This is a genomic window from Bacillus sp. SJZ110, assembly GCF_006715455.1.
Taxonomy (GTDB): Bacteria; Bacillota; Bacilli; order Bacillales; family Bacillaceae; genus Bacillus; species Bacillus subtilis.
The window spans coordinates 57,672-105,076 of the sequence record NZ_VFNF01000008.1; the positions used below are offsets into that span (position 1 = coordinate 57,672).

A 47,405-nucleotide genomic window follows, 5' to 3' on the forward strand; every position below is an offset into this window, starting at 1 on the left:
CTGCTCCGGAATACTTGACCGCTCCATTCGCCGCAACCACATTTTGCAGTAAAAAGCTGCTGCCAGAATGCAGTTTTCCAATTAGTTTCGCGAGTGTCATAGGGGGAAGAATTCTGGAAACTTTATGTTCATTTTCACCTAATCCAATCAGCCGAAATGCCGGAATTTCTCCGTTCTCTTTCAGCTGGAGAGCGTCTCTTGCTTCCCCTTTAGCAGATAAAACAAGACAGCTCAGCCTGATTTCATTATCACGAAAAAATTGATCCAGCATTTCGTCGATAGGAAATGTGTGCAGCACATCTTCACTCATGACAACAACTTTTAAATGCGGGCTAAACACTTCTCGGTCCCGTCTTAATGCAACCTCACTTCCGATCTGCTGTAATGAATCCCCTGTTTCACTTATATTAATATACGCTTTTTGCGCTCCTTGTCCGCTACCGCCTCCCCCGCTTGTGCCCGCGCCTGCCGCTTTTTCATTAACAAATTGATAGGTCAGCGTAATGTTGTCTTTTTTCGGATAGCTCCCGCCCTCTTCTTTTAACTCTTTTTCAGTGTTCGTTTCTTTTCCTTTATCAATTGCGATAGCGAATGTGAGACCCAGATCTTCTATTTCCCGACTGCTCCAGCATCCTGTTACGCAAATCATCAGCAGACATACCATGACCATAGCAGGCAATTGACGTTTTAGTTTACTTTTCACCTCTTTTCCTCCATTTCGAAATGACTAACAGCAAAATCGGCAAAGCGCCAAATATATACAAAGCGATATGACTGACCGTATCGCCCAATATAAAGACGTCATTTTCATTTTTCGGCATGCAAGAGAGGATATAAATAACAGGAAGCAGCACAAACATACATGAAAGGGGTTTCTTTTTAAAAACTTGTGAGACTCCCAGGGAAGCTGCATAAAAAGTGATAATAAACGTAGCAAAAAGCTGCATAATCCAAATCACAAGCAGGAATGATTCAAACCGTTCAAATATTAAACCAGGTATTTCAAAACTTCTCATCAGGTCAAGCCCCGGCCATGTTCTCGTCACAACTCCCTCAACTGATAGTGCACCGATTACCATAATTAGCGTAATCATATAAAAACTGGTCACAACGCCTGTCCCGATCACAACCGCTTTCACCGCATTTTTCGGCTTTTTCATAAATGCTACTAAAATGAGCATAATTTCTGAACATGTAAATGAAAGGTTCGTTGTCTTTACTCCTCTGAGAACCGGCATGATTCCATCACCTAATACAGGACGCAAATTGTTGATCTCAAATATGCCTAAACTCATGAGGGCTATCGTTAAAAAGATGATGACCGTAATCGGAAAAATCATTTCAAAAAGCCGTGCAATCGGATCTAGGCCTTGTGTAATTGAATAAAGCCCAATCCAAAGAACTGTCATAATGATGGCCCAAGACGGTGTCCCTTCGAGGAGAAAAAAATCCACGATTTCGGACATGACTCTGACTTCAAATGCACCGAGTGCCAGAAAATAAGTAATAAAAACAATACTGATCAGATGCCCGAGCCATTTTCCTACAATATGTCGGGAGTATTCATAAAAGGTCTCCTGAGGATACTGCTGGCTTAATTTAACTATAATCATCCCGGCTATTACCGCTAGAACCCCGCCTAATAAAACTGAAATCCATCCATCAGGAGATTGTGTTTGTTCTGTTACTGTCCGAGGGAGCGTAAGAACTCCGGCAGCAAGCATATAATTAATGATGATAATCGTTGCCTGAGCGGTTGTGATTTTACTGGTTGGGCTGAACATGAGACTTTATCACCATCCTGTCGAGTTCATCACTTCACCCGTTTTGTATTATCTGTATTCATCATTTTAGGCCGGCGCTTCATGACTAAAAGAGGCATTCTGATAACAAAGTCTTTCCAATCTTTTAAGTGATAGGGCACTGCCGGACTTGCGTATGGCACACCAAAGCTCTTTAGTTTTACGACATGGCTGCTTAGCAGCAGATAATACATAATGACTCCAAACAATCCAAACACCGCCGCACAAAACATCGCGCCAAACCGAAGCATCCGAAGTGCTATACCTGTGCTATAATGCGGGATGGCAAATGAAGAAATTGCTGTGAGCGCAACAACAATGACCATGATTGGACTGACAATCCCCGCCTGCACAGCTGCTTCCCCGATGATTAATCCGCCAACTATGCCAATTGCGGGTCCAATCGGTTTTGGCAGACGAAGCCCCGCCTCTCTTAAAATTTCGATTGCGACTTCCATAAATAAGGCTTCAATAAGGGATGGGAACGGAACACCTTGGCGCGTCCCGGAAATTGAAATCGCCAGCTTGGTCGGAATTAACCCCGGATGAAAAGAAATAAATGATATATATAAAGCGGGTGCGAATAACGTTATCATTGCTGCGATGAACCTCAGCAATCTGATGAGCGAGCTCGGGAACCACCGTTCATAATAATCTTCAGGCGATTGAAGCATCATGCTGAAAGTGACTGGAACAATCAAAGCAAACGGAGTGCCGTCAAGCAGAATGGCTACTCTTCCTTCCATTAATCCGCTTATGACGCGATCAGGACGTTCTGTACTCTGTACTTGCGGGAACGGGCTCAAATAATTATCCTCAATTAACTGTTCAACGTAGCCTGACTCCGGCAAATGATCGATCTCAATCCCTCTCACTCTTTTTCTTACTTCCTCGACTACTTTTGGATCTGCAATGTCATTCATATAAGCGATGATTAAATCCTTTTTTAATCGTGTTCCTACTTCAAATCTCTGCAATGTTAATTGATCATTTTTTCCTTGCTGTCTCAAAAGAGCTGTATTCGTACTCAACTCTTCTGTAAAGCCTGTGCGCGGCCCTCTGACAAGCGCTTCTGAAAGCGGCTCCTCGATACTTCGATTTTGTTTTTTTACAGTTCCCAGAAGAAAGGCCTGCGGTATTCCATCAATGAGAAGCGCTGTCGAACCCATGAAAACATTCAACACGATATCACTGATTTTCTCTGATTCTATGACATCACCGATTGATACGATTTGATTTTTTATCTGTTTCGAAGTTAAAATACCTTTGCCGGATTGAGAAATTTCATCGCTTACCTGATTAGGTTGATTCATGACTAACACTGATAGTCCTTTATTAATCAAGTCCTGATCAGACAGTCCTTCAACAAAGATCAATGCCGCTTTCACATGTAATTGAGTGATTTCAAGCTCACGGAAATGAACGTCCCCGTTATGTCCTATTTTTCTTTTTACATGTTCTAAGTCGTATCCGATGTTACCGGTTAACACATCCTGATCCTGCTTTTCAGCTGTCGAATAATCTGATTTATGCTGCTTCTGTGTTTTGTACTGATTGTTCCGCCACCTCATCATTGCACCTTCTTATACATGAATCCAAGTAAACACTTTATAGATTACATATGGAACGAGAAATACTACTAACGCTTGAAACCACACATTCCAATCAGTAAGTGTTGATATCATGTTATCCATCTGTCATTTCCCCTCTCTCTAATAGGATTATTTTTCCCGTATACCTATTTTTTATGTTCGTCTTTTTTCTCAATAAAAAAAGCATGATGAACATTTCATCATGCTTTTAAAGAAATCAACCTGACCATTTTGCATAATTAACACAAAATGAGCCTTTTAGCAGTCTGGGAAAACTAAAATTCCAGCTTGAAGCTTTCTGCCTGATCTGAAACTTCCACAGGAATCCCCATTATCGTTTTCGGTTTGGAAACGTAAACAAAGCGCATTTCTTCCTCTAATTGCTGAAACGCTTTTTCACTAACTAAAATTCTGGCCGGCTTCCCTGGACTGTTATCAATGGCTGCTTTGATTTTTCCAAGCATAAAAAACCTCCTGTTTTAGAAAATGGCTCATTTACTATTAAAACAAAAATCGCAAAATAAATTGGCTGAACAGGAATTCCAGTTCAAACATAACAGTTGCGGCTGAGCAAACAAGCATGAACGAAATGACAACATACACGTCTCTCTCTTTCTCGAACATGCAGAATTCTCCCATTCACAGATCAGACTGGCGACTGACACGCTGTTGAACAGCAGCTCTAGCATAAATAATGCACGCTATGGACATGATCTTATTAGTTATTATATGATTGAATTGAAAAAACATCATATGTCAAGAGGTAAACGAAATGGCTCAAAACAACGAAAATACATTACCAGATATTACAAAAAGTATTACCCTAGAGGCTCCCATTCAGAAAGTCTGGGAGACAGTCTCTACTTCAGAAGGCATTGCCAAGTGGTTTATGCCCAATGACTTTCAGCTCAAAGAAGGACAAGAATTTCACTTACAATCACCGTTTGGGCCGTCCCCTTGTAAAGTTTTGGCTGTTCAAGCTCCAACTGAACTTTCTTTTGAATGGGATACAGAAGGATGGGTCGTTACCTTTCAATTAGAAGACTTGGGGGAAAAGACAGGGTTTACCCTTATTCACAGCGGCTGGAAAGAGCCGAATGAAGTGATCGGCAAAGCAAACGAGAAAAGCTCCGTCGTTCGCGGTAAGATGGATGGCGGCTGGACTGGCATTGTAAATGAACGGCTTCGTAAGGCTATCGAAGAATAAAAAAGAGAGAGTATCTCTCTTTTTTGTTCTTTCCCAAGGGTTATAACTTCACAATTTGAGTCCATCAATCATAGAACGTAACAGTTTTAGATTTACCAGAGTAATCGGTAACAAAGAACTCGGCCTTGTTATTGCTCCCATCTACAAATTTTCCAATACTGCCAAAGGTGCGGCATTCTCCGGGTGAAAAATAGTTTGCCCCTACATAATCATCAGGATTGTCACCGGGATCATCCTCATACAAGTGCAGTGAAACAGAAAAAGGAGTGCTTCCTGAAAGGCACACTCTAAAATCTCCTCCGGTCGAGTATACCGTCGGACTTGAGTAAGTATATGTGTAAGTCCCCAACTTATCCCACTCTCCAGCCCCCGCAGTTCCGGCTTTTTCTGCTTGTGCCGTTAATGGAAAAACCGTAGCCAATCCTAAAACAGACAAAAATCCAACTACCTTAGTGAATCTCATCAGCTACACCACTCCTCTATTTCAATAATAGCCGCAGATACGTTTGTATCATTTCCGGCAGAGCTACATAATTGATCCAGCCTGCCTCACTGCTTCTTAGGCAGATGACATTGGACATTATATTCAGCAGCAGCCGTTTTATGAATCTGCCTTTGTGCTGGTTTTAAAATGTTCAAAATAAATGCATTCCCATTTGTACTGCTATCTCTTATAATTTGTTTAAAAGGTTGTACTTCAATCAGGGGGAAAAGGATATGGAATTAAGCTTCACAAAAATACTCGTTATTTTGTTTGTGGGTTTTTTAGTATTTGGGCCTGATAAACTGCCGGCGCTTGGCCGTGCAGCAGGAAAAGCCTTATCAGAATTTAAACAAGCAACAAGCGGACTGACTCAGGATATCAGAAAAAATGACTCAGAAAACAAAGAAGACAAACAAATGTAGGATAAATCGTTTGGGCCGATGAAAAATCGGCTCTTTATTTTGATTTGTATTTGTGTCATCTGTCTTTTTTTTATCATTTGGACAGCCCTTTTTTCCTTCTATGATTTTAACTGTCCAAGCCGCAAAATCTACTCGCCGTATAATAAAGCGTAGTAAAAATAAAGGAGGAGTATATATGGGTTATTACAAAAAATACAAAGAAGAGTATTATACGGTCAAAAAAACGTATTATAAGAAGTATTACGAATATGATAAAAAATACTATGACCACCATGATAAAAAATATGATGACTGTGATTACGACAAAAAATATGATGACTATGATAAAAAATATTATGATCACGATAAAAAAGACTATGATTATGTTGTAGAGTATAAAAAGCATAAAAAACACTACTAAACGCCATTAACATCTCCTCGTTTTTACTTTCCCCCGGCTATTGCCGGGTCTTTTTTGTTTATGCACTTTATGTATATTTCTGAAGCTTCCCTTTCTATGAAAACCTTGGTGACTGAGTCTAAAAAAGAATAGTGAATATTTAGTACATAGTTTGGTTAGTTCATAAGTGAGCGCATTCAGTTTATTGCAGTTACAAAGAAACTTTTATAAACTCTTTGAGGATCATACATAAAAGGAGAGGTTTTTTGTATAGAAACATCGTATTTTATCTCATTTTACTTTGTCTATTTATATCAGTTGTCATGAAAAGCTTTGAGGTGATAAGCACAATAGCCAATGTTATCTGCTTTGTTTTCGTATTGCTATACCTTAAAGACGACATGAAAACATACTCACGTAAAGCGTTAGCAATCCTAAGTATTTGTTTTCTTTTCTTAGTCGGTATCTGTGCTTTTATCATTTTACAAGGACAGACATTGATGAAACGTCACCTCTTTTTTACAGGCTGGGAAACGATAGCGGGCATTCTATTAATAATCGTTTCTTTAAGCATTTGTACTTTTATTTTGAGGAAAATTTCAAATCGGTTAAAACGATTGTGATCTTATTATTTCCTTTGTTAAAGGTATACAGCTTTCAGATTGGAGAAGCGTTTCGTCCCTTACATCACTCAAAATGAAATATTTTGTTTATTTATATACATCAATCCAGTTCCAAAATAAGGTATAATAAATGGCGAAACCACTATCAAAAGGGGGAATTTTGGTGAAAAAAGTATTGATTGCAGGTGCAGTAGGAACAGCAGTTCTTTTCGGAACCCTTTCATCAGGTATACCAGGCTTACCCGCGGCAGACGCTCAAGTCGCAAAAGCAGCATCCCAGCTGCCTAACGGAATCGGCGGCCGTGTCTACCTGAACAGTACGGGCGCCGTTTTTACAGCTAAAATCACGCTTCCTGACACTGTAAAATATGATACGGTCTCTACTCCTTATATTTATTCAGGATTTAGGGCAACAAGCGGAACTGAAGCCGATATCGGGCTTCAGTACAGCAAACAATACAACGTCTGGAAGCCCCTCATGAAGGTTGGGTCCAAAAATGAAGAAACGTACATCGAAGGAAAAGACAAATTCACATACAATAAAGGCTTCCGCCCTGGAAGCACAGTCCAAATGACAATCTATAAAAATTTAAGCGGAAATACGCGCATGACCCTTTGGGGAACGAACAATGACGGCTACACCGGACGGATTATCACAGAAATTCAAGGAACCAACATCGGCACGATTTCAAAATGGAAAACCCTTGCTACCGCGGCTGTTTCGTATGAAAGCCAGCGTGATGCGATCAAAGCAACCTTTTCGACATCTTTTAACAACATCACAATCGACAATAAAGCCGTCACTCCTGTGGTAGATACACAGGATTTCGCAAAGGTTTCAGTTGCAGGAAATAACGTTACGATCTCTGTTAATAAATAAACGAAGCAGCAAAAAGCCGCCAGCATTGTCTGGCGGTTTTATAATCAATTTTCCATCTCCATAAAAAACCGTGTCGGAATCCACTCCCTATATAGATTTACGAACAGTAGTACTTCCCTTTTTATGTGTAACTTTATTTAAACAGCGTTAGAATTAAGACATTTTTGTTTCGATGAAAAATTAATCATAAGCAAAAGTTGAAATTTTGAAATAACTTTGGTATGATTAATTCAATTACTATAGAACTACATAAATTAAAAGCCCCTTATTTATGGGGCTTTCAATTATTTTTTTAATTACAAAAATAACTACCTTGAAGCTTAAGTTGACAATTACACCAACAGAGGTTCGATGTTGGTCATTGTTTGATGATTGTAAAGTGAATTATCGAAATCTTCAGCTCCTTTGGTTATTTATCATATTTTAATATAGGGTGGAATTTGTATGAAATACAGAAAAATAGGTCTTTTTGGAATTATTTTAGTTATTATTGCTCTTCTGGTATCAATGTATTTTATGTTTAATACAAAAGCTTTGATACCTGCTGGATATGATTTGGCTATTCATGGAATTGTTATATCGAGAACATTAATGATTGCTTTCACTTTGTATCTCGTTTCAAAATTAGGATATTTTCTTCTTAATAAAAAAGATTAGCTTTTATAGCTAATCTTTTTTATATAAAATTAATAGTTTTTCAGTGCATATTCTCCATACATAGGTTTTTTAACTATGTATTTTTTCTTTGATACACATTTACCAGTAACTATATCCTTACGACAATTGTACCCTTCTTCTACATTATACCTAACTCTATATGCCATATAGACTCTTTTATTCGCTCCAACATTTAGAGTGTATCCTTTAGAGCTAGCTACAGAGCCTGCAGTGGATATTCCTAAACCACTTATAGATCCGCTGACAGTTGTTGTAAAAGTAACTGTTTTGTTTGCAGTAATAGATCCTCCTTTACTCCCCGTTGCTATATTATCAGAAACTCTTTTAAAGCTAGACCAGCTTTTATATGTTTTTACATTCATCTTAACATTACGAAAATCATTCACAAATTGCGCAGTAAACTCCCCTCCTCCTAAGTTGCTTGTTACCCCAGTTGTCTCGTTTGCAAATACAGTATGCACTTGTGACTCAACGCCTTTAATTGAGACAGGTTTTTCTTCCCCTTTTTCAGCAGCTAATACATTGCCATTAGGAAGAGATAGGGTAAATAGAGCTATAGAACTAATGGCTAACTTACAAAAAACTTTTTTCATCGACAACAGTCCTTTCTATGTATTCATTTAGTACCATATAAGTATACAATTTCTAGAAATATATTTAAATGGTTATTTTAAAATATTATGAATTTTTCTAATAGAAATTCATTGGTATAGTATTATTTAATATAGTGCTTGTTCATCCCTACCAAATTTTAAGGCAATCCATCGCAGAAACACAATCATGGATAATTTCAATCTTTTCATTTTTAAGTTGAATTTTAGCCAGGGACCAAAAAGTTTCATAACAAAAACAAATAACCTAGAACTGCACAAAGTAATGTATTCATTGCACGATGCTGGTCTTTCAAGGTGAAATATGTATATGTTAATATTAGGTTTAAAATTAAGCTATTAAAGTGTTTAAAAAACCTAGAAAGGTTGATGAAAATGAACCTTTATTTAGTTATAGCTCTTGTTATTTCAGTTTTTTTAAATGTGATCTTATGTATCCAGTTAATAAAATACAAAACCAATCGATCCACTAATATAAATTGGAAAGAAAGGATGGGACTCAACAATCCTTTTACAGCTATAGTATGGGCTTTTCTTTTCATTACAATTTTCTTGAGCCTTATGATATTAATAGGAGGAATTAACACCTTATAAAACCAATGGCCTTTTCATATCGTTCGTTTAATTTTTCAGACCTCGAATCCGTTGTTCACTTGTCCTAAGAGAACCCAACGCTTCTAACAATCCTTTTGTTTCGCGTTGGGCTCCAATTTTGTTTACTATTTGTTTATAGAAATGTGAAGAAGAAATTTCTTCATATTTAGCCTAATGCCAGCTTATATTCTGAAAAATAACATATTATCCCCTTCCGCCCCTACCATTAATTCACTGCACAATAAAAAGGCAGCATTAAACCGCTACCTCAAATAAAAGCTTGTCCCCATGTTTATAGTTGATTAACTTGAAATCATCAATGGTAAAGTTATAAAAATCTTTCACTTCAGGATTGATCCATAGTTCAGGTGCTTCAAACTGTTCTCTTTCCATTTGAATTTTCAAATTGTCTATATGACGTGTGTACACATGGCAATCCCCAATGTTAAAGATATATTCACCAAGCTCATAACCAGTCACTTGAGCAATCATGCGCTGCAACACATTGTACTGGAATACATTGAATGGATTCCCCAACGCCATATCATTGCTCCGTGCTCTTACCTCGAGGTGGAGCTTACCTTGCTTCACATACCATTGAGTTTCGTATACACATGGCGTTAAGGACATTGCGTCTAAATCATCAGGATTCCACAGCATTGTAATATGTCTGCGTGAAGACGGGTTGTTCTTCAATTGATGAAGAAGATAGTCTACCTGATCCACTTTTTCTCCATTTAGACTTCTGTTTTTCTTCCCCAGCTGAAATCCATATGCATGTCCGATGGTGCTGTCTTCTTGTTTCCACTGATCCCAAATATGTACGCCCATCTTGTTTAAATCATTAACATCATTAGATTTCAGCTGCCAAATCCAGAGCAACTCTTTAATGGCTGTTTTCCAGGCAACCTTTTTTGTCGTTAAAATCGGAACCTCTGAGTTGTCGAATCTCATTTGCTTACTCATTACACTTAGAGTATGTGCCGGTGTTCCATCTGAGTCCCACTTGGTTCTTACATCAAACTCTTCGTCTGAGATTCCATTATTTATAATATCCTTTATAATTGAATTGTATTGTTTATCGAATTGCGTCATGACTATTCATATCCTTCTTTCATTTTCAGTTGCTAAGCATAATTTATTACGAATGCAATATTATCGCAAATACTAAGCACTCGCAGATAAAGTGAGGATCTTATTCCACTCACTGTGTGTTTAAAGAGGAGTTAATAACCCCCTCTTTTACACCTGTATTTCTCCATAACATAGTCTGTCACATAGCTCATAGTTACCGCCAGTTTGGTACATACACCGTTGATAACATTGTTGAGGATTATAAGAAATGGTTTGATATTGCGGCACATAAAAATTCAAATAGTCAGGTGTTTGTGTATACCAAATTGGAAATTGTCTAAACACATTAAATCCTCCAATAGCTTTTTCTGATTTAATGCATTGTATTTTACCTCAATATCAATTGTCATTTGTCCATGTGCAATTGGGCTTTCTTTAAAATAAATTCTCTCTAATTTCATTCATTTTTTTTATGATATTTGGCAGCGGTTCATTCCTTATATGATCTGTTTCTAACCGGTTTTGATGTTTGTTTTTGATGTCTAACTCTAAACCCTTCAAAAGCAGTGTTAAAAATCACATCATAGAGCTCTTGAATCTTAACCATAACGTTCAAATATTCTTCAATGAGAAAGTCCCTTTTTACGTATACTAATCTTCTCTATACACTTTACTATTATTTTACAGTGATTGAGTGCTCTCTCTCGCTCTTAAACAGCTATCCGTTTTGTTTTTCAGAAAGTGTTTTAAACAGCCTCTTTTTACTATTCTTATTTCATTTGACCATACCATATCATTTAAACTTCATAAATTAAATTCGAATAACATAAAGGAGGAATTTAATTGGGTTATTATAAAAAATATAAAGAAGAGTATTACACTTGGAAAAAAACATATTACAAAAAGTATTACGACAATGATAAGAAGCATTATGATTGCGACAAGTATTATGATCATGATAAAAAACATTATGATTATGATAAAAAGTATTATGACCATGATAAAAAGTATTACGATGATCACGATTATCATTACGAAAAAAAGTATTATGATGACGATGATCATTATTATGATTTTGTCGAATCATATAAAAAACATCACTAAATCTCTTAAACGTCTATTTATTCCCCGGCGACATACCGGGGGCTTTTTTATGATATTTATCGACGATACTCAGATTTTTTTGTGAAGTCTTATGTCTCATTTCATCTTATATTTTGAACTTGTTCTCATGGCTGCTGTAAATTCAATTATTAATGAACACATGTCATTTAACTTGGCTTATTATTAGTGGCATTACTAGTTTGTAGTTGCCTTCCCCTACTTATAAAAATTTAGATAAAAGTATTTCTTTGTACCTTGGCTGAAACCTCCATTGATCAATCACACAGCATGAAGACAGCCAAGGATTTATTTTGTTTACTTAGTACCTGTTGAACCGAGTCCTCCTCTATCCTCGTTTCCCAAATGCTCGACTTCAACCAATTCAACCGCCGGCATTTTCTTCATGATTCTAAACTGGCAGATACGATCACTCTTCTTAATTTCAGTATCACGCAATGCATAAGCAGGAAAGAACAAGAAATCGTTGTCTCCCTTATATGACTCATCGATAACACCCATTGAATTTGTTTGAATAACGCCAAAGTTCTTATATGTACTTGAACGAGGGACGACATGTGCTTCGTAACCTTCAGGCAGCTCCATTGCAACACCTAATGGGACAAGCTTAAATTCATCTTTTTTGATTGTTACATCTTCAGCTGCCCGAAGATCAATCCAGTCTCCCTGCTCAATTTTGCTGATTCTTGTTTGTGTTTCATCTAGATACTTGATTTTAATTTGCATTGTCATGTACTAGCTCCTTTAATTTTTATTGACTATCATACAGTAAGGCTTGTTCTTGTGTCATTTTCATCAGTTATAAATTGAACGTCTTCAAAATCATTCTGTAAAGCATTGAAGTAAAGTTTTTCAATGATATTTTTGTTTTTACAGTAAATCGAAACGTAGCTATTATCTGCTATCAAAAGGACAAGTTCGCAATCACTGTCAGCAAACTCTTCATATGTATTGACTTGATTAACCATTTTTCCATATGGAAATGCTTTCAGTTCAACGAAAATGGTATAGTACTGATTCGTTTTTAATTGTTGCTCAAAAACTGCCCCTTCAACAATTGCGTAGTCATGAAAAAGCTCCTCATCATCGAGCTCTCCTTCTACAACAAAATAAGATTCCCCACTCGTTTGCCACCTCTAATTAGCTATTTCTACCGGCTGCAGTATTCTCCATAGAAAATTTCCATATTCATTCGGTATTTGAAAACTAACTCCCCTACTCACGTATACCCCTTACTTAAACGATTTTTGTGAGTACGAGTTTAATTATATACTCTGATGTTAGGTTTATGGAACAAGGAATCGACTGCCTTTTCAACCGATTATCTTTTACAGAATTTCCTCAGCCCTCCTCATTTAAAAGGTTCTTCAATGTTCATAACAATAGACGCCCTCTTGTTCTCTTGTCTTTGTTGAGAAAAGTTAGCCAGTCAGTGCCTTCATATGTAGTGTCCTGCTTGTCTCAGACCGTACTTGATTACGCTTTAATCATCCTGATGTTATGACATGTTTACTCCGTCATAAATATTCACCAGAAATAAACATACCCTTTTTGTATTTCTTGTGAATTATAGGATTTCCCAAAGGTCTTTCCAACACTTTACCGAATGTATAATTTTGTAATTTATTTCTTATATAGGAGATGAAGAAAAGTGTTTAAGAAAATTGTGGTAGGTTCGATTTTAGTTAGTTCAATTACAGGATTAAGCTCTACTTATGCTTCAGCTGCATCAATTGACCACACACCTAAAAAAGTCACTGCGTTTGCCGCACAATCCGATATTATACTAGAAGAGGAAGAAACGTTTAGAGGTGACGGAAAATTTTATTTTGATTATTATGGAAGTGAAGATGGCGAAATCAGAGTTTTTGTTGAGAATACAGGAAGCAATCCATTTGAATTCAAAATTGTAAAACCAGGTGGTGGAACAATCGCTTCCGGCTATACAGTTAAACCTGGCAAAAGTGTAACTCTAACTCTTGACGTATCACACTATAAAACCGGAACATATTATATTCGCTGTCAAAATGATGATGGAGCTAAGATAAAAGCTTTTGCAAAAGTGCGTGCTCTCTAATAGGAATCCAATGGAGCAAGGAAGATTGCTGTTACTTCCTTGCTTTTTCTGTGCTTCTATACTGCAAACATCAAACATCAAACATCACTAATTCTAACCTGTATCCTTTGTATTGATGAACGGTAAGTATTTCCTGATTAGATTTCTCGTTATCATCTACCCTTAGAAAAAAATGTCCCAAAACAAATAATCATTTTTGTAATCCTCGGTCGCCGTACCCATTAACACCCCACTTACAAGCCTCATGTATCCCGTACTTGCTATTATTCGAACATTGATAGGCACCTTCTCGTATCACATGGATTTGCTGTTGAATGATTTCAAATAAAGTTGAATAAAATAAGATCGAATCATCCAACAATTAACATTTATTCTTGCGGCAATAGGTGGTATTTATAATCCATAAGAAGGAAGGAAGCGTTGATGATAAAGCTTTGCCGAGAAGTTTGGATCGAAGTCAATCTTGATGCCGTTAAAAAGAATTTGCGAGCGATTCGCCGTCATATTCCACATAAGAGCAAAATTATGGCTGTCGTAAAAGCGAACGGTTATGGTCACGGGTCTATAGAAGTGGCACGCCATGCACTGGAACACGGGGCGAGTGAGCTCGCTGTTGCCAGTGTGGAGGAAGGAATCGTTTTACGAAAAGCTGGGATTACAGCGCCTATCCTTGTGCTTGGTTTTACATCCCTTAGTTGTGTAAAGAAGTCAGCAGTTTGGAATATAACATTATCAGCATTTCAGGTTGATTGGATGAAAGAAGCAAACGAGATATTGGAAAAAGAAGCGAGTGCTAACCGGCTGGCCATTCATATTAACGTGGATACCGGCATGGGACGATTAGGTGTACGCACAAAGGAAGAACTTTTAGAAGTAGTGAAAGCCTTAAAGGCAAGTAAATTCCTCAGATGGACAGGAATTTTCACACATTTTTCGACAGCTGATGAACCGGACACAACACTCACAAAGCTGCAGCACGAAAAATTCATCAGTTTTCTCAGCTTTTTAAAAAAACAGGGGATTGAGCTGCCCACCGTGCATATGTGCAACACGGCTGCAGCTATCGCATTTCCGGAATTTAGCGCTGATATGATCCGTTTAGGTATCGGCTTATATGGTTTATATCCTTCAGCCTATATTAAACAACTAAATCTCGTTAAGCTTGAACCTGCGTTAAGTTTAAAGGCGCGCATCGCTTATGTGAAAACCATGCGTACAGAACCCCGAACCGTTAGCTATGGTGCTACATACGTCGCAGAACCTAATGAAGTAATTGCTACACTCCCGATTGGCTATGCGGACGGCTATTCTCGTGCCCTTTCCAATCGCGGGTTTGTTCTTCATCGCGGAAAACGAGTGCCAGTGGCGGGAAGAGTAACAATGGATATGATCATGGTCAGTTTAGGAGAAAACGGTGAAGGTAACCAAGGAGAAGAAGTCGTGATTTACGGTAAGCAAAAAGGAGCCGAGATTTCCGTTGATGAAGTGGCTGAAATGCTCAATACGATTAACTATGAAGTCGTGTCTACATTAAGCCGCCGCATCCCTCGTTTTTATATAAGAGATGGCGAGATTTTTAAAGTATCAACTCCAGTATTATACGTGTAGAACATCTTAAAATGCTGAATCAAAATCCCTCTACCAGAGGGATTTTGTTTTTTCTGAAACTAAAAAAATCCCTCCTATAAGAAGAGAGATTTTCAACATATTTATACCACAATAATTGATTGTTCAGGAGTATTATGATCGTGTCGAGAACGAAAATGCGCTTCTAATTCTTCAAGTGTACGCCCCTTTGTTTCCGGCATGAATTTGTATACAAAACCGATTGCCAATACACCTAAAGCCACAAATATAAAGAATGTAAAAGACAAACCTACAGAGCTAAGCAAGATCGGGAAAGCAAAACCGATCACAAAGTTTAATATCCAAAGGAAAAAAACACTTATCCCAGAACCAAGTCCTCTTAACCTTTGAGGGAATATTTCCGCTATGACAAGCCAAGTCACAGGTCCTACACACCCTTGCATAAAGGCAAGAAATAAAACGGTCAAAGAAAGCACTACATAAGGAAGTGCCATAGATCCATCAAGCACAATTGAGAAAATCGCAATCAATAGGAGCGCTGTAGTCGTCCCCGCCAAACCAATCAATAATATTGGACGCCGTCTCACTTTTCCGACCAGCCAAATCCCAAATATAACTGCAATAACTGATATCAGCCCATTTCCAATATTAGCGATTAAAGCCGCTTTTGTACCAAAACCAGATTCTTTAAGGATTTGTGTGCCATAATACATAATCGAGTTCACACCTGTAATTTGATTCACTATGGCAACACCGATTCCAATCCATAAAAGACGGCGCAGCCATGGTGTAGAAAAGTCCTTGAGTGATGCCTTTTCTAGTCTGTATCTTTTTCTACCGCTTCTTGAATTTCTCTACATTCAGCTTCTGCACGTTTATCTTCTCGAATTTGTTTAAGAACTCGCAGCGCCTCACTGTTTTTGCCTTTGGAGATTAGCCATCGGGGGCTTTCTGGTACCTTAAGCATACTGGCAAATAACATGATAGCCGGTACAGCACAAATGACAAGCATGTATCTCCAAACATGTCCCGTATTTGCCATTGTTACACCGAGGATCGCATTAAAAACATATGCTAAAAATTGCCCGCCAACAATCATTAGTTCATTTTGGGTTACCATACGCCCTCTCTTTTCATGCGGTGCCATTTCTGCTAAAAAGGCCGGCACCATCGCCGAGGCTCCTCCAACAGCCAGCCCCAGTAAAAAACGAAAGACCGCCATGATGAAAACGTTAGGTGCTAACGCTGTTCCCAGTGATGCTAGGAAAAATAAAAAGGAAAGATTAAGGATCATTTTACGGCGGCCATATCGATCAGCCAATCTTCCGCATAACAACGCTCCAAACGCGGCACCTAATAAAAGAATACTCGTAACAAGCCCTTCTGTAACCGGTGTTAAATCAAGCTGATCTGGCCTTGCCATAAAAGGTAAAGCTCCATTTATAACTCCGGTGTCATATCCAAAGAGAAGCCCTCCAAAAGTTGCTGAAATCATTATTAATTTCAACCTTCGATTTCGATGTTCATTCATATCCATTTCCCCTGCCTTTATTAAGAATACTTAATAAACTCTTTCAGTGTGGATATTGAGTCAAAACTAAAGTCATCTCTATCTTAGATTTTCACCTCTGGATTTGTAACCGTTTACATTTTTAGCCAATAGAATAAACCTAAGCTATTAGTTGTTATGTTGTAGTAATGTTTTTGTCACATTATTGTCATTTCTCATATTATCATAATTCCAAAAGCATTTTCAGTCAATATTATTTTCAGAATTATTTATTTCCGCTATGTGGTGGTGATGTTTTGATCATCTCGTTGTGAAGTTAACTATTGGCAATTTGAGTGTTATAAGTTCCCTTGAAGTTTTCCATTCACAAAAAATGTCCATATCGTTATAATGATGATGTTTAATCGCGAAAAGAGAAAATGATAAAGAGGGAATCAATATGAAGAAGATTTTGATCAGTATGATCGCAATCGTTTTAAGTATTACTTTGGCAGCTTGCGGATCACATCACGCAGCCAAAAACCATTCAGATTCTAATGGGACGGAGCAAGTCTCTCAAGATACTCAATCTAATGAATATAATCAGACAGAACAAAAGACTGGCACGCCTCATTCAAAAAAGCAGAAGAAATTGGTCAATGTTACATTAGATAGAGCAATAGATGGAGATACGATTAAAGTTATTTACAACGGAAAGAAAGACACAGTTCGCTACTTGCTCGTTGATACACCTGAGACGAAGAAACCAAATTCTTGTGTTCAACCATACGGTGAGGATGCGTCGAAACGAAATAAAGAATTGGTCAACAGCGGTAAGCTACAGCTGGAATTTGATAAAGGCGATCGCAGAGATAAGTATGGAAGACTGTTAGCATACGTTTATGTTGACGGCAAATCTGTTCAAGAGACATTATTGAAAGAGGGATTGGCCAGAGTAGCATATGTATATGAGCCTAACACAAAATACATAGACCAATTCAGACTAGATGAGCAAGAAGCAAAATCAGATAAACTGTCAATTTGGAGTAAGAGCGGTTATGTGACAAACAGAGGATTTAATGGCTGTGTGAAATAGAAAAACACTGTTCGTTAAAAAAAGCAGCAAACCTAGCAGAATGCAGTTTCCAAAGAATGAGAAAGAGATGATGGCGTGTCTAGTTTCCATTCTGCTTATCAAGCTAAAATCATCAACTAGCCTGTAAAATTTCCGCTGTATAGTAACAATAAAAACACCCCTTCACGTCAATGTGAGGGGGTTATTTGTGTGTAAACATCCTTCCTATTTCATCATAAATCAAGAGATCCCTCTACCGTCGTTAGCGCGGTTTCATACATCTTACCCATTGGCATTCCTAAGCTTTCCCACTTCTTGAAGTGTTCGCTGACAGAATACGGTTCCGCTCGTTCGTTTTGTCTGCTGGACACTCCAATACTGTTTAAAGGTTGCCATACCTTATTCTCACCATCTTTTCAAAAGAAGGCAGCCATGTCATCAAAGGCCTTTAATGATGATTGATCATTAATTGTTCTTCGGTTGATCTCCAGACAATAACATCATTAGTTTTTTCGAAAGCTCTTCAAAGCTGTATTGAGATCCTTTGTGTGAGTGTAAATGTTCTTATATAAATCAAATAGTGTTTTATATTTTTGTACATTTTGTGCCTTTGGATAAAATGCAGCAGCCTCACGAATGAACTGCTCTGCACATTCTTCAAGGGATTTAAACCATCCGCTTCCAAAGGCAGCCAGCATTGCAGCCCCCATAGCTGGCCCTTGTTCAATTTCTAACTTAATTACCCTCGTATTGAAAATATCAGCTTGCATTTGCAGCCACGTATCATTTTTAGCTCCCCCACCAATAGAAACAACAGTATGAACTGATTTTCCCGCTTTGCGGAATAGCTCAATTGATTCATGTAAAGAGAATGTGATACCTTCCATTATTGCCCTCAAAAAATGCTTTCTATTATGGGCTCCATCCATTCCGATCAAGCTTCCCCGAATAGAAGAATCAGCATGCGGCGTTCTTTCACCAACCAAATAAGGAGTGTATAGCAGTCCATTGGCTCCTATCGGAATAGCTTCCACCCCCTGCAATAATTGCTCAAACGATTCGTTTGGTGCAAACGTTCTTTTAAACCAGTCCAAGCTGTATCCTGCAGCGAGCGTGACGCCCATCGTATAAAAAGAATCCTTTTTTCCATGATTAAAAAAGTGAACTTTCCCTTTAAAGTCTCTTTCTTTTTCTTCTTCGTAGGAAAGTATGACCCCTGACGTCCCAATACTGCATAATGTTTTTCCGGAAGAAAGGATACCTGCTCCAATAGCGCCGCAAGCATTATCTGCTCCCCCAGCGTACACTTTTGTTTTTTCTAATAGCCCGGTCTTGGCGGCAACGTGCGGAAGCAGCGACCCTACACAATCATGAGATTCAACAAGCGGAGGACAAATATCTGCAGAAATACCAATTTGATTGCAAATATCATTGCTCCACTCCTTGCGAGTAATATGTAAAAGTAAAGTTCCTGCTGCATCGGAGTATTCGGTGTGAATGGCACCGGTCATACGGAATCGCACATAGTCTTTCGGAAGCAAAAACACAGCAGCTTTTTTAAAAAGTTCAGGTTCATGTTCCTTTACCCATAACATTTTAGGTAATGTAAACCCTTCTAAAACACGGTTTTTTGTGATGTCAAGAAGATGATCGCCAAATTTCTCGGTCATCCTTATACATTGAGGCGTTGTTCTGGTATCATTCCAAAGAATTGCATTACGTAACACCTGACGATCTTTATCAAGCAGTACTAATCCATGCATTTGTCCCGAATAGCTTATCCCGTCAATATCCTTGGCTTGAACATTGGATATAGAAACCAATTCAGTCAATGCTTCAATTGTTTGCTGCACCCAGTCTTCAGGATTTTGCTCACTATATCCCGCCTTCTCTTGGATGAGCGGATACCTTTTGGACGTTTCTGCACAAACCTTGCCGTTTTGGTTAACTAAAATGGTTTTAACAGCACTCGTTCCAAGATCTATTCCAATGACATACTTCATTTTTTCACTCCTTGCCCTTTTAAAAAACCATTCACTCTAAATAAATCCTAATTATAGAAGTTACCCGTCATAACAACAAGCAATAGGAAAGGAATCATGACGGGTAATTCAGTGATTTGGTATTGATAGCAGGATCTGGAGCTTATCCTGTTATACTTCTAAAATGTATTGGTTCAATATCGCTTTTAATTTCTCCTGTCTTCCCGATTCGTTTTTAATTGATTTATGATTTAGCGCATATTGCTCAAGTGTGTGGAAATTAGCTCTTCCTTCTATAATTTCAAGACCAATCCCTTCAGTAAAGCTGCGGTAACGATGTTGAATCACATCTTCAAACACACGATCTTCGATTAATTTGTGGGCAACTTTCAATCCTCTTGCAAATGCATCCATCCCTGCAATATGGGCATATATTAGATCATCAGGCTCGAAAGAAGATCTTCTGACCTTCGCGTCAAAGTTTAATCCGCCGCTTCCAAGGCCGCCATTTTGCAGGATTTCGTACATTGCTAATGTCGTAGAATATAAATCCGTCGGAAATTCATCCGTGTCCCAGCCTAAAAGAGGATGACCCTGGTTTGCGTCAACAGAGCCAAGCAGACCATGTACTCTTGCCATGCGTAATTCATGTTCGAATGTATGCCCGGCTAATGTGGCATGATTGGCTTCAAGATTTAATTTAAAATGATTGTCTAAGCCATATTGCTTCAAAAAGGCAATGGTTGTTGCTGCATCTGTATCGTATTGATGGGTGGTCGGCTCTTTTGGTTTTGGCTCAATCAAAAACTGCCCTGTGTACCCGATTTCCTTCGCATAATCCACTGCCATATGCATAAATCTAGCCAAATTATCAAGCTCAAATTTTAAATCGGTATTTAACAATGTTTCATATCCTTCACGGCCGCCCCAAAATACATAGTTCTCAGCGCCAAGCTCTTTTGCTGTTTCTAACCCTTTTTTCACTTGTGCTGCAGCATACGCAAACACATCTGCATTGCAAGAAGTCGCGGCACCATGGACGAAACGGGGATTCGTAAACATGTTTGCGGTATTCCATAATAGCTTAACGCCGCTATTTCTCATGTAATCTTTAATCATGCCCACGATCATATCTAAATTTTGGTTTGTCTCTTTTAGCGTACTGCCTTCTGGTGCAATATCCCGGTCATGAAAAGCAAAGAATGGTGCATCTAGTTTTTCAAACATCTCAAATGCTGCTTCTACTCTCATCTTCGCTAGATCCATGCCTTTATAGTGATCCCATGGTCTTTGCATCGTACCTGCTCCAAAAACGTCTGTTCCATCAGCGGTAAATGTATGCCAATAGGCAATAGAAAATCGCAAATGCTCTTTCATCGTTTTTCCGCCGATTACTTCTTGAGGATTATAATATTTAAATGCTAAAGGATTAGTCGAATCTTTCCCTTCGTAAACCACTTTGTTTGCGCTTCCAAAATAGTTGATTGAACTGGAATGAGATTGAGCCATGTGATTTCCCCCTTAAAAATAAATTCATTCAAATACAGATGCATTTTATTTCATATAGTAAGTACATTACCTATTAGTTTGTTGTTTAAACAAACTAACTTATTTTCATCTTATATAACCTCGTCAGTATTTTCAATATTTTTTTTAGTTTTTTATGAACACATTAGATATAATAAAGATAAGATTCGCTATGTACTATGTTCATACTTAATTTAAAGGTTATACAAATGGAGTGGATGAAGTGGATATCGCAGATCAAGCCTTTGTTAAAAAAGTAAATCAAAAGTTATTATTAAAAGAAATACTTAAAAATTCACCTATTTCAAGAGCAAAATTATCTGAAATGACTGGATTAAATAAATCAACTGTTTCATCACAGGTAAGCACGTTAATGAAAGAAAATCTGGTATTTGAAATAGGTCAAGGACAATCAAGTGGCGGAAGAAGACCTGTCATGCTTGTTTTTAATAAAAAGGCAGGATACTCCGTAGGAATAGATGTTGGTGTGGATTATATCAATGGCATTTTAACAGACCTTGAAGGAACAATCGTTCTTGATCAATACCGCCATTTGGAATCCAATTCTCCAGAAATAACGAAAGACATTTTGATTGATATGATTCATCACTTTATTACGCAAATGCCCCAATCTCCGTACGGGCTTATTGGTATAGGTATTTGCGTGCCTGGACTCATTGATAAAGATCAAAAAATTGTTTTCACTCCGAACTCCAACTGGAGAGATATTGACTTAAAATCTTCGATACAAGAGAAGTACAATGTGCCTGTTTTTATTGAAAATGAGGCAAATGCTGGCGCATATGGAGAAAAAGTATTTGGAGCTGCAAAAAATCACGATAACATTATTTACGTAAGTATCAGCACAGGAATAGGGATCGGTGTTATTATCAACAACCATTTATATAGAGGAGTAAGCGGCTTCTCTGGAGAAATGGGACATATGACAATAGACTTTAATGGTCCTAAATGCAGTTGCGGAAACCGAGGCTGCTGGGAATTGTATGCTTCAGAGAAGGCTTTATTAAAATCTCTTCAGACCAAAGAGAAAAAACTGTCCTATCAAGATATCATAGACCTCGCCCATCTAAATGATATCGGAACCTTAAATGCATTACAGAATTTTGGATTCTATTTAGGAATAGGCCTTACCAATATTCTAAATACTTTCAACCCACAAGCCGTAATTTTAAGAAATAGCATAATTGAATCGCATCCTATGGTTTTAAATTCAATGAGAAGTGAAGTATCATCAAGGGTTTATTCCCAATTAGGCAATAGCTATGAATTATTGCCATCTTCCTTAGGACAGAATGCGCCGGCATTAGGAATGTCCTCCATTGTGATTGATCATTTTCTGGACATGATTACAATGTAATTTTTTAAGGAATGGACAGCTCATCTTTAAAGATGAGTTTTTTTATTCTAGGAGTATTTCTGAAGCAATAGTGACATAGGCACCTTCTCATATGAAAAAGGAGTTCTAAAATAGAAATCTCCTTTTTCATGTGCAAATTATTTTTCTTTATAACGAAAATATCTAAAATCGGCCGGAATATGATTACCACTGGTATCTTGGCATTGCATCCCTACAAAGGCCCCTGTGAAGAATCCTCCCCCACGGATGTAATCATCTGATAATTTTTTCGATTCCAGTGCAATGTCAATTTTGTGCCAATCTTCTTTGTTAAAAGAATAGAAATAATAATATTTGTCCTTTTCAATATTTACTCTTAAATATACATACTTTACTTCACGAGGAATAACAATTTTATTGTGTAATGGCTGTGAAAAAGAAAAGTTGTCACATATTGTTAATTCAAGAATGCGGCCAAGTTCTTCATCATGCGTGACTTGAAGAGCCGTCCAGTTCTCTGTATTGTAGTAATTCACTAATCCAGCGGCTTGTTGAAAATTTTCCGGATAAAACTCAACAGCAGTTTCGGCTTCAAAATGGAGACTTTGCCAGCGTCTGGCTACAAATGCCTGAGTAAATGTCGAGGTCAATGATTCATGACCGAATAATCGTAAATGATTTGGCGCTTGAGTCAATGAACCTAATTCATTCGTGAATGGAATCCTTAAAGTTTGAAAATTTATATTTAATGTTGAATCCTCAAATTCATCAACTTCCGGGTACGTTGCTTCAAATATTGTTTCGGGTATAGAAGGTGCATCTACCTCCAAGCTTCCTTCTTTTCCACCTACTACATAGGGCCATTCATCTTTCCAGTAAAGTTTTTGAATAGCTGTTTCTCTGCCCAAAGGACAGTATCCTCTCTGCTGAAAAATTGAATCATCGTCAGGATGAATAGGACGTCCCGTTAAATGAGCTAAATACCACTCATCTGTATGTGTTTGAACAATGGATGCATGACCACATTTTTGCAATGGATTTCCTGGGTCATGCCATGACGTTAAGATTGGATTATCGGGATGAACTTCATATGGCCCCTCAATATTTGCAGAACGGGCAATTGTAGCAGCATGTTCGTACCGTGTTCCTCCTTCTGCAGTTAATAAATAATAATAGTTCCCGATATGATAAAGGTGCGGAGCTTCTGTCAGTTTTCTATCCGTTCCTTCAAATATGACTTTTGGTTTACCGATTAATTTTTGCTCTTTATCAGAATATTCCTGTATAACAATTCCTCCAAATGAGTGCCGATCAATACGGTGATCCCATAACATATTTAATAAATACTTTTTTCCATCCGTATCATGGAACAAAGAAGCATCAAACCCCGAGCTATTTAATTTAATCGGCTCCCCCCAATCACCATTAATCGTTTCACAGGTAACTAAATAATTGTGACAATCTTTCCATGCGCCATCTACTACCTTAACATCCGTATAGATCAGCCAAAACTTCCCATCACTATAGCTTAAACATGGTGCCCAAACCCCACCTGAATTTGGATTTCCTTTCATGTCTAATTGTGAAACTCTCTGTAATGGATGTGCAACTAAGTGCCAATTTACTAAATCTTTTGAGTGGTGTATCTGGACTCCCGGAAACCACTCAAATGTAGATACAGCGATATAATAATCCTCTCCTGCCCTACAAATACTTGGATCGGGATTGAATCCTTTGAGTACTGGATTGGTAATCTTCATTTGGGACTCCTCCTCAGTTTATTTTCTTTTTTAAGCCTTGAAATCATCAATATGATCCAAATAAACTTTGTCTCTATTCTCTAATTCTCGAACCATGTTTTTATATTTTTTCTCATCTAAGTTATAGAAATTAATATCAATTAAAGCTAGAACAAGCAAGAACACGGGAATAATGGTTGTTGTAATTAAAATCCCCATTAATGCCGTCGGGGTTTGTGCCTGATTTGCTACATATCCAAACTTATCAAGAACCAGACCCGGAACAACTCCTCCTAAGGCCATACCAAACTTAAAGAAAAATCCGATTATAGCGTAAATGAGCCCACCCATTCTTTTCCCAGTCCTGTACTCTCCATATTCAATTGTTTCAGGAATAAGCGCCCACATATACCCCCCGGCAGTGAGACTTCCAGCAGCAGCGATTAATCGACAGACAAGTATGAGGTAAACATTACTTGGCGGAACAAACAGTAAAGCTAAGAGGCCGATAATATTCAGTAATAATGCATAGTTTAGTAATTTCTTTTTCCCCAAAAATTGATGAAGCCTTGGAATAAACGGTAAAATGACCAAAGCGGGCAAGCTTCCTATCAAACCGTACCACTTCACCAAATCCTCTCTTTCTAAGTTATACGTTACGTAGTAAATGCCAACCGAATTACTGATGGAATTCACTCCAAAAATAATAATAAAGAAAATACTTAATACAACAAGTGGACGATTAACACGAAACTGCTCAAATATATCCGTAAATTTAATTTTCTCTTCGGATTTTTGAAGAGTGACCCGCTCTTTTGTGCTTTTAAAACAAAAGATTAAAAGGCACCCGCCTATCATTCCCAAAATACCCATGGTTAGTTGCCAGCCAAGAGACTCGTTGCCGGAAGTATCGCTTAAATAAGCAGCCAGTAAGGGAACAAAAAATGCAACGACAAGTCCCCCAAGATTCGCAAATAACATGCGAACAGAAGTTATACTAACCACTTCTTGATTATTTCTAGTCATTGCAGAAGTTAACGCGCCATATGGAACGTTTATCGTTGTGTATGTAAGCGACAAGCCAACATAGGTTATATAGGCATATATTAATTTCCCCATATCCGAAAAGTCTGGTGTTGTAAAACAGAGTATTGCCAGTATGACAAATGGAAAAGCTCCGAATAAAAGATACGGTCTAAAGCGTCCAAATCTGCTGTTCGTTCTGTCAACTATTGTTCCGATAAAAGGATCAGCGAGAGCGTCGATTATTCTAACCACTAAAAACATAGTACCGGCTGCTGCTGCCGATAAACCAAAAATATCTGTATAGAAGAACAAAAGATAAGTAGACACTGTTGCATAAATTAAATTACAAGCAAAATCTCCAGACGCATATCCAACTTTTTCAACCATGCTAATCTTCTTTACATTTTCACTGAGCATGATTTCTCCCCTTTTCGATCCTTTAATATGGAACAGTGTGAAACGGTATAACAATTTCTCGAATTTACGGTCAGTAAACGTTTATAAAAGCGCTTTCAAAACAGTGCAAAAAAATATGGTGATCAGCAAGCAAAAAATTCATCTTTTTTCGTCATACCTTATATACCTGGAAAAGGATAAAAGCCTCATTCTTTCGTTTCTTATATTGTTTAGCTCCATTAAATAGACCCTCTTATCCCCCTTCCATCCATATTCAGTAAGACCTTATCTTGTGGACAATGAAAGTTCATCTTATTAGTTTGTTGATCGAACAAACTAACTTGATTTAATATTATAAAATCCTTTCGACTTTTTCAACATCTTTTTCAGAAAGTTTAAGCATTGTCTCGAATAATATTTAAGAATGCACGTATCAATTAATGACACCCAGTCTTTTTGTTACAGTTTGTTACTTACTCATAATCATTCCAAAGACTAAGAAAACAGGATTCTTATGTTCAATCATATGGCAACAATGTGAACTATGCGAAACAAGGAAGTGGTTAGCAGCGGTAAGCTGCAATTAGAGTTTGATAAAGTTGATCACAGATAATTATGGAAGACTGTTAGCCGTGCGTTTTGGTTAATGACAAGTCTGGTCTTGAAACATAATTGAAAGAAGGATTGGCCAGAGTGGCTTATGTTATGAGCCAAACACTATTTATCTAAATATTAAATTAAGAATCCAAGCAAATTCCATGTTGTCTTTTGTTGCGACTTGTTATTGAAATTGGAACAAAAGAGGAATACAGAAATCAGTTCTGTATTAGTTTATTCAATATATTGATTTTCCTTTGGTCTTTATAGTTCTTCTTTGTTCTTCTATAGCCATCTAATAAAGACTTTTTATAAACCTTGAGGTAATCATCAATCGTTAGCAAATGATATTTCGCTCCACCATCCTCAAATACCTCTAAGTTATTATAGTCTACATCTGCAAATGGTTTTAAATCCTCGATGTAAGCAATGCCTATTTTAGTATTAGTTTTTTTAAATTCATGCTCATGTAAATCAACCATTTTGTACCCTTGCAGTTCCATAAGTTTATTTAGTTTTTCCCACTTTTCCTCTAAAAAAATTAAAGGAATAAGGATATCAATATCTTCTGGGGAAAAGTCCAACCCAGTTACCCTTTCAAGACCTAAAGAGCCATATAATAATGGAATTATGCCTAACTCTTTATTAAACGTTTTAGCTATATTGATAAATTCATTATACAATTTCATTTTTACCTCCCTAATATTTGTTGTATGATTACTAAGATTCAATTGTTTCTTGATTTTTCTTAAGCCCTCAATTTGTTTCATGTAGTAAATACCACAAACTCATTTAAACCCTTTTCTCACAAGAAAAATAAATTGAGTATCAGTACTCAGAATTGGATTGAAGGTCATTTTAAAAGGATTCTTTTATCTAAAAGGCCTTGATACTGAATTAAAGAACAACATTAAAATAATGATGGCTATTACAACAACAATCTCAAAAGCATGTGAACTGCCATCTTCTTTTTCTCGATCTTTCTTCTCCCTCAATTATTCCCTATATTTTCTTTGTATTTCATCCTTTTTCCTATCCATCTTACTCGACCCCTTTCAAAATAAAGTAAAGCCAAGCAATTCTGAAATTTTTTTATTCCTTCTTTTGACAAGCTCGAAAATACCAATGTATAAGCGTAATGCTTAACGGATTTTAAACTCCAAAAAACAAAGCCCCTCCGATAAACCAGAAAAAAGGAAATAGAAACATAATTGCGTTTAAAACAATCCCATATACAGCACATCGTTTATTTGTCTTTATTGAAACGAACGCTAAAATGATTCCTATAGGAGAAAGTAATAATGGAAAAAACACCGGCATTCCTTGCCACGGAATTGACATAACTCCCGTAAAAAAATTAATAATTAAAATAGCTGAGATAATTGGAATCGTGATTGAAAAAATAGCTGCAGCTTTTCTAATATTCATATTGAAAGCAAGTCTCCGTTCTCCTTAAAATTGTAGTTTTATTTAGTCTTGAGAAAGTTTGTCAAAATCTCTTTCTTTCATTTCAGGCAGAGTTATATCAATCCCTAACATTTTTATTAATTCTTGTACGTAGCTTTTTATTTGCAAGCATATTAAATGGGAAATCGAAATCAAATTCCTCTTTAACGCTTAGAATATCCATTGCATACGAACAGTTATGCTTCATACCCAAAAGATCATCATTAAAGCTTAATACATCTTTATACGATTGATCAGATAACTCAAAGTGAGTAGCTAAATAAACACTAATATGGTTTCCACCTTGAGAATCAAAATCCACTAATCTTTTATCAACTACTAATAAAAATGCAGATCTCTCATCATCACATAATACCAACTGAAAAAATTCTAAGTTTCTCAGTTTCAATAACCGTTTAAATCTTGTATGTAAGGCCCTCATAATCTAATTCTGCCTTTCCTGATATAAATCGTTTTTAAAAAAGTATTACATTCACTTATACTCTTCTACCCAGTCGTGATACTTTTCATAAAGGTGACGTATTCGTTTGAAATCATGAGCTATGACTTCGCATCCGCGGTCATCATAGATAAAGAAAATAATGTCTTTTGTAATGTTCACAAAGAAAACATCAGGGTAATCAATAGAGTAACCTCCGAATTTCGGTTTTTGTGGAAAATCCTCATTACTGGCTGCTTTAAGTAATTCAGTTACACGTAAGTCTCGAGGTTTGCATAACAGGGAAAATTGTTGCATCTCGTATTCTTCAGCTTTATTGATTTCGAAAGGGTAGGGATATGTCTTCACCATAATTTGATTCAAATGATTTTTACATTTTAGAAACGGTTGATACACCTTTAATTTTCTTATACATTTCTCTTTCTTTTTGTGCTTATACATATTCGTCACAAGGAATATGTCATCATTTTGTTCAAATAATTCATTAAAAATGATTGAGGTTTGTTCATATACAACCCGAAACATCTTTAAATTCAATTCTTCATTTGCTTTGAGTTGATAGATATTTCCCCCAAGACAAAAATGGATTCCTGTGCCCCATTGATTATAGATGCTAGGAATTAATTCGAGGTTTTGAAACCTTTCCTCCATATACTCCATTATCTTCATTTAGACATTCTCACTTTAGGAATATGATCTTTTTGGAATATCAACAACTCATGCAGTTCGATGTTTTGATAGGGCCAGACTTTATCAAACAGCTCTCTCGGATACCGCTCCATTTCGTTATTATATAGCTTTCTGACAGTTGGATACTCATGATCAATATCTCTGGAAAGTTTCCGGATACTGATCTTTCTTTGGTCTATAATCGTTTTTACCTTTGATTTAATCATATTCTCACCTTTTAGTTATTTTTGATCACTTAAAATGATCATTAAGTTTATAATGGATCCTTGACCTCGCTGAATTTAATAATCCCGCTCTTCATGTTCAAATCCATAAGTACCTTTTATCCACACATCGCCGAAGCCTGAACTTTTTGTTATTTCCAACTGATCACCTTCTACTCGATCTGCTGCACTGTAGTCCAAATAACTTCCTGGAATTCTTTCTCGCTCCTTGAAAATATCCATCAGTTAGAGCTATTCTGCTAAGTTTCATATTTAGAGTACAGTCTTTATTATTGTGTATTGTGAATTTATAACCAAGTGCGGTCGGAATTCCGGTCGAAATTATCTGCCATGAAGACAATTGTTGATTCCTCGCTCAAAACAAAGTCTACATTTGTTTAATCCACCGTTAGCTTTGCTTCAGCATTCGGAAGATTAAAACTTGAGACTAAGCCTAAGCAAACCAAAGTTAAACGATTAACCCTTTTCATCCCTCTCTCCCTTTACCCGTTTATGGCGTAATTCGGTAAATGAAAGAGCTTTTTGACCGTGCATAAGGAAAAGGATTGTGATGATTTAAGCTACGCTGCTACCCTCCCAATGTTTTGCAGAAAAACCGAGTCCCAGATCCAAAATATTACAGCAAATGAGACGCTAAACAAGTATATTTCATATCCCATCAGAAAGTTTAAGGTGTTTTTTGGATCAGTAATGAAAGCGAAGAATAACCATACTAAGAAGGAAAAGAATATGTATATGAGTAAATATTTCGCGTTAAACCTTTTTGGATTGCGATTTAAGAAATATTGAACAGGTGCAGCAAAGATTAAATAAAAGATAAAGAGAAGAACACTTATTAGGAAGTATGGTATGTAGCCGTCATAACCAATGCCAAAAACATAAACAACAGCAGCTGATAACGCGGACAAGACATGAACAAATATGATCCTTAAAACTTGCATGTTTATAACCTCTTTCTTAATGAATGCTTCTTCAACATTGTCTAGATCCTCCTTAAAATCACTTTAAAACTACTGTTCTACTTAGAAATTAAACATCTTGGTCGCATTTCTCATTCTTCCGCCATTGAATAGCATTTCGGCGAGTTATCGCAACAGGTATTAAGAGTAGAGTACCGACAATAAGCAACATAAAAAAGATCACAAACAGCGCACCTGTTCCCGGAACAATTTCTTCATAGGTAATAAAGCGCTCCTTCCCCTGCAGGACGAAGAACCGAGAATTTTCGAGAAAGGCCAGATGAAAAGCGATAGACGTCCATAAGCTTCCTGTTACAATACGCAGGAGTTGAAGGATGCATCCAAAAGTCAACAATAAAACGATGTAATCTAATGTGATAGCAGGTGATTCAATTCCAGCTATATATTGTAAACCACTTACAATTATTGGTGCAAGCACAAACAGGATTGGTTGTAGGAGTAAGGCCATAAAACAGTTCCAACGCTTATTTAGAGCATAGTACACCGTCCCCCGAAAAGTTAATTCCTCTGGAAAAGCTTCATAAAAGAAAACGATAATCATATTTAAGAGCAATGCTGTCACTAAATGGACAGAGAAGTGAAATTGTGTAACTTTGATCCAGCCTAATAAATGGGCGATAGCGAAACCAGACCCGGATAGTACAATCACATATATTGCTCCTATTATGGCTTTCGGAATGGCTTGCCGCCACCCAGACAGTCCTATGGAATAAAAGGGTCTACTAGACATCCGTTTAAGAAGAATGTAGAGCAACGGGACAGTTATTAATGTGACTAAACCTGCTTGGATGCCTTGCTTCAAAAGCTTGGAAGCTCCTGCTTGGCTAGCCATTGAACCGACTAAAGTAGCAAAAAACAAAGCAAATACGAATGTTCCCCAACTGAGCAAGACAGTTCCTAACCATTTATGATGATTGTCTTGTTTTCCGCTTTTGGTGAGATGAATTTGCATTTGGATACCCCTCTCACATCATTCATATTAAGCACTATAAGCCCTACTATCACTATACGTTCTATAGCTGTTATGGTTTCAAATTCCTGCATTACCCCTCTTACAATTCCACTCTTCCTCTAAAATAGCGTAATAATATTCATCCCACCATTCATTGCCTTTCGGAATACATTTTTTAAAAAATCCTTCTCTTCTCATTCCGATCTTCTCCATAACTCGGTATGAAGGAATATTCTCAGGTTGACACGTAGCTATAATCCTATGTAAGTTCATTTCTTTAAATCCATATTCCAAGATAGCTTGGGCTGCCTCAGAAGCATACCCTTTATTTTGATAATTGGGATTAAACACCCACCCAATTTCGTATGTATGTTCACCAAAATACTTATAAAAGATAATATGGCCTATAAGAAAGTCTTCATCTCTTAGTATGACAGGGAATTTTTCAGCGTTATCACCTTTGTTTTTATTTACAAATGCCTTTGCATCTTCTTCAGTAAAAACCCCTTCAGGTATATACTTCATTACATTACTATCAGATGTATACTCATATACTGCTTGCCAATCTTTGAATTCAAATTCACGTATCAATAACCTTTTTGTTGTTATGTGCATTAAAGTAACTAACTCCCCTCAAATATACTTAATCTTTATTTCAATATGAAGACAACAATAACTTCTTTAAATGACTATCCTTATTAACAATATTGCCTCTTGCTAGAAACCGGTTATAACAATAATCTGATAAAATAATGCTATCCGGATTAGTTCCGTATTTTTCTTGAAGGGTTTTCTTTAATTCTTGAGGTGAAACCAACTCATTGATCTTATTTTTCAAAGCATCTTTAATTTGCTCGTAAATTGTCATTATACTTCCCTCAAATTGCAGATTCTTTGGTTGTTGAAATTAGTCATAATTTTTTCTTTTGCCGAAGTGTTATTCTGAAACCAGTTTATAATACTCTTGGAGATTCGGATTTACTTCCCAATATTTCGTTCCATTAGAAGACACTAGCATATCAAACCATATCTCGAAATTAGAATTTAAGTTAATCGCATCTTCAATATCGTCAATTGAGTCTAGATATAACATATAACCTAATCCTTTTTTTGATTTGTTTGTGTCTATGACATACCTTCCATCAAAATGATATCCTATTAATAAGTATCCCTCTGGGAAATCTTGAACCTCATTATATTCAATGATTCCCTCTAAGCTAAGTATTTCAATGCCATCAAACATTTCCACCCCATTGTGTTGTAACAAAAACTCTTTATAGTCATTAGGGAAAGTAACACCTAATTCCTTTTCTAAGCCGCTAATTTCTTGAGGAGTTGCTGGATTTTTGAAATGAAAAGTAGCATCTTCCAAGACATAACCCCCATGATGAAACACAGGAAATGTACCATATTTAGTAACTGCTTTCTTAATACCATCTAGTGTCATGTGGACTAATTTTCCTTCTTCCATAAATGCTCCTCCTTAAATCATCCCATTAAATTTTCCCACACAGAAATTTAAAAGGGACATAAACTGTTTATAAAGAAACAATTTTATTCATAATTAAAGCAGCATTAGTGGTGAACAAAATGTAAGTATGATTTGCTGTTTTAATCACTACCCTATCCGTAGAGCCATAAGGAAACCCAATCCTTACTGCGCTTTTCTCCTCTCCCCCATAGTTTGGATCAAGAAATACATCATTGATTTCTTTGATTGGAATTTCAATTTTGGATAGCTGCCAATTGATAATTAAGTTTTCATTTGATTTTTCAACGTTGATTCCAAGCATAAAAACATTCCCCTTTTGACTATGAATTCAGTGAAACAAACACGCTTTAAAATTTAATAAATCCAAAAAGTAATACTTACGGGAAATATGACTATAAGCAAAAGAGCCCTTTCAGGCCCTTATTTTTCTTTTACCCTTGGTATGAATTTGTTACAAACTCTTTTGCTTTATTAGCAACAGCTTCCCAAGTGGCGGCAGCATGATCAAGATCCGCAGAAAGCTTATTGATATCCTCATTCTCAAACCCTTGGGCGAGTGAATAAAATTGATTTGCTATAGAATGCCAGATGCCTTCGATTTGTCCTATAAACTCCTTAGACTTTTCTGCTTGGGCTATTACATTAACCAGGTCTATATTGATACTGTGAAGCATCCCCAAAACTTTTACTTCTAAAGAAAGTTGTGCATCCATATTGTTTAACATATTCAGAAAATGATCAATTTGTTGTTTAACTGATTGTATATCAGAACACTCTAATATTTCAGATACAATAAAACCAAATAGAGGCCCTAGATCAAAGCTGAATTTTACTTTCTCATTAATATCATGACCTTCAACAAATATACCCAATAATTTTTTTAATTCTAAAAACATATTTATTGAATCATGTATCTCACTCTCATCATTATACTGTGAATCTAAATATGCGACTTCTTTTTCTAAAGAATTATTCAATTGTCTAACACCTATACAGTCGTTACTACCTTGAAGGAGGGAATTTAATTGGTTTTGAACCTCTTTTATAGACTGTTGTTGTTGATTGAGTTCTCCAGCAAGCATTGAACAGGAAGACTGAAATTGCTTCGCAGCCTCTTGTCTTCCTTGTTCATTGCTATCGATAGACATTATTTGTAATAATTTTATATCCCTATTTATTGTTCTAGTTGCAAAAGCTCCAATATTATTAATATCGTTAACCATATTAAGAACACTGCTGAATAAATTCTCCATCCACCAGTTACACAACTGTTTATATTCATTAAAAACATTATATATTTTTTGAAAATCTTGAGGAATTCCAACGTCATTCGGTATAGCCAGATAAGTTTTCATCTCTTCATTGCTCACAGGTAAACCCGATCCTGTAAGAATATCCGCTTGAGTATTTGCCCAGAATCTAGTAGATATTAAAAGCCCCTCTTTTTCTAAAAGGCCTTGAGGCCCATATGGAGATGTTGAATCTAAAACTTTTTCATATTTCATTTTTAATCCACCTTTCATATTTCCAACGCTATATTTAATATAACAAAAAAATTCAATTATTCATTATTTTTTATTTTTTTCAAATCCTAGATATAAATGAAGAAACGTTTAAAAATTGACTGAGTTAAGAAAGAGATATCTGAATGGAGTGCCTAGTTCTCCTCCCTGCTTACCAACATAAAATGGACAAGGATCAAGGTAACTAAGCAAATGAACGTTGATTGAAAGTCCTTTGCGGCTTTCTTTTTTATTTCTCGAATTGTTTGTCATTGAGTAAAAATATTAGCGTTTCTTCAATTTCTTTTTCTAAGTCATTATTATTTAAATCGAATAATGTTCCATAACCTGTACCCTTATATCCACCGTAGTAATACCACAAATCCATTGTGAAACAGTCTAATTCTTCATCACAGACTATTGCAGGTTGATAGTAATTAATTGCTATTTGTGAACGGTACTCTTTTTCAAAACATCTCTCAGCTGTAAAATCATTTAGCACATCTCCATCTATGTCTCTACAAATTTTGATGCTAAGGTTTGGTTTACCCTGTGCTTCAAAAACATCTATATACTTATTCTGCAGCTTTTTCGATACTACTTCCCCCTGGCTCTCCAACTCAAATATCATTTGTTTTAATTCTAGATTAAAATCCTTTTCCGGAATCTGTATATAATCTTCATCGCTTGGGCTTTGATTTTTCTGTTTCTTGAGTAATTGACTTAAAGCTTTCCACACATTGTTGTCCTCCTATGATAGCTTCTTTAGACGTGCCTCTATGAAAATGGTCATTTGGTGATCAGCTTCACGAAATGCCTCAGCAAATGTTTCAATTCCGGTATCCTAGAAATATGGCGTTCGATAATCATGCCCACGGATGCCCCAGCTGTGTGGTCCAGTTGCAAGCATAAGCATTCTGCCCCTAATTCCATTGTTCAGATTCATCACCGACCTTGTCAAAGGGATGCTAAATAAAAAAGAACCTTTATTTTACTATTGGCTTACTTTTGAAAATTTATAAATTATTATTATATTGAATAGTGTTGGTATGATGTATACAAGACCAGTTCCAAGTAGACCTATTATTGAACTAGTAATTAATAATATGCTGAAGACTGGTTTATTATTTGTCTGGATTGAAGCAAGCATGGTTATAATTCCCGCCAAAGCACTAAAAACCATAAGTTCCCCAAAGTAAGAGTCATCTATAACCGCAAACAGTTGAGCCAGTACAGAAAAAACCGCTCCTAATCCCCCGGAAAAGATAGTCAATTTTTTCATAGAAATCTCCTTTTTGAAAATTGATTTAGATTTCAACGTAATTATGGATTTATCTGGTGATGGTGTCAATGTTAAACATCTACTTTATTCATCTTATTGCTGGTAGAAGTATTGAACAAAGGAACCATCACAGAATTTGTCGAATATTTATGCGTATTGCTTTCCTTAAGCATAGTATTATTTTCCTTCTTGAAAATTTAGTACATAGTCCTTATCAGTGACATAAATAAAAGCGACCTGCTTTTAGCAGTGCCGCTCCATAATTTATTACCTATTAACATAAAAAATCCCCTGACACCAATAGTGCCAAGGGATTGAGAGATTAATACTGAGACATATATTGTTCGCGTTTCCAAGGATGTACTTGCGTGCGGAACATGATTTTTTAGATAATATACATAATGTATATGCGTATCAGCAGTTCATTCGTATAAAATTGTAATGCGGTATGTATGATTAATTATATTTTTTGGTCAAATTTTGGTCATCAACTTAGTCGACTTGATATAAGTGTTTTTAGTAAATATCATAGCCTGATCCGGAAAGGCGCTCTTTCATGGGATAAAGATAAGAAATTATGGATTATTTAAAGCCCGCCTTATGAGACGGGCTTTTCGGGCGAGGTTATACCTTTACACTTTCTTAACGCCTCCGTAAACACTTCCTTTTGCAGTAGACCCTATAAACACCTCAACAAGAGCTGAGTTTAAAACGATGCCGGCCCATTTAAAACCTACAATGGATTCAACATATATACGTGAATAAACCTCTCTATAGGCATATCCTCCATGGCTGGCATCCCGATCTTGTCCTAATACCCTAGGAGAGATTGCCAAAGCTGTCCCCATCGGGTGGCGCTGAAAGTCGCCATCTTTATAAGTAGCCCAAACTTTTTTGCCGTCATATTTAAATCTTCCTTCGGCCCAAAGTGTGAAGAGCTTCGGTCCACCAAGTCCATAAGCAATACCAGTGGTCCTTTCTGTTTTTGTAGTGCCTTGGACGCTTGCATTAGAGTCTGGAGAGTCAGTTAAAGTTTTTTGCTCAAGTATCTGGATATCCCCCAGATCACCTAGATAAACCTTAGCCGTACTGTTTTGTGTTTCAAAAGTAAGCACATCCCCATAGGATTTGCTTTTTTCTTGTTCAGCCATAAAGCTGTTCATATTGAAAGCTTTACCGTTGAATTTTTCTAGTTCTGATTTCATTTCTGGGAAAACATCATAAAGTGATATGTCTGGATTGCTAAACGCTTTAGGTGCTGGATTGTTTTTGTAGTGATTCGAAATTACTTTTTCGATTTTTTCCAAAGAAGAGTTTTTGGGTAGATTTTCTAGGCTGGATTTCAACAAAGGAACTGTTTTTTCAACGTAATTTCTAATGTCAGTAATATCTTGCTGTGACTTTTGTTTAGGTTGTTTAGGTGCTGCGCTCGCTGCTCCACCGAAGATACTAAATACCAACGAGAAAGTCAGGCAAAAAAGCAATATCTTTTTCACGATAATCTCCTCCTGTTTATCAGTCACCTCGCCCTCTTATATACATTTCTTTACAATTTTACTTTTTCCTCCCACTGTTTTTTCGGGTATAATGATATATCAGATAAACAATCAGAAAGACTAATGCAGCTACGGCAATATAGTATAACGGCATCGCCAAAAATGGAGCAAAATTCGCTATGACCACCAATATAATGATGGCTATTCCGTACAAACTTATAAAGCGTAGTAAAGCCATATTATCCCCCCTTACTATTTCCATTATTGTAACAAAAAAAGTCAGCTACTAAAGGTCTATTTTTGATACGTAATGTCACAATTAGCAAGGGAGGATTATTATGTTATTTCAATAGCGCTTCAATTTTCGCTTTTGTCTTAGGTCCATAAATGCCATCAGCAGAAAGGCCACTTACTGACTGGAACCGTTTGACCGCATTTGCTGTTTTTGATCCATACACGCCATCAATACCGTTATTCTTCGCCCCTTTTATCCGGGTAGAAATAAAGCGCAGCCAGCGCTTTTTGAATCTGCCTTACGTCATCCCCTTTGAGCTGTCAGCAAAGGCCCTTTTGTATGTTTAAACTGAGTCATCCAGTATAGGAACCGGCGAGCTTTTTCATCATCAAACACATAAGGAAACTCCTTTGTGCCTTCCCGACTCACATCATTTAAAAAACGCTCGCAGGCCCAAATGTGTTTTTCACACGCCACAATCTCACCCGATATCACATCGCGCGAGTAATCAATGAGAAATTGTTTGATTGTCTTCATACGTTTTTAAACTCCTTCTCCGCAGCCGTCTTTTCCCGCTCTTCCTGGGTACGGGTGATAGCAAGTTTTGCCCGGGCAGACGGTGTAAGGCCAAAGTCATTCGCTGCTGATTTCATTTGATCAAAATAATTCTTTTGCCGCTTTAATAACGGATGCTCTTCACCAACAAGCTTTATTGGGTTGCCGTCTTTGTCTTTTCCTTCTGTATGGACCATGATCCCGTCTTCTTCAATGATTTTAGAAATTGATACATACTGCGAATATGCATTACAATAGGCAGCCAACATGCTGATGTCCGCTTCCGTGATGATTTCAACTTCTGTTAATAGAGCAGCAACCCGTTTGAATTCTTTTTTCCCGACCTTATCCAACCACGTTGGCGGTTTTATATTATCGGATCGCATTTTCATTTTCTTCTCGTGCTCAGCCCGGGCGGCCAGCTCTTCCGTATTCTTTTTATTTGGGTTGCCCTGTATCAATTGAAGCGTCGCGGATTTTGCAGGTCTCGGCATGTTCTCACCTCATTTCACATCAAAAAATTTGCATTTTTTGCTTGTTTTTTTCACCAATCGTGATACGATGGAATTAACAACAAAACCAGTCGTACCAAGCCCTCTCGGCAATTTCGCCGGGAGGGTATTTTGTTTTTCCGGAACTTTGAAAAGCGGTGTTTGTTTGCAGAAGAGGGGGCGCCGTTCTCTAAACGTTGCCTTTCCAGAGATTTGGATAGGGGGGAGGGTCACTTGCCCTTACCGCCATGAACCTTGTTGTGACAGGCATTACACAGGCTTACAAGGTTGTCCAAGTCTAATCTTTTCGCCCAATCTTCTTTTACTTCCACAATATGATGCACCATGTCAGCCGGTGTGAAGCAATGATCTTTCAAACAATGCTGACAGAGATAATTGTCTCGTATCAAAGCAAGTTGTCTTGTTCGTTTCCAATCTGTTGATTTATAAAAACTTGTTATTGTTTTGTTTCTTGAATGTTTGTTGTAATGTTTGGTTTCTTCTTGTTGCTGTGTCTTGTGTGCGTCACAGTATCGGCTACGGGTGAGGCTAGGGCACCCAGGGGCGGCGCATATTCTTAATGACCTTGGAGGCATGAAAATTCATCCTTTATTTTAACAAAGAGTTGAGCTCTTTGAATGGTTTTATATTCATTTATTTGCTTAAGTGCAAAATATTTGTGTCACAATAATTTGACACGTGTCTTAAGGCAAATAAACCTTCTTACAATATAAAAAAGCACCTGTAGGTGCTTTTAACTACTAACTATTTAAATAGTTTTGCTATCCTTTTCGAACTGTTCTAATTGTTTTAAGAATTGTTCATCATTTACAGCTGAATGTAATTTCTCTTGTGCTCTTTCCACCACATCTACATAGGTATTTCTTTGTTCTATTGCACGTTTCATTGAAGTTTTCATTTTTCTAAATTTCAAGGGATTAGCAAAACGATTTATAGGACGCACAGATTTATCGAATTCTTTAAGATGTTGATTACTAAAACTTTGGCTTAAATCCAATTTAACATAATAAAATCCACCAGAAAAATCCTGTGAGAAAATAAATCCTGTTAAGTTCTTAAAGTCTAAAATTCCACCTTCAGTAAAATTAAATCGAATTTCTCTTTCTTCATCAGTTTCAATTGTTACTTCAGGTTTCGATAAATAATTAGTTACTTCAGAACCATCCTTATATTCTAGAATCAGATAAGTTTTTACAGCTATACCTTTTCCAAAATTCTTAATGTGAAAAACTAAGGAATCCCCTTTATCTCTTGTTGAAGAATATTTTGTGCTTTTCACTATAATTCTGGGTGTATTAGTAGCAAGATACGTTTTTCTTGCATATAACACCGTACAAAGTGAGAGTATAACCAAGCCAAAGTTTTTTATTCCATCTAGAAAAGATACTAACAACGTACTATCTCATGAAATTAAAGAATAACAAAACATTTTGCAAAATTTGTCGAACGATTTACCAGAAACAGTTTACAGAGAATATAAAAAAGCACCTCGAGTTACGAAGTGCTACTTTCAATATGACTGTTCAATTTTTTAATTATTGCGTCTATATCATCGCAGATTTCGTGCAAGTCTTCTAAAACCTTATAATAAATCACATCACTTATTTCATTTTTCTTCTCCAATATATAGATACGATCAAACCATATTACAATTAATTGAATTTCATTATGTGATAAATCAACTTTATCTAGAAAAGACAGATAGCTTGTCCACTGGTCATCGTAAATTATTTTGCCAAAGGCAACATATTCTATTGATGACCTTGAATATTCTTCTAAATTCTCCTTACTAAAAACATCATGCGTATATTTCAATAATCTAGAAATCCTTCTTTTTGCACCTTTGTATTCATTCTTTTGATTTTGCAGCCCGATAAAATACGGACCCATACTACCAAGCAATGCTCCAATCATTGCTGAAAGAATGTTAGAGAATGGTGCTAATCTTGTATTAAAAATAATCAATGACGCCACTATGCATAAAATTAAAGCAATAACTGTTAGTGGATAAGCATGTTTTCTCATAAACAGCATCATCGAATCACCTCCCACCAAAATTATCGGCTAAGGAGAGTGACAAAGGAACTTTTTGCAGAATTTGTCGAACGATTTTCTTTAAGTCACATATTTATTCTTTCTAAACTGCCACCGCACTCAAGCAGTTAACCGCCAATAGTCTATCCTGAGATTTACCGGAAGCAGTTTACAGAGAATATAAAAAAGCACCCATAAATAATAGGTGCTTCTTTTAATTATGAATTAATTTTCTTCATTTCTTTCTTTATTTCTAAAATAAGATCTAAGTCTGTAAAAGAACTATACACTAAATAATCTAAGTACTGTTCTTTACCTGTTTTAAGAAAAGTATAATAGCCTTCTAAAAGTGTTCTAAAATACTCATTAACACTAGCATTTGAAGGTTTTTTCCCAACATAACCATTACCAGCTGCAAATGACTCCAACCTAACAGCTATATCAAATTGCTTAAGGTTTTCAAAAGGAATCAATTTTAATTGTGGTTCTTTTGTTAGGATTAGACATGTATTATAGCTGTCATTGCCCTGTGATAATAACTCCTGTATTTTTTCTTTCGATATAAATTCTAATTCTTGGTAAGGTGTTATTTTATTCTCTAAGAAATCTATTGATTGTTTAATTCGATAATCTGGACTTATTTCTCTAAAATGATATAGCATCTTAAGAAATTCTTCTCTATCAATTTCATTTAAAAATAATTGACGGCTACCGAAAATAGTTCTCGAAAAGCTCGATTCGCTTATTAACTGTCCCTTTAAAGAAAAAATTTCTTTAGGTGTTAATGGACAATTAAAAAATATTCGTTCCCCTTCATGTGTGGCGAGAAACAAGTCAAGAGCCTTTTCCTGATCTGCTGTTAAATCAATTTTGTTTAAGAAGCCGTCTATTGCAACCAAATCATGTTTCTGAGTGTCTATGTAATAGTATGAATCATTAATTATATCTTCGAACTTAATAATTTTAGTTTTAAGTTTATTAGCGTTTAGCGCCGTTAGAAAATCTTCCATTAACCTAGAAGAACTTTCCGACTTTGTACTAAATAAAATAATTCTTTCTGGTTTCTTTTCAATAACAAGATTCTCTAGAAAATTAATTGTTCTTTCATTATCTTTATTCTTCTTAATCCCAACAAACATGTTTTAATATCCTACTTTCTTTTATTGGTTTCCAAGACTAAAGGTTTATGCTCCTAGAGAAATAATACTCTTTTTTCAAAAAATATGCAATTTTCTATAACTATTATTTGCATCTCACAATACTCCGAGAGGAAGCCAAGTATAGCAAGATCGCACAATGAAACACGATAATACTATTCTCCCGATACGGACGCCTCAGACTAGCTGCTATCCAGGCTCAGAATGTTCCTCTCGTTTTGGCTTCATTCCTCAACACCTTTGTTCCGTATCCGAATTCGTCTTGATAAGGGAAAGACGCATCTCCCGTGTATTTCGATAAGTTTTATTTATCGTATTTCGTTGATAGGTTAAGTTTATCGGGATTTCAAACATAAATAGTCCCCCTTTTTGTCCCCTAAAATGTCCCCTGTTTTGTCGGGAGTTTGTCGATAAAAATAGCACTCGGATTTTCCCGAGTGCCTAAGCCATATATTAATTTGTATTTCTTATATATGCTTTTCCTCCACCAGAACCAGCAGATAACAAAACTCGATATTTACATCCACCTTGCATATATGCCGAACCACTTGCTGATTTTCCATTTTCGGCTACCAAAGGTTGTCCTATCGATTTTTCCGCAGTAGATCCACATTTTTCATACAATATTCCAGTCGCAGTTGAACTATTACTTTGAACTGTCCATCTTCCATAACCATGCGCTCCATCTACATAGCCAGTATAAGCTGATCCTGCTGAAAGTAATATAGCATCTGAACTAGAAGCTGCTACTGCTGAATTTGAAAATCCCAAAAATAAACTTGAAGCCATACTTAAAGAACCAATTGTCATCAATAGTTTTCTTTTCATTTAAAATCTCCTCCTTTTGTCTACATTTTATCTCCCTATAAAAAATACAACAAAAGTAATTACACCCATATTTTTGATGTTCACATTTAATTCATATTATCCCGAGTGCTGTGGCAATACGTAGAATAGCACGCTGTTTTATCTCATAATAGGTGTCCTTCTTCATGCCAAGTTCCATATAGATATGAATGTCTTTTGTTTGGCTGGCTGTTAAGTATTTTTTCTCAATGATCATCCGTTCTTCATCGTCCAGGCTGTTTTCTAACGCCCTAGTTTTCGATCTACTTCCTTAAGAAATGACAATTGTGCTACGGACATCCCCACTCTCCTTTCATCAATATTAAATTTTTAAATAAAAGAAGGAATTTATCATTTTTTGTCAAATATTAATCTTCATATCTATTAAGAAGGAGAATTAATAATGAAAAAGAAAAAAACACTTTTGGCTTTAACTGCATTCATCTCTTTATCGACTTTTTCTTTATCAGCTAGTGCAACATCAACAACAGGAAGTGTGACATCATACAAATCACAAAATGCAGCTCAAAGTATCCAGTTAACTGGTGCAGGAAAATATATGAAACTCACATGTACTTATACAGGCTCTAGTGGTGGAACCGGTTACTGCGATGTTTATGAAGTTGGAGGTTCAGGTAGTGCTAACCTTACTGTCTCCTCAACCAATAAAACCGCTAGTACAGATGTTTGGATGAATAAAGGGAAAACTTATATACTACAAGCAGATGATGAATGGTATTCACCAGCTGGATCATACGTAACTGCAACTATCAAAGAAAGATAAAATTGGAAAAGAAAAAATAGAAAGAGGAAGTTTATCTTCCTCCTTTTTTCTTAATTTTCGCTCACATCTTCTTCAAGTTTATTTTCCAACGCATTTAGAATAGCTTCAAATCTCCAATTTTTAAAGGGACCATATATTTTATTTTTAACCACTAATACAAACTCACGTTCGGTTCCGATGCATGCAAAATCCACTAATATAAAGTTTCTAACTACCCCCATTTATTTCACCCTCGATAGACGTTGCACGTCAGAAATGGTCATTTGGTGATCGGCTTCCCGGACAGCTTCGGCAAATGTTTAAATTCCGGTATCCCGAAAAACATGGCGTTCGATAATCTCAGAATTCCTCAACATCATGCTCAGGATCCCCCAGCTGTCTGAATCAGTAGCAACGCCGTACACAGTCATCCATTTACTTTAGTCTTTCGGATCGGGCTCTTCCCATTCTTCAAAATGGCAAAGCTCATGATCTACCAGCGCAGCGCGCTGTTCCTCCAGCATCATCTTCCATGCAGCCTTATTGATAAACACGAAAAGCATGTAATCCGTCATATGACGTTCGAATGCTGTGCATTTTTTCGCCTTTCCTGCCCATTTGCCGTTACCCTCACGGAAATAAAAACCTATTTGCTGTTTAGCGTTTTTTAAATGTGGACGATGCGCTTTTAGCAAGCTGCCGTACTTCTCACGATTCTAGAGATCTATAATGCTTTTGTACGAATACTAGATAAAGCTGGTCTAGATTCATGCCCTTCGTTGACACACATGCTGTTTTGCTCCTTGAGTCAGGTGCTTCAATGAAATATGTACAAGAACGACTGGGTCATAAAAGTATTCAAGTTACACCAGATATTTACTCACACATCAGCAAAAAGATTGATAGGGATTCAATGAATAAGTACGAAGGTTATATCTCCACAATTATGGAGTAATTTTTTTATTGTTTTTTTGTGGGTGTTTTGTGGGTGGTCTATGATTTATATTAAGTTATTAAAATTGTTAACGAATCAAAAAATCCCTTGACACTAATAGTGACAAGGGATTGAGAGATTAATACTGAGACATATACTGTTCGCGTTCCCAAGGATGTACTTGCGTGCGGAACATATCCCATTCGATTTCTTTTGCTTCGATGAAGTGTTCGAATAGGTGCTCGCCCAGCGCTTTGACCATGACTTCGTTTGATTTGAATTCTTCTAGCGCTTCCGCAAGTGTTGCTGGAAGGTCAACGATTCCGTTTTCCATGCGCTCTTCTTTGCTCATCACATAGATGTTGCGGTCGATTGGAGCCGGCGCTTCCAGTTTGTTTTTGATTCCGTCTAATCCTGCAGCAAGCAATACGCTAAGTGCAAGGTATGGGTTAGCAGCTGGGTCTACGCTGCGTACTTCTACACGTGTGCTGATGCCGCGAGAAGCCGGGATACGGATAAGCGGGCTTCTGTTTTGCGCGCTCCATGCTACATAGCAAGGTGCTTCATAGCCAGGAACAAGACGTTTGTATGAGTTTACTGTCGGGTTTGTTACTGCTGTAAAGCTTGTTGCGTGCTTCACGATACCTGCAATGAAGTGTTTCGCTGTTTCACTTAACTGAAGATCTGCGTTTTCATCAAAGAATGCGTTAACACCATTTTTGAAGAGTGATAGATTGCAGTGCATACCTGAACCGTTCACACCGAACAATGGTTTTGGCATAAATGTCGCATGCAGGCCGTGTTTGCGGGCAATTGTTTTGACAACTAGTTTAAATGTTTGGATGTCATCACAAGAGCGGACTGCTCCAGCATATTTAAAGTCGATTTCGTGCTGACCAGGTGCTACTTCGTGGTGAGACGCTTCGATTTCAAAGCCCATCTCTTCAAGCTCAAGTACGATATCGCGGCGGCAGTTTTCTCCTAAATCAGTTGGAGCTAAGTCGAAATATCCGCCTTTGTCGTTTAGTTCAAGCGTCGGCTCGCCTTTTTCGTCCAATTTGAATAAGAAGAATTCAGGCTCAGGTCCAAGGTTAAAATCACTGAAGCCGAGGTCTTCCATTTCTTTCAGAATCCGTTTTAAGTTGTTTCGCGGGTCACCTTCGAAAGGTGTGCCATCCGGATTGTAAATATCACAGATGAAACGTGCTACTTTACCTTTTTCAGCTGTCCATGGGAAGATAACAAATGTATTTAGATCTGGATACAGGTACATGTCTGACTCTTCGATACGAACGAATCCCTCAATAGAAGAACCGTCAAACATGACTTTATTATCAAGCGCTTTTCCAAGCTGGCTTACAGGAATCTCAACATTCTTGATTGTTCCAAGAATGTCAGTAAATTGAAGGCGGATATACTTCACGTTTTCTTCTTTTACTAATTTTTCGATATCTTCTCTAGTGTACTTTGCCATTTGGTAAAATTCCTCCTCTTAAAAGGTAAATGTATATAGCAAAACAGTTGCTAACGGATTAATGAAAGAAGCGGGACATGTCGCCTTGACGGAATGTATTCCCTCTTTGAAAACGGCCGGCTTGCATGAGCTCGTTTTTCAGGAGTTGTCTCAGTTCGTCATCGGACAGATCATGTTTCATTGGTTTTTTCGTCTTCTCGCTTTGTTTTTGTTCTGGCTCGGCTTCGGCTTTCGCCAGAATCTGTTTAATTCCTGCCATGTTTACACCTTGTTCTATCAGGTGCTTGATTTCTAACAGTTTATCTACATCATGAAATGAAAATAATCGTCTATTCCCTTCACTTCTGGCTGGAAATATCAGTCCATTTTCCTCATAATATCGAATTTGTCTTGCTGATAACTCAGTTAACTGCATGACAATTCCTATTGGAAATAAAGGCATTGAGCGGCGAATATTATCACTCATCTCAATTTCCTCCTTTTCTTAACTTAGTTTCATTATAGGTGATGTTATATTTTGTGTCAATAAGATGTAAGGATTCTTAACATCGAATCCAGAGAAATTTTTAAAAAATTTAAATTAATTGCTTTTCCATCAATGAATCCACTGCACTGCATATGGCATTCTTCACATGCGAATAGGTTAATCCTCCCTGAACATACGCTACATACGGCGGGCGGATAGGGCCATCAGCTGATAATTCGATGCTTGCTCCTTGAATAAAAGTGCCTGCTGCCATAATGACATCATCTTCGTATCCCGGCATGTAGGCTGGATAAGGCGTCACATGAGCATTGATTGGCGATGCAAATTGAATAGCCTGGCAAAAAGCAATCATCTTTTCTCTGTCAGAAAACTCAACGGATTGTATCAAATCCGTTCTTTTCGCATCCCATTTCGGGTTTGAAGTGAAGCCCAGTTTTTCAAGGAATCTCGCTGTAAACACCGCTCCCTTTAAACTTTGAGACACAACGTGAGGCGCCAAAAAGAAGCCTTGGTACATTTCTTGGAGCGAGTAAAGAGATGCCCCCGCTTCTCTGCCGATGCCTGGTGACGTCATACGGTATGAGCAAGCTTCAATCCATTTCGCTTTTCCGACGAGGTAGCCGCCTGTTTTCGCAAGGCCGCCGCCGGGATTTTTAATGAGAGATCCCGCCATCAGATCGGCTCCGACATGGCAAGGCTCAAGCTCTTCCACAAATTCTCCGTAACAGTTATCCACAAAGACGATCAGGTTTTCATTGATTTCTTTTACAAAACGTATCATTTCTTTTATTTCACTAATTAAGAAAGAAGGGCGATTCGCATATCCTTTTGAGCGCTGAATGCCGATTACTTTGGTTTTCGGATTGATCGCAGCGGCGACTGCATCATAGTCTATCTTTCCATCTTTCGTCAGATCAACCGCATTATAGCCGATTTGAAAATCCTTTAGCGATCCAGCGTTTTCTCCACCCCTGACGCCCACAATTTCCTCTAGCGTATCATACGGCTTGCCCGTGATATAAAGGAGCTCGTCCCCCGGTCTGAGGACACCGAACAAAGCAATTGAGATGGCATGTGTGCCTGAAATGATTTGCGGCCTTACAAGCCCCGCTTCTCCGCCAAACACATCCGCATATATGCTTTCAAGCGTGTCTCTTCCGATATCATCATAGCCGTATCCAGTAGACGGCGTGAAATGAGTGTCGCTTACTTTGTGTTTTCTATAGCTTTGAAGCACTCTCCACTCATTTCGCTCGCTGATTTCTTCTATTTGTTTATGAATGCCGGCAATGTCCGCTTCCACTTCCATTGCCGTTTTCTTCAATAATTCTCCGTGTGTTAATGTGTCAAACATGTCTTTATATTTCCTTCCTACATATACTTCTTTAATTCACCGATGATACTTTGCTCTTCTTGGACATAGCCGGATATGTCATACTGTTCATTTTCTTCATTAAAATAGAAGCGGTCTACCATCGTTTCCGATTTGATTCTGGAAAGGAGCTTCCCTTCACTTGCCGGCACATGTGCTTCAAAAGACGTTAACAGTTCTTGGCGCAAATAG

At 37.1% G+C, this 47,405-nt stretch carries 50 protein-coding genes and 13 pseudogenes (1 of these 63 only partly in view); 14 read left to right on the top strand and 49 right to left on the bottom strand.

The window, feature by feature from the left end; all coding sequences use genetic code 11:
* From FB592_RS19310 to FB592_RS20990, 5 genes are all read right to left on the bottom strand, one after another.
* Positions 1-703, bottom strand: the 5' portion of a protein-coding gene (locus FB592_RS19310; RefSeq protein ID WP_038827867.1) for a Ger(x)C family spore germination protein. It extends 512 nt beyond the left edge of the window; only the first 703 of its 1,215 coding nucleotides appear in the window; it begins with the start codon at positions 701-703; its stop codon lies off the left edge, out of view.
* Positions 693-1,784: a spore germination protein gene (locus FB592_RS19315; RefSeq protein WP_021479211.1), complete on the bottom strand. Its 1,092-nt coding sequence runs from the start codon at positions 1,782-1,784 to the stop codon at positions 693-695. The genes FB592_RS19310 and FB592_RS19315 overlap by 11 nt, the downstream gene beginning before the upstream one ends.
* Positions 1,785-1,813: 29 nt before the next feature.
* On the bottom strand, positions 1,814-3,376 hold the full coding sequence (locus FB592_RS19320; protein WP_077671711.1) for a spore germination protein: 1,563 nt from the start codon (positions 3,374-3,376) through the stop codon (positions 1,814-1,816).
* Between the two features lie 293 nt (positions 3,377-3,669).
* Positions 3,670-3,858 carry a hypothetical protein gene (locus FB592_RS19325; RefSeq protein WP_003231626.1) on the bottom strand — a complete coding sequence of 63 codons (189 nt, stop codon included), beginning with the start codon at positions 3,856-3,858 and terminating at the stop codon, positions 3,670-3,672.
* 37 nt (positions 3,859-3,895) lie between these two features.
* Complete coding sequence (locus FB592_RS20990; protein ID WP_015713998.1) at positions 3,896-4,018, bottom strand: hypothetical protein; 123 nt, start codon at positions 4,016-4,018, stop codon at positions 3,896-3,898.
* A gap of 148 nt (positions 4,019-4,166) precedes the next feature.
* On the opposite strand from FB592_RS20990, the gene FB592_RS19330 reads away from it, so the two are divergent.
* Positions 4,167-4,601, top strand: a complete 435-nt coding sequence (locus FB592_RS19330; RefSeq protein ID WP_015713997.1) for an SRPBCC family protein — start codon at positions 4,167-4,169, stop codon at positions 4,599-4,601.
* Between the two features lie 64 nt (positions 4,602-4,665).
* On the opposite strand, the gene FB592_RS19335 is transcribed toward FB592_RS19330, so the two are convergent.
* Both FB592_RS19335 and FB592_RS19340 read right to left on the bottom strand, forming a co-directional pair.
* On the bottom strand, positions 4,666-5,064 hold the full coding sequence (locus tag FB592_RS19335) for a hypothetical protein (RefSeq protein WP_141950012.1): 399 nt from the start codon (positions 5,062-5,064) through the stop codon (positions 4,666-4,668).
* A gap of 16 nt (positions 5,065-5,080) precedes the next feature.
* A pseudogene (locus tag FB592_RS19340) lies at positions 5,081-5,240 on the bottom strand (hypothetical protein).
* A 78-nt stretch (positions 5,241-5,318) separates the two neighbouring features.
* On the opposite strand from FB592_RS19340, the gene tatAC reads away from it, so the two are divergent.
* From tatAC to FB592_RS19365, 5 genes are all read left to right on the top strand, one after another.
* Positions 5,319-5,507 carry a twin-arginine translocase TatAC gene (gene tatAC, locus FB592_RS19345; RefSeq protein ID WP_003231634.1) on the top strand — a complete coding sequence of 63 codons (189 nt, stop codon included), beginning with the start codon at positions 5,319-5,321 and terminating at the stop codon, positions 5,505-5,507.
* Positions 5,508-5,682: 175 nt separating this feature from the next.
* Positions 5,683-5,907, top strand: coding sequence for a hypothetical protein (locus tag FB592_RS19350; protein ID WP_015713994.1), 225 nt, complete (start codon positions 5,683-5,685; stop codon positions 5,905-5,907).
* Between the two features lie 245 nt (positions 5,908-6,152).
* On the top strand, positions 6,153-6,509 hold the full coding sequence (locus FB592_RS19355) for a YoqO family protein (RefSeq protein ID WP_141950014.1): 357 nt from the start codon (positions 6,153-6,155) through the stop codon (positions 6,507-6,509).
* 160 nt (positions 6,510-6,669) lie between these two features.
* Positions 6,670-7,389 (top strand): YrpD family protein, encoded by a 720-nt coding sequence (locus FB592_RS19360; protein ID WP_119899442.1) that lies wholly within the window; start codon positions 6,670-6,672, stop codon positions 7,387-7,389.
* A gap of 444 nt (positions 7,390-7,833) precedes the next feature.
* Positions 7,834-8,046: a hypothetical protein gene (locus FB592_RS19365; protein ID WP_141950016.1), complete on the top strand. Its 213-nt coding sequence runs from the start codon at positions 7,834-7,836 to the stop codon at positions 8,044-8,046.
* A gap of 29 nt (positions 8,047-8,075) precedes the next feature.
* On the opposite strand, the gene FB592_RS19370 is transcribed toward FB592_RS19365, so the two are convergent.
* From FB592_RS19370 to FB592_RS19380, 3 genes are all read right to left on the bottom strand, one after another.
* The gene (locus FB592_RS19370) at positions 8,076-8,660 is read right to left on the bottom strand and encodes a hypothetical protein (protein ID WP_141950018.1); all 585 of its coding nucleotides are present in this window, start codon (positions 8,658-8,660) and stop codon (positions 8,076-8,078) included.
* A gap of 867 nt (positions 8,661-9,527) precedes the next feature.
* Positions 9,528-10,367: a thymidylate synthase gene (locus tag FB592_RS19375; RefSeq protein WP_141950020.1), complete on the bottom strand. Its 840-nt coding sequence runs from the start codon at positions 10,365-10,367 to the stop codon at positions 9,528-9,530.
* Positions 10,368-10,642: 275 nt separating this feature from the next.
* Positions 10,643-10,807: a hypothetical protein gene (locus FB592_RS19380; RefSeq protein WP_003231643.1), complete on the bottom strand. Its 165-nt coding sequence runs from the start codon at positions 10,805-10,807 to the stop codon at positions 10,643-10,645.
* A 382-nt stretch (positions 10,808-11,189) separates the two neighbouring features.
* On the opposite strand from FB592_RS19380, the gene cotU reads away from it, so the two are divergent.
* A complete protein-coding gene (cotU, locus tag FB592_RS19385; protein WP_064671425.1) occupies positions 11,190-11,450 on the top strand; it encodes a spore coat protein CotU in 261 nt (86 codons plus the stop codon).
* A gap of 315 nt (positions 11,451-11,765) precedes the next feature.
* Here the strand turns inward: cotU and dutA are convergent, their stop codons facing one another.
* Both dutA and FB592_RS19395 read right to left on the bottom strand, forming a co-directional pair.
* Positions 11,766-12,200 (bottom strand): dUTP diphosphatase DutA, encoded by a 435-nt coding sequence (gene dutA, locus FB592_RS19390; RefSeq protein ID WP_141950022.1) that lies wholly within the window; start codon positions 12,198-12,200, stop codon positions 11,766-11,768.
* A 29-nt stretch (positions 12,201-12,229) separates the two neighbouring features.
* A pseudogene (locus FB592_RS19395) lies at positions 12,230-12,691 on the bottom strand (DUF2691 family protein).
* 428 nt (positions 12,692-13,119) lie between these two features.
* Here FB592_RS19395 and FB592_RS19400 point away from each other — a divergent pair.
* Both FB592_RS19400 and alr read left to right on the top strand, forming a co-directional pair.
* Positions 13,120-13,545: a hypothetical protein gene (locus tag FB592_RS19400; protein WP_014479913.1), complete on the top strand. Its 426-nt coding sequence runs from the start codon at positions 13,120-13,122 to the stop codon at positions 13,543-13,545.
* Positions 13,546-13,968: 423 nt separating this feature from the next.
* Positions 13,969-15,153, top strand: coding sequence for an alanine racemase (gene alr / locus FB592_RS19405; protein WP_141950024.1), 1,185 nt, complete (start codon positions 13,969-13,971; stop codon positions 15,151-15,153).
* A 101-nt stretch (positions 15,154-15,254) separates the two neighbouring features.
* On the opposite strand, the pseudogene FB592_RS19410 reads toward alr, so the two are convergent.
* Positions 15,255-16,669, bottom strand: a pseudogene (locus tag FB592_RS19410) (sugar porter family MFS transporter).
* 412 nt (positions 16,670-17,081) lie between these two features.
* Here FB592_RS19410 and yncB point away from each other — a divergent pair.
* On the top strand, positions 17,082-17,717 hold the full coding sequence (gene yncB / locus FB592_RS19415) for an endonuclease YncB (RefSeq protein ID WP_141950026.1): 636 nt from the start codon (positions 17,082-17,084) through the stop codon (positions 17,715-17,717).
* Positions 17,718-17,929: 212 nt separating this feature from the next.
* Here the strand turns inward: yncB and FB592_RS19420 are convergent.
* From FB592_RS19420 to xylA, 3 genes and pseudogenes are all read right to left on the bottom strand, one after another.
* Positions 17,930-18,095 (bottom strand): annotated as a pseudogene (locus tag FB592_RS19420) (glycoside hydrolase family 11 protein); the annotation flags it as partial.
* 104 nt (positions 18,096-18,199) lie between these two features.
* Complete coding sequence (gene xylB / locus FB592_RS19425) at positions 18,200-19,699, bottom strand: xylulokinase (protein ID WP_141950028.1); 1,500 nt, start codon at positions 19,697-19,699, stop codon at positions 18,200-18,202.
* 150 nt (positions 19,700-19,849) lie between these two features.
* On the bottom strand, positions 19,850-21,187 hold the full coding sequence (gene xylA, locus FB592_RS19430; RefSeq protein WP_041850794.1) for a xylose isomerase: 1,338 nt from the start codon (positions 21,185-21,187) through the stop codon (positions 19,850-19,852).
* A gap of 241 nt (positions 21,188-21,428) precedes the next feature.
* Here xylA and xylR point away from each other — a divergent pair, with 241 nt between their 5' ends.
* Positions 21,429-22,583 carry a transcriptional repressor XylR gene (gene xylR / locus FB592_RS19435; RefSeq protein WP_141950031.1) on the top strand — a complete coding sequence of 385 codons (1,155 nt, stop codon included), beginning with the start codon at positions 21,429-21,431 and terminating at the stop codon, positions 22,581-22,583.
* Between the two features lie 137 nt (positions 22,584-22,720).
* Here the strand turns inward: xylR and xynB are convergent, their stop codons facing one another.
* Positions 22,721-24,322 carry a xylan 1,4-beta-xylosidase gene (gene xynB, locus FB592_RS19440; protein ID WP_141950033.1) on the bottom strand — a complete coding sequence of 534 codons (1,602 nt, stop codon included), beginning with the start codon at positions 24,320-24,322 and terminating at the stop codon, positions 22,721-22,723.
* Positions 24,323-24,352: 30 nt separating this feature from the next.
* On the bottom strand, positions 24,353-25,744 hold the full coding sequence (locus FB592_RS19445; RefSeq protein ID WP_077671703.1) for an MFS transporter: 1,392 nt from the start codon (positions 25,742-25,744) through the stop codon (positions 24,353-24,355).
* A gap of 440 nt (positions 25,745-26,184) precedes the next feature.
* Here FB592_RS19445 and FB592_RS21225 point away from each other — a divergent pair.
* Positions 26,185-26,454: pseudogene (locus FB592_RS21225) on the top strand (thermonuclease family protein); the annotation flags it as partial.
* A gap of 84 nt (positions 26,455-26,538) precedes the next feature.
* Here FB592_RS21225 and FB592_RS19450 read toward each other — a convergent pair.
* The 13 genes and pseudogenes from FB592_RS19450 to FB592_RS21230 all read right to left on the bottom strand — a co-directional run.
* Positions 26,539-27,009, bottom strand: a complete 471-nt coding sequence (locus FB592_RS19450) for a hypothetical protein (RefSeq protein WP_038827891.1) — start codon at positions 27,007-27,009, stop codon at positions 26,539-26,541.
* 183 nt (positions 27,010-27,192) lie between these two features.
* Positions 27,193-27,360 (bottom strand): annotated as a pseudogene (locus tag FB592_RS19455) (hypothetical protein).
* Positions 27,361-27,472: 112 nt separating this feature from the next.
* The gene (locus FB592_RS19460; RefSeq protein WP_032725793.1) at positions 27,473-27,748 is read right to left on the bottom strand and encodes a hypothetical protein; all 276 of its coding nucleotides are present in this window, start codon (positions 27,746-27,748) and stop codon (positions 27,473-27,475) included.
* A gap of 42 nt (positions 27,749-27,790) precedes the next feature.
* Positions 27,791-28,145, bottom strand: a pseudogene (locus tag FB592_RS19465) (hypothetical protein).
* Between the two features lie 114 nt (positions 28,146-28,259).
* Positions 28,260-28,895, bottom strand: coding sequence for a DUF3885 domain-containing protein (locus tag FB592_RS19470; protein WP_141950036.1), 636 nt, complete (start codon positions 28,893-28,895; stop codon positions 28,260-28,262).
* Positions 28,892-29,122, bottom strand: a complete 231-nt coding sequence (locus tag FB592_RS19475) for a helix-turn-helix domain-containing protein (RefSeq protein WP_032725791.1) — start codon at positions 29,120-29,122, stop codon at positions 28,892-28,894. Before FB592_RS19475 ends, FB592_RS19470 begins: the two co-directional genes overlap by 4 nt.
* A 578-nt stretch (positions 29,123-29,700) precedes the next feature.
* Positions 29,701-30,081: a UPF0715 family protein gene (locus FB592_RS19480; RefSeq protein WP_029726895.1), complete on the bottom strand. Its 381-nt coding sequence runs from the start codon at positions 30,079-30,081 to the stop codon at positions 29,701-29,703.
* An 88-nt stretch (positions 30,082-30,169) separates the two neighbouring features.
* On the bottom strand, positions 30,170-31,072 hold the full coding sequence (locus FB592_RS19485; protein ID WP_141950038.1) for a CPBP family intramembrane glutamic endopeptidase: 903 nt from the start codon (positions 31,070-31,072) through the stop codon (positions 30,170-30,172).
* Between the two features lie 78 nt (positions 31,073-31,150).
* Positions 31,151-31,687, bottom strand: a complete 537-nt coding sequence (locus FB592_RS19490) for a GNAT family N-acetyltransferase (RefSeq protein ID WP_015252032.1) — start codon at positions 31,685-31,687, stop codon at positions 31,151-31,153.
* Between the two features lie 40 nt (positions 31,688-31,727).
* Positions 31,728-31,940, bottom strand: a complete 213-nt coding sequence (locus FB592_RS19495) for a DUF7225 domain-containing protein (RefSeq protein ID WP_044052526.1) — start codon at positions 31,938-31,940, stop codon at positions 31,728-31,730.
* Between the two features lie 69 nt (positions 31,941-32,009).
* A complete protein-coding gene (locus FB592_RS19500; RefSeq protein ID WP_080019550.1) occupies positions 32,010-32,444 on the bottom strand; it encodes an SMI1/KNR4 family protein in 435 nt (144 codons plus the stop codon).
* A gap of 166 nt (positions 32,445-32,610) precedes the next feature.
* Entirely contained in the window at positions 32,611-32,865 is a 255-nt protein-coding gene (locus FB592_RS19505; protein WP_015252034.1) for a SunI/YnzG family protein, read from the bottom strand.
* A gap of 130 nt (positions 32,866-32,995) precedes the next feature.
* Positions 32,996-33,259: pseudogene (locus FB592_RS21230) on the bottom strand (hypothetical protein); the annotation flags it as partial.
* A 911-nt stretch (positions 33,260-34,170) separates the two neighbouring features.
* On the opposite strand from FB592_RS21230, the pseudogene FB592_RS21305 reads away from it, so the two are divergent.
* Positions 34,171-34,275: pseudogene (locus tag FB592_RS21305) on the top strand (excalibur calcium-binding domain-containing protein); the annotation flags it as partial.
* A gap of 41 nt (positions 34,276-34,316) precedes the next feature.
* On the opposite strand, the gene FB592_RS19515 reads toward FB592_RS21305, so the two are convergent.
* From FB592_RS19515 to FB592_RS19580, 12 genes and pseudogenes are all read right to left on the bottom strand, one after another.
* Positions 34,317-34,805, bottom strand: a complete 489-nt coding sequence (locus tag FB592_RS19515) for a hypothetical protein (protein WP_141950042.1) — start codon at positions 34,803-34,805, stop codon at positions 34,317-34,319.
* A 255-nt stretch (positions 34,806-35,060) separates the two neighbouring features.
* A complete protein-coding gene (locus FB592_RS19520) occupies positions 35,061-35,348 on the bottom strand; it encodes a hypothetical protein (RefSeq protein WP_141950044.1) in 288 nt (95 codons plus the stop codon).
* Positions 35,349-35,980: 632 nt separating this feature from the next.
* On the bottom strand, positions 35,981-36,844 hold the full coding sequence (locus FB592_RS19525) for a hypothetical protein (protein WP_116316080.1): 864 nt from the start codon (positions 36,842-36,844) through the stop codon (positions 35,981-35,983).
* 341 nt (positions 36,845-37,185) lie between these two features.
* A pseudogene (locus tag FB592_RS19535) lies at positions 37,186-37,384 on the bottom strand (peptidoglycan-binding domain-containing protein); the annotation flags it as partial.
* A 19-nt stretch (positions 37,385-37,403) separates the two neighbouring features.
* Positions 37,404-37,616, bottom strand: a pseudogene (locus FB592_RS19540) (terminase large subunit); the annotation flags it as partial.
* Entirely contained in the window at positions 37,613-38,128 is a 516-nt protein-coding gene (locus tag FB592_RS19545; RefSeq protein WP_019846969.1) for a phage terminase small subunit P27 family, read from the bottom strand. The pseudogene FB592_RS19540 and the gene FB592_RS19545, both read right to left, overlap by 4 nt.
* Positions 38,129-38,355: 227 nt before the next feature.
* Positions 38,356-38,721, bottom strand: coding sequence for an HNH endonuclease (locus FB592_RS19555; RefSeq protein ID WP_141950046.1), 366 nt, complete (start codon positions 38,719-38,721; stop codon positions 38,356-38,358).
* Between the two features lie 173 nt (positions 38,722-38,894).
* The gene (locus FB592_RS19560) at positions 38,895-39,539 is read right to left on the bottom strand and encodes a hypothetical protein (RefSeq protein ID WP_124059887.1); all 645 of its coding nucleotides are present in this window, start codon (positions 39,537-39,539) and stop codon (positions 38,895-38,897) included.
* A 101-nt stretch (positions 39,540-39,640) separates the two neighbouring features.
* Complete coding sequence (locus FB592_RS19565; protein ID WP_124059886.1) at positions 39,641-40,183, bottom strand: hypothetical protein; 543 nt, start codon at positions 40,181-40,183, stop codon at positions 39,641-39,643.
* 215 nt (positions 40,184-40,398) lie between these two features.
* Positions 40,399-41,319 carry a hypothetical protein gene (locus FB592_RS19570; RefSeq protein ID WP_124059885.1) on the bottom strand — a complete coding sequence of 307 codons (921 nt, stop codon included), beginning with the start codon at positions 41,317-41,319 and terminating at the stop codon, positions 40,399-40,401.
* A 471-nt stretch (positions 41,320-41,790) separates the two neighbouring features.
* Positions 41,791-42,165 (bottom strand): hypothetical protein, encoded by a 375-nt coding sequence (locus FB592_RS19575; protein WP_019260087.1) that lies wholly within the window; start codon positions 42,163-42,165, stop codon positions 41,791-41,793.
* 91 nt (positions 42,166-42,256) lie between these two features.
* Positions 42,257-42,436, bottom strand: a pseudogene (locus FB592_RS19580) (ArpU family phage packaging/lysis transcriptional regulator); the annotation flags it as partial.
* A gap of 150 nt (positions 42,437-42,586) precedes the next feature.
* Between FB592_RS19580 and FB592_RS19585 the strand changes: the two are divergent.
* Complete coding sequence (locus FB592_RS19585) at positions 42,587-42,967, top strand: hypothetical protein (RefSeq protein WP_116316073.1); 381 nt, start codon at positions 42,587-42,589, stop codon at positions 42,965-42,967.
* A 50-nt stretch (positions 42,968-43,017) separates the two neighbouring features.
* Here FB592_RS19585 and FB592_RS20975 read toward each other — a convergent pair whose 3' ends face one another.
* The 6 genes and pseudogenes from FB592_RS20975 to FB592_RS19615 all read right to left on the bottom strand — a co-directional run.
* Complete coding sequence (locus FB592_RS20975) at positions 43,018-43,188, bottom strand: hypothetical protein (protein WP_162868974.1); 171 nt, start codon at positions 43,186-43,188, stop codon at positions 43,018-43,020.
* 198 nt (positions 43,189-43,386) lie between these two features.
* A complete protein-coding gene (locus FB592_RS20980; protein ID WP_162868973.1) occupies positions 43,387-43,641 on the bottom strand; it encodes a putative metallopeptidase in 255 nt (84 codons plus the stop codon).
* Positions 43,642-44,019: 378 nt separating this feature from the next.
* Positions 44,020-45,354 carry a type I glutamate--ammonia ligase gene (gene glnA, locus FB592_RS19600; protein ID WP_003231737.1) on the bottom strand — a complete coding sequence of 445 codons (1,335 nt, stop codon included), beginning with the start codon at positions 45,352-45,354 and terminating at the stop codon, positions 44,020-44,022.
* Between the two features lie 58 nt (positions 45,355-45,412).
* Positions 45,413-45,820 (bottom strand): transcriptional repressor GlnR, encoded by a 408-nt coding sequence (glnR, locus tag FB592_RS19605; RefSeq protein WP_014476884.1) that lies wholly within the window; start codon positions 45,818-45,820, stop codon positions 45,413-45,415.
* Positions 45,821-45,929: 109 nt separating this feature from the next.
* Positions 45,930-47,195 carry a methionine gamma-lyase family protein gene (locus FB592_RS19610; RefSeq protein WP_029317829.1) on the bottom strand — a complete coding sequence of 422 codons (1,266 nt, stop codon included), beginning with the start codon at positions 47,193-47,195 and terminating at the stop codon, positions 45,930-45,932.
* 17 nt (positions 47,196-47,212) lie between these two features.
* Positions 47,213-47,405: pseudogene (locus FB592_RS19615) on the bottom strand (GTPase HflX); the annotation flags it as partial.

Coding starts and splice junctions, on each gene's coding strand:
- FB592_RS19485 (WP_141950038.1), bottom strand. CDS start 31,072: ATGCAAATTCATCTCACCAAAAGCGGAAAACAAGACAATCATCATAAA.
- FB592_RS19380 (WP_003231643.1), bottom strand. CDS start 10,807: ATGAAATTAGAGAGAATTTATTTTAAAGAAAGCCCAATTGCACATGGA.
- FB592_RS19365 (WP_141950016.1), top strand. CDS start 7,834: ATGAAATACAGAAAAATAGGTCTTTTTGGAATTATTTTAGTTATTATT.
- FB592_RS19330 (WP_015713997.1), top strand. CDS start 4,167: ATGGCTCAAAACAACGAAAATACATTACCAGATATTACAAAAAGTATT.
- FB592_RS19370 (WP_141950018.1), bottom strand. CDS start 8,660: ATGAAAAAAGTTTTTTGTAAGTTAGCCATTAGTTCTATAGCTCTATTT.
- FB592_RS19570 (WP_124059885.1), bottom strand. CDS start 41,319: ATGTTTGTTGGGATTAAGAAGAATAAAGATAATGAAAGAACAATTAAT.
- xylA (WP_041850794.1), bottom strand. CDS start 21,187: ATGGCTCAATCTCATTCCAGTTCAATCAACTATTTTGGAAGCGCAAAC.
- FB592_RS19585 (WP_116316073.1), top strand. CDS start 42,587: ATGAAAAAGAAAAAAACACTTTTGGCTTTAACTGCATTCATCTCTTTA.
- FB592_RS19490 (WP_015252032.1), bottom strand. CDS start 31,687: ATGCACATAACAACAAAAAGGTTATTGATACGTGAATTTGAATTCAAA.
- FB592_RS19475 (WP_032725791.1), bottom strand. CDS start 29,122: ATGATTAAATCAAAGGTAAAAACGATTATAGACCAAAGAAAGATCAGT.
- yncB (WP_141950026.1), top strand. CDS start 17,082: ATGAAGAAGATTTTGATCAGTATGATCGCAATCGTTTTAAGTATTACT.
- FB592_RS19495 (WP_044052526.1), bottom strand. CDS start 31,940: ATGACAATTTACGAGCAAATTAAAGATGCTTTGAAAAATAAGATCAAT.
- FB592_RS19450 (WP_038827891.1), bottom strand. CDS start 27,009: ATGAAATTGTATAATGAATTTATCAATATAGCTAAAACGTTTAATAAA.
- FB592_RS19320 (WP_077671711.1), bottom strand. CDS start 3,376: ATGATGAGGTGGCGGAACAATCAGTACAAAACACAGAAGCAGCATAAA.
- FB592_RS20975 (WP_162868974.1), bottom strand. CDS start 43,188: ATGGGGGTAGTTAGAAACTTTATATTAGTGGATTTTGCATGCATCGGA.
- FB592_RS19335 (WP_141950012.1), bottom strand. CDS start 5,064: ATGAGATTCACTAAGGTAGTTGGATTTTTGTCTGTTTTAGGATTGGCT.
- tatAC (WP_003231634.1), top strand. CDS start 5,319: ATGGAATTAAGCTTCACAAAAATACTCGTTATTTTGTTTGTGGGTTTT.
- FB592_RS19445 (WP_077671703.1), bottom strand. CDS start 25,744: ATGCTCAGTGAAAATGTAAAGAAGATTAGCATGGTTGAAAAAGTTGGA.
- glnA (WP_003231737.1), bottom strand. CDS start 45,354: ATGGCAAAGTACACTAGAGAAGATATCGAAAAATTAGTAAAAGAAGAA.
- alr (WP_141950024.1), top strand. CDS start 13,969: ATGATAAAGCTTTGCCGAGAAGTTTGGATCGAAGTCAATCTTGATGCC.
- FB592_RS20990 (WP_015713998.1), bottom strand. CDS start 4,018: ATGTTCGAGAAAGAGAGAGACGTGTATGTTGTCATTTCGTTCATGCTT.
- xylB (WP_141950028.1), bottom strand. CDS start 19,699: ATGAAGTATGTCATTGGAATAGATCTTGGAACGAGTGCTGTTAAAACC.
- FB592_RS19325 (WP_003231626.1), bottom strand. CDS start 3,858: ATGCTTGGAAAAATCAAAGCAGCCATTGATAACAGTCCAGGGAAGCCG.
- FB592_RS19520 (WP_141950044.1), bottom strand. CDS start 35,348: ATGAAAAAATTGACTATCTTTTCCGGGGGATTAGGAGCGGTTTTTTCT.
- FB592_RS19565 (WP_124059886.1), bottom strand. CDS start 40,183: ATGATGCTGTTTATGAGAAAACATGCTTATCCACTAACAGTTATTGCT.
- FB592_RS19375 (WP_141950020.1), bottom strand. CDS start 10,367: ATGACGCAATTCGATAAACAATACAATTCAATTATAAAGGATATTATA.
- FB592_RS19470 (WP_141950036.1), bottom strand. CDS start 28,895: ATGAAGATAATGGAGTATATGGAGGAAAGGTTTCAAAACCTCGAATTA.
- FB592_RS19575 (WP_019260087.1), bottom strand. CDS start 42,165: ATGAAAAGAAAACTATTGATGACAATTGGTTCTTTAAGTATGGCTTCA.
- dutA (WP_141950022.1), bottom strand. CDS start 12,200: ATGACAATGCAAATTAAAATCAAGTATCTAGATGAAACACAAACAAGA.
- FB592_RS19350 (WP_015713994.1), top strand. CDS start 5,683: ATGGGTTATTACAAAAAATACAAAGAAGAGTATTATACGGTCAAAAAA.
- FB592_RS19315 (WP_021479211.1), bottom strand. CDS start 1,784: ATGTTCAGCCCAACCAGTAAAATCACAACCGCTCAGGCAACGATTATC.
- FB592_RS19545 (WP_019846969.1), bottom strand. CDS start 38,128: ATGCCGAGACCTGCAAAATCCGCGACGCTTCAATTGATACAGGGCAAC.
- glnR (WP_014476884.1), bottom strand. CDS start 45,820: ATGAGTGATAATATTCGCCGCTCAATGCCTTTATTTCCAATAGGAATT.
- FB592_RS19460 (WP_032725793.1), bottom strand. CDS start 27,748: ATGAATATTAGAAAAGCTGCAGCTATTTTTTCAATCACGATTCCAATT.
- FB592_RS19555 (WP_141950046.1), bottom strand. CDS start 38,721: ATGCCTCCAAGGTCATTAAGAATATGCGCCGCCCCTGGGTGCCCTAGC.
- FB592_RS19505 (WP_015252034.1), bottom strand. CDS start 32,865: ATGCTTGGAATCAACGTTGAAAAATCAAATGAAAACTTAATTATCAAT.
- FB592_RS19480 (WP_029726895.1), bottom strand. CDS start 30,081: ATGCAAGTTTTAAGGATCATATTTGTTCATGTCTTGTCCGCGTTATCA.
- FB592_RS19610 (WP_029317829.1), bottom strand. CDS start 47,195: ATGTTTGACACATTAACACACGGAGAATTATTGAAGAAAACGGCAATG.
- xynB (WP_141950033.1), bottom strand. CDS start 24,322: ATGAAGATTACCAATCCAGTACTCAAAGGATTCAATCCCGATCCAAGT.